Source organism: Streptomyces sp. NPDC046985 (genome assembly GCF_040644415.1).
Classification (GTDB): Bacteria; Actinomycetota; Actinomycetes; order Streptomycetales; family Streptomycetaceae; genus Streptomyces.
The window spans coordinates 56,149-110,921 of sequence record NZ_JBEYWK010000015.1 but is presented as its reverse complement, the minus strand read 5'-3'; the positions used below and the strand labels follow the sequence as shown (position 1 = coordinate 110,921).

The following is a 54,773-nucleotide window of genomic DNA, read 5'->3' as shown; positions in this document are numbered from 1 at the left end:
GCCTGGGGCGAGCCGCCGGCCCGGTACTGGCTCACGCACGCGGAGGTGGCTCGCCGGCTCGGCATCCTGCGCCGGAGGTACGAGGCGGCGGGCTTCCGCCGGATGGGTCTCGCGCACAGCATCACGTTCGAGCCCGTCCCCGCGTAGCGGCTAGCTGAGTGCCTGCCGCATCACCGTGAGCGGGTCCAGTTCCGGGAAGTGCTGCCGGATCTGCTGCTGTGCCTGAGAGATCAGGTCATCCAGGAGAACCGGGGCCGCGCCGTACAGCACGTCATGCAGGTACGGCACCACCGCGGAAGGGTCGGGCGGTAGCTGCAACTCGACCGTCAGCGGCTCGCCCCCGCTCTTGTAGCGCTTCGCGGGCAGCCCGACCTTTTCGGGGTGGACACACACCGGTGTCCCGTCGCTCAAGTACCGGTGTCCGTCCGCCTTGTTGAACGGGCATTCCGGGGTCGGACGCTCGAACACGTCGAACTCGCCGACCGCATGAAACCGCGACGGACAGATACCGCACGCGCGGTGGTGTACGTCGCCGTTCACGAAGGGCTCGAGCATGACCGGAGCCTAGCTCTCACCAGCACCACAGACGCCCGTTTCGGACCGCACCACCCCCTCACGGGGGATGAGCCGCCCGAGCGGGTCGCCAGACCCGTTGCGGGGCCGCTGGGCGTGTTCAGCAACGGATGAGGGACCGAACCACGGTGCGCACCGTGCAAGGTTCCGCCGCCCCGTTCGCGTGCTGGCCGCCCCGTTCGCGTGCTGCCCCGTGGCACACGGGCGGGGCGTCCCTATCCGATCTCACGCAGAAGGCCCAGCCGTGCCCGCACTCGTGCCCTACGTCGCCGCATACAGCAACGAGCTTGGCCCCCGCGAATCTGAGTTGTGCATCGAGGTACCGCGCAACGGCGTGCCCCGCATTGCGTACGTGCACCCTCGCCCGGACGATCGGGACGCACACGGGAACCTGTGGGCCCGCATGACCAGGCCGCCCGAGAGCGAACGCGGGCGCGTCATGTTCGACTGCATGGACCCGCTGCGGCAGCGCGAATGCATGGAAGGGCTGCTGTGCCAGGTCTGCGCTCAACCGGCGGAGAAGAGCACGGGCACGCTGTTCGTGGAGTGGGAGCGACCAGGGGAGCAGGGGCCGAAACCGCTCGACCGGATCACCACAGACACGCCCCCCGTATGCGGTGCCTGCCTGCCTGTATCGCTGCGTCGCTGCTCGTTTCTGCGGGAGGAAGAGAGCGTGCGGTGCTGTTGGTCCGTAAGTCGGTGATCAGCGGCGTATCCGGAACGCTCTACCGCGTCAGCGACGACATGAAGCGCTGGATTCCGTCCGAGCAAGACGCCTATTCCAGCGCTCAGACAGCAAAACGCCCCGTGCGGCCAAGTGCCGTGCGGGGCTCTGTCGTTGGCGCTGACGTGCGCGTATCCTCAGAACTGGTAGTCAGGAGTGTTGGGGTCGGCCAGGACGTGCCAGCTTTCGGCGCCAGTCTGACCCACGTCGACGGGCTCCGCGCCGAGGGCGAGCAGCCGCTTCAACTCGGCGTCCTGGTCGCGGTCGGTGGGGTTGACGTCGATGTGCAGTCGGAGCTTTCCGGCCCGTGGGTCGCTGCTGGGGCTCAGGACGAGGACGGGCTGCGGACCGCCGAAGCCCACGCCGGGCGGCCCGATCTCGATGCTTCCGTCGCTCGACCGGCCGAGTTCGACGTAGCCCAAGACCTCGCTCCAGAACGCGGCCAGCCGCTCGGGGTCGGCGGCGTCGATGACCAGCTCACTGATGCGGCATGCCATGGCCGTCAGTGTACGGAGACGATCTAGGCGTCGTGCGTCTGCCGGAGATCTGGCCGGAGAAACTCGCCATCGGCCGGAGGCCGCCGTCAGCGGCGGCCCGTAGGGCGACACGCCAGGCGCTCCCCTCGCCGGGCGATCGGGGCGGAAGCGCGGCGGTCGGTTACGCGCCGCCGCAGCGCTCGCTCCCCCGCCGCCCACTCCCCTGGAGCTCAGGCCGCCGCCCAATCCCCCGGCGCTCAGGACCGGCGTTCCTCCAAAGCGGTGCGCCAGGCTGGGATCTGGGCCGTCAGCTCCGGCTCGGCCCGGCGGCCGCCGCGGGTGAAGAAGTCGGCGAGCGGCAGGATGGCGGCGCCGACGGTGACCGCGTCCGGTCCCAGACGGCCCAGTTCGACGGTCACCTTCTCGGCCGGGTGCCGCAGCGCGTACGCCGTGGCGTGGCGGCGGACCGCCGGGAGGAAACGGGCGCCGAGCTGGAGCCCGGCCCAGCCGCCGATCAGGATCCGCTCGGGCTGGAAGAGGTTGATCAGGTCCGAGAGCCCCGCGCCGAGGTACTCCGCCGTCTCCTCGAGGACGGCCAGCGCGACGGGGTCGGCGGCAGCGCCCTCGGGCGGGTAGGCGGCGGCCAGCATGGCGGTCAGCGCGGTCTCCTCGTCGGCCCCGCCCGGCGGCCGGCCGCCCTCCTCGCGCCAGCGGGCCAGCAGCGACTCCGCCCCGGCGTACGCCTCCAGGCAGCCGAGGGCCCCGCAGCGGCAGCGGCGCCCCCGCACCCGCACGGTCAGGTGCCCCCACTCGACCGCCCGGCCGCGCTCCACCTCGGGCGTGACCAGACACGCGCCGACGCCCGAGCCGAAGAGGACCACCACCGCGTTGCCCGCGCCCCGCCCCGCGCCGAACCACATCTCGGCCTGGCCCAGCGTCTTGGCGCCGTTGTCGATGAAGTACGGCACGCTCTGCGGCAGCGCCGAGCCGCCGCGGAGCAGGGACTCCAACGGCACCGCGTCCCAGCCGATCGTCTGGCCGTGCACGACGGCGCCCCGGTCGGGGGTGTGCTCGACGATGCCGGGGACGCCGATGCCGACGCCGAGCAGCCGCTCGGGAGCGAGCGCGGCGGCGGCCAGCACCTCGGCGACGCCGTCCCGGATGTGACCGGTGATCACCTCGACGTCATAGCGCTGGGCCGCCAAGGGGCGCTCGGTGCGCGCCAGTTCGGTGAGGGTGAGGTCGAACAGCTCCACGCGCACCCGGGTCTCGCCGACGTCCACGCCGATCATGTAGCCGCTGTCCGGGGCCACGCGCAGCAGGGTGCGCGGGCGGCCGCCGTCGGAGTCGACGCTGCCCGCCTCCTCGACCAGGCCGTCCGCGAGCAGCTCCGCGACGACGTTGCTGATCGAACCGGAGCTGAGCCCGGTCGCCGGGCCCAGTTCGAAGCGGCTGAGGGGGCCGTCGAAGTACAGCCGCTGAAGGACGGCCGTGCGGTTGGCCCGCCTGAGATCACGTACCGTGCGCCCGTTCCGCCCCGCCATGTGGCTCCCTTGTCCGAACCCCAGCCCGACCTGCAACATACCGTCGCCCGTCGGTCGGACGCGACACCCTGCCTCCACTTAGTACACGAATTAATTTAAGACGTGCGGTTGACGGCGACCCAGGCTCCGCGCGCCGGGCAGCGCATGTCCGCCCACGGGAAATCGAGTGGATCCCGTCACCCAAGCTGCCTATCTTAGGCTTGAGACTAATAGCTTTAGGCAGTCACTCGGCCCCCGTGCCGCCCTCATCCCCCAGGAGCCGACCATGAGACCGCTGACCGAGCAGGACGTCCGCGCCTCCTTCGTCAACTGCTCGAAGGGCGAGGCCAAGCGCCTGGCCGTGCCGCGCGACCTCGGTGAGCGGCCCTGGGACGACCTGGACTTCCTGGGGTGGCGGGATCCGGGCGCGCCCGACCGCAGTTACCTGGTCGCCGAGCGGGCCGGCCGCCTCGTGGGCGTCGCCCTGCGCTTCCCGTCCTCACGGCGCGGTCTCCAGCACCGCAGCATGTGCTCGCTGTGCCTGACCGTCCACCGCGGCGGCGGGGTCTCCCTGATGACCGCGCGCAAGGCGGGCGCGGCGGGCCGCGAGGGCAACTCGGTCGGCGTGTACATGTGCACAGACCTGGCCTGCTCCCTGTACCTGCGCGGCAGGAAGGTCCCCGACTCCGGTTCCCGCATGGAGGAGAGCCTGAGCGTGGAGGAGCAGATCGTCCGGGCGACCGGCAATCTGGCCTCCTTCCTCGACGCCCTGGGCGCGTGACCCGGCGCGACCCGGCGTGACCCGCTGCGCCCCGCTGCGACCTGCACCGCCGCTCTCCGGAGCGACCATGTTCGATGCGTCCGCGAACGGGGAACAGCGCAAAGAATGCGAGATGTACGTGCGTGGCCGCCGCTCCTCCTGCGCGTCGCGCGGTGGCACCAGGACCCCGCGGTCGTCCAGGCGCTGCGGTCGACGGTCGCGGCGACGATCGCCTATGTGATCGCGAAATGGCTGAGCCCCGAGCCCGCGCCGCTGACCGCCCCCCTGACGGCTCTGCTCGTCGTCCAGGTCACCCTCTTCGCGACGCTGCGCACCAGCATCCGCAGGGTGAACGCCGTGGTGGCCGGCGTGATCGTGGCCATCGCCTTCTCGCTCCTGGTCGGGCTGACCTGGTGGAGCCTGGGACTCGTCATCCTCGCCGGGCTGGCGGTCGGCCATCTGGTGCGGGTGCACGAGTTCGTGGCCGAGGTGGCGATCAGCGCGATGCTGGTGCTGGGGGTCACCAGCGTCGGCAGCACGGCCTGGGCGCGGATCGTGGAGACGCTGATCGGCGCCGTGGTCGGCATGGGCTGCAACACGCTGCTCGCTCCCCCGGTGTGGACCGAGCAGGCGGGTGAGTCGATCGAGGGACTCGCGCGCCGGATGCGGCAGTTGATGCTGCACATGGGCGACGAGGTGACCGGCGGCACGCTCATGGTGGAGGCCGCCGCCCGGCTGCACGAGGCGCGGCGCCTGGACCACGACGTCGCCGACGTGGACGCGGCCCTGCGGCGGGCGGAGGACAGCCTGCGGCTGAACCCGCGGGTCCGCGAGGGGCTGCTGCACCGGGTGGTGCTGCGCACCGGGCTCGACACGCTGGAGATCTCCACGGTGGTGCTGCGGGTGCTCGCGCGCACCTTCACCGACCTCGCCAAGGCGCGGGAGCCGGAGCCGCTGTTCTCCCCGCAGAGCGGCCCGCTGGTGGAGCAACTGCTCAGCGAGATCTCCGACGCCGTGGTGAGCTACGCGGTGCTGGTGACCACGGATGTGCGACTGAGCGCGGAGTCGGCCGAGTCCCGGCTCGCCGCCGAGCTGCGGCAGGCGGCGGCCACCCGCGACAAGCTCGCGCAGCTTCTGCTGGAGGAGGTGCAGCAGGACGCGGGGCACTGGCAGTTGCAGGGCGCGATGCTGACCGAGGTGAACCGCATCCTGGACGAGATGGACATCGAGCACCGCTCGCAGCGGCTCCTGGAGGCGCTGGACCAGCACGCCCGCGCGCAGCGGGCCCGAAGGTCCCGGCTGACCAGGTTCGGCGACCGGCTGGGCGCCCCGGTGAGACTGCGGCGCAACCGGGAGGAGGCGGCGCGGCGCTCCGTGTGACGGACCGCCGTAAGAGGGACCGCCGTGCGCGAGGGACCGCGGCGCGAGGACCGCCGTGCGCGAGGGACCGCGGCGCGAAGGGCCACCGTACGAAGGAGCGCCGTGCGCGAGGGAATGGCGGGCGAGGGACCGCCGTACAAGGCAGCCGCGCGCGAAGGACCGCCGTGCGAAGGACCGTAGCGTAAGGGAGGAGGGAGGAGCGGCGTGCGGCAGAGCGGCGCTTGCCCTCGGGCGGCGGGCCAGGCCAAGGTGGCGGGACGACCGGGACAGTCGACGATCTGGGATGTGGGCGGGCATGGAGCGTGGGGCGCGAGCAGCGCGACGGGAGTCTTCCCCGCTCAGCCGGGGCGGGGCGGGCTGGAGCCGGCGCCGGTTTCTGGGGGCGGTGACCGGCGCGGCGGCGGTGGCGGCGCTCCCCGCGCCCGCGGCGCCGCGGCGCGCGGCGGGGTCCGGCGCCCGGACGACGGCGGCTCCGACGCCGCGGGCCGTAGCGGGCGGACGCGAGACCGCGCCCGCGCGGACCGCCGCGCGCCCGCTCTACCTGGGCACCTACACCTCCGTGGCGGGCGGCGGCACGGGCATCGGCCTGGCGGAGTACGACCCGGTCTCAGGGGCCGTGACCGCACGGGGCGTCCTCGGCGGCGTCGCCGACCCGTCCTATCTGGCCGTGCACCCGGACGGCCGCACCCTGTACGCGGTCGACGAGCGCCAGGACGGGGGCGTGACCGCCGTGCGACTGGCCGACCGCACGGTGCTGGGGACCAGGACGGCGGGCGGCGCGGGCCCGTGCCATCTGTCGGTGCATCCCAGCGGACGCTGGCTGCTCAGCGCCGACTACCAGTCCGGCAGCGTGGCCGTGCACCCGATCGACGACTCCGGCGCGCTCGGCGAGCACACCGACGTGGTGACCCACTCCGCGCCGCCGCCCGGCCCCGGCCAGCGGGGCCCGCACGCGCACCAGTGCGTGACCAGCCCCGACGGCGGGCACGTGCTGGCCGTCGACCTGGGCACCGACACCGTCTACACCTACCGCCTCGACACCCGCGCCGGGCGGCTCACCGAGGTCTCCCAGGCGCACACCCGGCCCGGCGCCGGCCCGCGCCACCTGACCTTCCACCCGGGCGGCCGGTACGCCTACCTCGCCAACGAGGTCGACGACTCCGTGGCGGTCTGCGCCTACGATCCGCCGACCGGGAGGCTGAGCGTCGGCAAGGAACAGTCAACAGGAGCGGGCGGAGGCGTCAACTATCCGGCGCAGTTCCTCGTCACGGCCGACGGCCGGTTCGCCTATCTGGCCAACCGGGGCCGCGACACCGTCGCCCGGTACGCCGTCGAGGCGGACGGCGCCCGTCTGCGGCTGCTGGACGCCGTGCCCGTGGCGGGCGACTTCCCTCGGCAGATCGCGTTCTCGCCGGACGGCGGCCTGCTGTTCGCGGCGAACCAGAAGTCCGGCACGGTCAGCGTCTTCCACGTGGACCGGGCCACGGGCGGCCTGCGGCTCGCGGGAGAGCCGTTCCGCTCACCGGTCGCCGTCTGCGCGCTGCCGCTGTAGGGGCCGCGGGCAGGCGGCGTCACTCGCCTGGACGAGCAGGACGTGCACGCGTTCGGCCAGGTCGCCGACGTCGTCGGCGGGTGCGTGGAAGGGCAGGCGCACGTCGCCGTGGGTGCGGGCGCGCTCCACGCGCAGGGTGAGTCCGTGCCGGTCCACGGCGAGCGGCTGGACGCGCACCGCGCCGTGCAGGCTGTCGGAGGCGACGAGCCGGGTGAGCCGCTGCACCGCGTCGGAGTGGGCGGCCGCGAGATGCGTGAGCAACTGGGCCTCCGCCGCGGCCAGCGGGTCGGGCGCCGCCGCGGCGAAGTCGTCGGCGCCGACCACGAGGGCGCCGGACGGCTCGCGCAGCACCACGCGCGTCGGATGGAACACCAGCGGGTCGCCCGCGTCGGTGAAGCGTCCGGAGAGCCACAGCCGGGCGCGGATGCGCTGGCGGACCGGGACGGGCGCGACGTCGGCGAACTCCAGCACGGCGGGCAGCTCGCCGCGCGGCGCGCAGAGGGCGGCGGCGCCCAGCGCGCTGTCCTCGGGCACGCGCAGCAGTACCCGCCCGTCCCCGGCGACCGTGTGCACGCCGACGAACTCCTCCCGGCCGCCCTGCGCGCTCACCGCGCAGGACCACGCGGCCGCGAGCACCGACCGGGCCCGCTGCGCCGCCGAGGGCGCCGCCGCCCACGTCTGGCTGTCACCCATCCTGATCTCCTTTATTAGGTAAGCCTCACCTAACTTACCGAAGATCAAGCCGCAGGCCAACCAGGCGCCCCGGCGCGCGCCTGCGCCTGCGCCTAGAGCACACGGCCCCCTCCCCCGTGCCCTTGAGTCGGGCGCCGATCCCGATCCGCTCGCCGCCGGTCCTTCCCGCGCCCTTTGCCGCTCCCGCCGCCCGGCACGTACGCGCCGGGCGGGCGCGTCAGCGCGGGAACGCCGCGTCAGCGCAGGAACGCCGCGACGGCCGCGACGAACCGGTCGGGGTCGTCGAGCCACGGGTAGTGCCCCGCGCCGGGCTGGACGACCAGCTCGGCCCGGGGGAACAGCGCGGCGAGCTCGGCCATGGCGGGCGGCGGCGAGTTGAGGTCCGCCTCTCCGGCCAGCACCAGGACGGGTGCGGAGAGCTGGGCGAGCGCGGCGCGGGCGGCCTCCGGGTCGTAGGCGCCGTCGGCGGCGTAGCCGGCGGTGGCCTCGGGGTTCTTCTGCTCGGCGTCCGCGGCGTCCAGGGCCCGTGCGGCGTCGTCCCAGCGGCCGTGCAGGAAGGGGGCGATCAGCTCCCACTGCCCGTCGGCCGCCCGGCCCGCCACGATGTCCCGCAGGGCCGCGTAGGCCGCCGGGAACCACGGCTCGTCCTGGCGCAGCCGTGCCGTCGCCAGCCGGGCGTCCGCGGTGACGGAGATGCCGACGGCGGCGACGCTGGGCGTGATCAGGGCGAGCTTGCCGATCCGCTCCGGGTGCCGGCTCGCGTACAGCACCGCCAGGTTCGCCCCGGCGCAGTGCGCCAGCAGGTCCATGCGCTCCAGCCCCAGGTGCTCGCGCAGCGCCTCGACGTCGTCGACGAGCCGGTCGCACCGGTAGGTCGCGGGGTCCTGCGGCGCCTCGGAGTCTCCGCTGCCCCGCAGGTCCGGCTTCACCAGCCGCCAGTGCGCGGCCAGGCCGCCGAGGTCGGCGAGGTAGGCCGAGGCGCGCGCGGGGCCGCCCGGCAGACAGACCAGCGGCGAGCCGTCTCCGCTCACATGGTGGACGAGACGTGTTCCGTCGTACGCGGAGAAGACCGGCATGACCGGGAGCCTCGCAGGGGCGATGCGGGGCGGCAACCGGATTTCGGCCCGTGCGGGGCTGGGGCGTGTGGCGAAAGTCCCGTCTGCCCGGCGGCGTCTGGCACGCACGCGCGCCGCGTTGTCGGGATCGCCCCGATACGCCAGTGTCGGGGCGACCCTCCGCCTTGCGATCGCACGCACCAGACGCCGCCGGGCCCGCCCTGCGGGCGGACGACGCTACTTTCGCAACACGCCCTAGTTGAGCGTCGGTCGGCGCCGTTTCAGCGGGGCGCGCCCCGTCTCACGCCTCGCCGCGGACCAGGGCGAGCAGCCGGTCCAGGACGCGGGGGCCGCCGACCCGCACGCCGTCGTGCTCGAACTCGTCGGTCACCCAGGTGCGCAGCCCGCGGACGGCACGGGCCGTGTGCAGGGCGTGGGCGGTGTCGACGTACATGTCGTCGTGGTAGACGGCCGCGGCGACCGGGACCTCGTTGACGGCGAGACGGGCGGGGTCGTAGAGGCGTGTCCAGTCGGTGCGGGCGGCGAGCAGGTCGGCGGTCTCGCGCAGCGGGCGCAGCGCCGGGTCGCAGGCGAACGTCCACGGGTGCACCGTCTCGCCGGTGAACAGCACCGGCCCGTCGCCCTTCAGCGCCTCGGCCGCGTCGAACTGCTCGAACTCCCCGCGAACCCGCTCGGCCGACCAGGCGGTGGGACGGCTGTCCTGGGCGTAGATCACCTCGTGCACGAGGGCGTACAGGGGGTGGCCGGCGTACGACAGCAGGCCCTGGACGGCCTCCTGGAAGGCGTCGGACAGCTCCTTCCCGCGCGGCGTGCGGACGAAGGCGTGCTCCAGGAGGAAGTGCAGCCGGTGGCTGCCGTCGCCCGCGCCGAGCATCCGGCCGAGGGACTGGAACGCCTCCGCGGTCAGCCGGTGGCCGTCGGGGAGGACGACCTCGTGGGCGAGGAGGTGGTCGGCTATGCGGCGGGCCCGTTCGACGTCCTGCGGGTAGCGGGCGTAGTGGGCGGCGTTCTTGCGCTCGATGCGCGGATACGCGGCCCGGTAGACGTCGTCGGCGTGGGCGTCGAGCGAGGGCAGTCCGCCGGTGATCAGGGCGGCGGCCAGGCCCTCGGGGTGGGTGGAGAGGTAGTTCATCGCGCAGAAGCCGCCGAAGCTCTGGCCGAGGACGGTCCACGGGGCGCCGCCGGTCAGCTCGGGGCGGACGGCCTCGCAGTCGCGGACGATGGAGTCGGCGCGGAAGCGCGTGAGGTAGTCGGCCTGGGCGGCCGCGTCGCCGCGCAGCGGCAGCGTCTGGCGGTTGGCCGGGGTGGAGTGGCCCGTGCCGCGCTGGTCGAGGAGCAGCACCCGGTACTCCCGCAGGGCGCGGCCGAGCCAGGCGTCCTGTCCGACGAAGCGGTCCGCCCCGAAGCCCGGACCGCCCTGGAGGTAGACCAGCCACGGCAGCTCGCGGTCCGCCTGGTCGACGGCGACTGCTTCCCGCGCGTACAGCTCGATCGTCTCCCCGGACGGGTCGTCGTGGTCGAGCGGCACGGTGAAGGAGCGGTCGGTGAGGACGACGCCGGGCTGACGGTAGCTGACGGTCATCGGATCTCCTGGGACGGCGGGGCGGCGGGGTCGGCAAGGATGACGGGCGTGGCGGGCTCGGCGGGGTCGGCATGGATGGCGGGGGTGGCGGGCTCGGCGGGGATGACGGGCGTGGCGGTGATCCAGTACAGCACAGGCCGGTCAGCCGCCGGACGGCGCGGATCAGGGCGTCCGCCGCCCGGTGCGGGGCGGTGTCCGACCGCCCCGGACCTGCGCGGCGCCCGACCGCCGCACCGCGCCCGCGCACCTTCCCGCCGGTCCCCGCGCCGACTACTGCTGTGGCGGGAACGGCGAGCCGGTGGGCCTGAGCCCTTCCGCGACTGGTGGCGGCGTACCCGGGGCGAGCGCGCGGAGGGGGACGCGACATGAGCGGCAGGGATCGGATCCTGGGCCGGGTGCGGCGCGCGCTGGCGGACGTGCCGGCCGACGACACGCCGTACGAACAGGCCGTCTCCCGCGCCTACGCGCAGCGGCACGACGACCTCGGGCCCGAGCGGACCGCGGATCTGCTCGCCGAGAACCTGGCCGACTACCGCGCCCTCGTGCACCGTTGCGAGGCCGCGGGGCTGCCCGCGCTGATCGCCCGGCTGCTCGCGGAGCGGGGCGCGCGGAGCGTGCTGGTCCCGCCCGGTCTGGAGGAGAGCTGGCTCGCGCGGAGCCGCCGGACGCTGCCGGACACGGTCTGGGTCGCGGACCGCGCCGACAGCACGCCGTACGCACTCGACCGCGTCGACAGCGTCGTCACCGGCTGCGCGGTGGCCGTCGCCGAGACCGGCACGATCGTCCTCGACGGCGCCCCCGACCAGGGCCGCCGCCGGATCACCCTGGTGCCCGACCACCACATCTGCGTCGTGCGGGTCCCGGACCAGGTGGTCTCCTCCGTCCCGCAGGCGCTCGCACGTCTCTCCCCGGCCCGCCCGCTGACCTGGATCTCCGGGCCGTCCGCGACCAGCGACATCGAGCTGGAGCGGGTGGAGGGGGTGCACGGGCCGCGCACCCTGGAGGTCGTGCTGAGGAGCGCCGGGCGAGCGGCGCCTTTAGCGTGAGGGCATGATCCGGTTCGAGCAGGTCACCAAGCGCTACGCGGACGGGACCACGGCCGTGGACGGGCTCAGTCTCGAGGTGGCCGAGGGGGAGCTGGTCACCCTGGTCGGGCCGTCCGGCTGCGGCAAGACCACCACGATGCTGATGGTGAACCGGCTCATCGAGCCCACCTCCGGGCGGGTCTGCGTGGCCGGGGAGGACGTCGCCGGGGTGGACCCGGTACGGCTGCGCCGCCGGATCGGCTACGTCATCCAGCAGGTCGGACTCTTCCCGCACCGCACGGTCCTCGACAACACCGCGACCGTGCCGGCGTTGCTCGGCTGGAAGCGGGCGAGGGCGCGGGCGCGCGCCGCGGAGCTGCTGGACCTGGTGGGTCTGGACCCCGGGGTCTACGGGCCGCGTTATCCCGAGCAGTTGTCGGGCGGTCAGCGCCAGCGGGTCGGGGTGGCGCGGGCGCTCGCGGCCGACCCGCCGGTGCTGCTGATGGACGAGCCGTTCGGGGCCGTCGACCCGGTGGCGCGCGAACAGTTGCAGGACGAGTTCCTGCGCATGCAGGCCGCCGTGCGCAAGACGGTGCTGCTGGTCACGCACGACATCGAGGAGGCGGTGCGGCTCGGCGACCGCATCGCCGTGTACGGGCAGGGCCGCATCGAGCAGTTCGACACGCCGGGAGCGGTGCTCGGCGCCCCGGCGACCCCGTACGTCGCCGGGTTCGTGGGCGCCGACCGGGGTCTGAAACGGCTGTCGGTCACCGTGATCGAGCCCGACGACCTGGAGCAGCCGCCCGTGGTGCGGCTGGACGAGTCCGCCGAGCGGGCGGCGGCGCGGCTGCGGGCGGAGGGCGCCCGCTGGGCAGTGATCCTGGACGCGTCGGGCGACCTGCACGGCTGGGTCGCTCTGGACGCGCTGTCCTCGGGCGGCGCGGTCGGCGATCTGGCCCACCGGATGCGGGCGTGGGTTCCGGTGGGCGCGCCGATGAAGCAGGCGTTCGGGGTGATGCTCCAGCATGACGCCGGCTGGGTGGCCGTGCTGGACGGCGCCCGTTTCCTGGGCGTGCTGACCCCGGCCAAGCTGCACGAGGCGCTGCGGCGCTCGGTGGACGCGGACGCGCTCGGCGTGCCGCGCGGTCAGGTCCGCTTCGACTCGGTGGCGGACGCCTGAGCCGGTGCGCGGCGGAGGCGAGGACGGGCCGGGGACCTACTTCAGCAGGCCCTTGTCGCGCAGGTAGCGGCGGGCCACGTCGGACGGCAGCCGGCGCCAGGCGTCGACCTGCTGGTTCAGGGAGGCCAGGTCGGCGGTGGTGAGGACGGCGCTGAGCCGGTCGAGCACCTTGGCGACCCGGGGGCCGCCCGCCCGCGCCCGGTTGACGACGGGGACGACGTAGTCGGCGTTCTGCAGACGGCGGTCGTCGGTGAGCAGGACCAGGCCGAAGGCGTCGAGGGTGGCGTCCGTCGTGGTGGTCAGCGCCATCTGGTCGCGGCCGCTGCTCACGGCCTGCTTCGCCTGAGCAGTGCCGACGCCCTTGGGGTCGACGCCGGTGACGTCGATGCCGTAGACCTTCCTGAGCCCCGGCGCGCAGTAGGGCCGCCGTACGCACTCGTCACCGGCCGCGAGGCGGACCTTCAGCCCGGAGGCGCCGAGGTCGCTGAGGGTCTTCAGGCGGTGCCGGCGGGCGTAGGACCGGCTCACCGCGAAGGCGTTCTGGTCGACGGCCCGCCCGGGGTCGAGGACGCTCAGGCCGCGGGGCGCGGCGAGGCGGCGCAGCGCGGCCATGGTGGCCCGCAGGTCGGGTGAGCCGGCCGGGGGCGCGTCGGCGCCGTGGGCCCTGGCGTTGAGCCAGTCGGCGAAGGTGGCCGCGTACTCCGGGACGACGTCGATCTGCCCGGATTCCAGGGCCGGTTCGTACAGTTCCCGGTTGGCGACGGTGATCAGGGAGGTCCGGAATCCGGCCTGGTCGAGCAGCAGCGCGTACATCTGGGCGAGCAGGTCGCTTTCGGTGAACCCGGCGGAGCCGATGACCAGGTGGCGGCTGTCGCCGGGGGACGCGGTGACCTGGCCGCGGTTCTCCAGGGAGGGGCCGGTGGCGCAGGCGGTGAGCGAGGACATGCCCAGGAGGAGCAGCAGCGCGCGAGCGACGGGACGCCTGGCCGGCGCACGGTTCACCGGGGGCCGCCCGGCGGGCGGGCGCGGGCCAGCCGCTCGGCGGCCTCGAAGACGCCCTCGACCGCCAGCGCGAAGGCGGCCACCAGCACCGCGCCGGCCACCACCTGGGGGGTGCTGGCCAGGTTGAAGCCCGCGGTGATGATGCGGCCGAGCCCGCCCCCGCCGGCCAGCGCGGCGATGGTGGCGGTGGCCACGAGTTGGACGGCGGCGAGCCGCACCCCGTTCAGCACCAAGGGGAGCGAAAGGGGCATTTCCACGTGAAACATCGTCTGCCACCCCGTCATCCCCATCCCGCGCGCCGCCCGCACCACGCTCCGGTCGACCTCACGCATGCCGACGTAGGCGTTGGTGAGCAGCGGCGGCACGGCGAACAGCACCAGCGCCACCACGGTCGGCCCCTCGCCCCACCGCCCCACCGGGGTCAGGAGCAGCAGGACCAGGACGGCGAAGGTGGGGACGGCCCGGCCGACGTTGGAGACGTTGACGGCGAGGGCGCCGCCCTTGCCGAGGTGGCCGAGGACGAGGGCGACGGGCAGCGCGATGAGGCAGGCGACGGCCAGGCAGACCGCGGTCAGCACGAGGTGCTGGAGCAGGCGGTGGGCGATGCCGTCGTCGCCCGGCCAGTGGGCGGGGTCGGTGAGCCAGTCCCAGGCGTCGGTCAGGGTCGTCATGCGCGCCGTCCGTGCGGCCGGGCCGTCCGTACGGTCATCCGCGGGCCGCCCGCGTCCAGGGGGTGAGCAGCCGCTGGACGCCGAGCAGCAGCAGGTCGGCGGCGACCGCGAGGGCCACGCACAGCACCGAGGCGGTGAGCACCTGGGCCTTGAAGTAGGTGTTCATCCCGGCGTAGATGAGGTTGCCGAGGCCGCCGAAGCCGACGATCGCGCCCACCGTCACCAGGGAGACCGCCGAGACGGCGGCGATCCGCAGCCCGGCCATCGCGGCGGGCAGGGCGAGCGGGAGTTCGACGGTGAGCAGCAGCCGGACCGGGCCGTAGCCCAGACCGCGTGCGGCCTGCCGGGTGTCCTCCGGGACGGCGCGCAGACCCGCGAGGATGTTGCGCACCAGCAGGGTCAGCGAGTACAGCACGAGCCCGGCGACGACGAGAGTCGGCGAGAGCCCGTAGAGGGGCAGGAGCAGGGAGAACATCGCGAGGGAGGGGATGGTGTAGAGGACGGTGGTGACGGCGAGGACGGGGCCGGCCGCCCAGCGCCAGCGGCGGGCGAGGACGGCCGCGGGGAGCGCGACGGCGAGCGCGAGGAGCAGCGACACGCCGGTCAGCTCCAGATGTTGGACCACGGCGTCCACGAGGATCTGCCGACGGGTGCTCAGGTAGGCGCCGCAGATCCACTCGTTGCGGGCCAGGCAGTCGTCCGGGGGCGCCGTCACGGGTCCATTTCACCTCCCGGCGGGCCTGGTCGGCGCGGCGGACTGGCCCGTCGGAGCGACGCCGGGGCGGCCGTCTCCGTGACAGCAGCGGTGAACAAGCGCTTAGATAGTGGGCGACGATGTACTCGCGCCATGCCGGAGGCCCTGTTGTTCCCGTCCGTCGACGACGTCTCCGCCCGCCTCGCCGAGACCGGGTACCTCGCCTCGCCCGCGGTGGCCACGTCCGTCTTCCTCGCCGGCGCCCTAGGCAAGCCCCTGCTGGTGGAGGGGCCCGCCGGAGTGGGCAAGACCGAGCTGGCCAAGGCCGTGGCCCGGATCGCGGAGGCGCGGCTGGTCCGGCTCCAGTGCTACGAGGGCGTCGACGAGGCGCGGGCGCTGTACGAGTGGAACCACGCCAAGCAGTTGCTGCGGATCAGCGCCGGCCGGGGCGAGAGCTGGGACGAGACCCGCACGGACGTCTTCAGCGAGGAGTTCCTGCTGGCCCGCCCGCTGCTGACGGCGATCCGCGGCGACGAGCCGACGGTGCTGCTGATCGACGAGGCCGACAAGGCGGACGTGGAGGTGGAGGGGCTGCTCCTGGAGGTGCTCAGCGACTTCCAGGTGACCGTGCCCGAACTCGGCACGATCACCGCGACCCGCCGCCCCTTCGTCGTCCTCACCTCCAACGCCGCCCGCGACCTGTCGGAGGCGCTGCGGCGGCGCTGCCTGTTCCTGCACATCGGGTTCCCCGAAGAGGAGCTGGAGCGGCGCATCGTCGCGCTGAAGGCGCCCGGCCTCGGCGAGGCGCTGACCGCCTCCGTGGTGCGGGTGGTCGGCGCGCTGCGCGCCATGGACCTGCGCAAGGCGCCGTCGGTCGCCGAGACCGTCGACTGGGCGCGCACCCTCCTCGCGCTCGGCGCAGACGCCCTCGACGAGGACGTGGTCCGCGACAGCCTCGGCGTCCTCCTCAAACACCAGGAGGACGTGCTCAAGGCCGCCGCGAAGCTCGACCTGGACGCCCTGTGAGCACGGCCGACGCCTCCGGGATGGCGCGGCGCCTGAGCGGGTTCGTCGGCGCGCTGCGCGCGCACGGCATGCGGATCGGCACCGGCGAGACCGTGGACGCGGCGCGGGCCGTGACGGCGCTCGGGCTGGCCGACCGCGAGCTGCTACGCGAGGGCCTCGCGGCCACGCTGCTGCACGGCCACGCGCAGCGGGCGGTGTTCGACCCGGTCTTCGACCTGTACTTCCCGCGCGGCGTCGGCGCTCCGGAAGGCGAGGCCGCCGGGCGCGAGGAACTGCGCGACCGGCTCGCCGACGCCCTCGCCGCGGGCGACGAGGCGCTGCTGCGGCGGCTGGCGGCGCAGGCGGTGGACAGCCTCGGCCGCTACGGCGCCGCGCCCGGCTCGGACGGCTGGTCCGCGCACCAGACGCTGGACCGGCTGCGCCCGCAGACGCTGCTGGCCCGGGTGCGCACGAGCGTGCGGGGCGCGAGCGGCACGGGCGACTTCGCCGACCGGCTGCTGGACGACGAGATCCGGCGCCGTATCGAGGTCTTCCGCCGCCAGGTCGGCGCCGAGGCGCGGCGTCGGGTCGCCGAGCGCCGCGGCCCGGAGGAGATCGCCCGGCGGGCGGTGCTCCCGAGCGCCGACCGGGTCGACTTCCTGTACGCGGACCGGGAGCGGCTGGCCGAGCTGCGGCGGACCGTGCGCCCGCTGGCCCGGAAACTCGCCGCCCGGCTGGCCGCGCGGCGCCGCCGGGCCGCGCGCGGCACGATCGATCTGCGGCGCACCCTGCGGGGCTCGATGTCGACGGGCGGCGTGCCGATGAAGCCGGTGCTGCGCCGTCGCCGGCCGGTCCGCCCGGAACTGGTGCTGCTGTGCGACGTGTCGGGGTCGGTGTCGGGGTTCGCGGATTTCACCATGCTGCTGGTGCAGGCGCTGCACGAGCAGTTCAGCAAGGTGCGGGTGTTCGCGTTCGTCAACCTGATCGACGAGGTGACCGGGCTGCTGCGGCACGGGGCGGCCGATCCGGAGGGCCTGGGCGCGCGGATCCGGGCCGAGGCGCGGCTGACCGGCTGGCACGACGGCAGCGACTACGGCGCCGCGCTGGGCGAGTTCGCCGAGCGGCACCGCGACGCGGTCGGGGCGCGCACGACCGTGTTCGTCCTCGGCGACGCCCGCACCAACCGGAGCGACCCGAACCTTCCGGCGCTGCGGGAGATCGCCGGGCGCGCCCGCCGCGTGTACTGGCTGAACCCCGAGCCGCGCGCCCAGTGGGGCACGGGCGACTCGGCGGCGCCCGACTACGCGGACGTGGCCGAGATGCACGAGTGCCGCAACGCGCGGCAACTCGGCGCGATCGTCTCCCGGTTGCTGCCGGTGTGACCGGGCCGCCGGGCGGGGCCGCCCGTCCCCGCGGTCGGCGCCGCGGGCAGGGTCGGCGCCGTGGACACGACGGCGCCGCGGACACGGTCGGCGCCGGTCTCGGCGGGGCGGCGCCGTGGCGGTGCGGAGTGCGCGGGACTCCGGCGCGTCCCGGCATGCGGTGGCGCGGCGCCCACGGGGACCGGCCGTGTCCGGGCCCGCGGCTCGGCGTCGTCCAGCGGTGCGGCAGCGGGCGGGCGCCCGCCGCGCCCTGTGGGGGCCCGCCTGACGCCGGGGCAGGGCCCGGCCCGCGTAGTGGCCCCGCTCACGGGCCCGCCGACTCGGGCGCGGCGGCCGTGGGCCCGGTGTCGAGCTGGAACCGCAGTTCGCGGTGCAGGTCGGCCGGCAGCCGTCCCGACACCGCCCACTCGACGACGAGTTCGGCGACGTGCTGCTCCTTGATGCGGGTGTGCGCGGACATCGCGCGCAGCACGGCTCGGGCGCGGTCGCGGGTCACCCCGCCGACGATGGCAACGATGTCGGACGCCTCCTCGAAGAGGCGGTGCGTACGGTCGGCTGCGGTCATCCAGGGCTCCTCGTGGGGTGGTCGCCGGGGTGCGACCGCAGGGCGCGGTCGGCGCGGTGACGGCGGCGAGCGTGCCGGGGCCGGCGGCGGGCACGGCGGCGCGGGCGCGGCGGACGCGTGCCGAGCCGCGTGCCGAGGCGTCGGCGGCGCCGGGGTCCCGCGGCAGCCGCTCTGAGGTCCGTCCACGGGTGCGATCAGGTTGCGCTCGCCGCTCGGGCGCCGCAACTCGACCCCGCCGCGGCCCCGTCGTGCCGCCCGTCGGTCACCGGGCGCCGCGTGCGCCCGGCCGGTCCGCGCGGCGCCGGGAGCACGGAAGGAACTCCGACCGGTATGTCGCCGGGGCGGCCGGTACGTCGCCGAGGCGGCCGGTACGTCGCCGAGGCGCCTGGAGGAGGAGGTCACCGCGCGTCAGCGCCCGGCGCCGCCCTCCACCAGGCGCCGCAACGAGGGCAGCAGCGCGTCGAGGTCCTGCCCGCTGCGGAAGGCGACGACGACGGTGCCCTGGGCGCCGTCCTGGGCGGAGGGCGCGGGGAACAGCGCGAGCACCTCGCCCATCGCCTCGTCCAGCTCCGCCGCGGGGTCGGCTGACTCGCCCCGCAGCCACCGGCGCAGCACGTGGTTGTGGGCGGCGACCACCGCCGCCGCCATCAGCTCGGCCCGCAGCGACGCCGACTCCGTGGGGTCGCCCATCCACCCGGCGATGAACTCGCGGAACAGCCGCTGGTAGCGCGCCACGCTGGCGATCTCACGGTCGCGCAGGGCGCTGACCTTGCTGGTGAGGGCGTACCTCCGGCGCGCGAGGCCGCCCTCCTCCAGGTAGTGCAGCAGCACCAGCCGGACCGCGTCGGAGACGGCGGCCAGCGCCGTGCTGTGGCTGGAGGTGGCCAGCCGGTCCCGGATGAGGTCGAGCAGCCGGTCGTGGTCGGGGAAGACGACCGCTTCCTTGGACCCATAGTGCCGGAAGAACGTCGTACGCCCCAGCCCCGCCCGCTCGGCGATGTCGTCGACCGTGGTGTGCTCGTAGCCGCGTTCGTCGAACAGAGCGAAGGCGGCGTCCGCGAGCCGGATCCGCGCGGGTGTCTTGCTCATGACCGCCCCATTATCCCCTGTCCCAGCCCCCGAGGGCCACTCCCCCGCTGACGGTACCGAGTATCGCCGGGCGGATATCGAGTACCAGCCTAGAGAATGCATAGAGCGGAAATTACTTCTCCCCACACGTAACCGCATGACCGGCTTGTGCATAAGCCGCGGACGCATCGCCCTCCTGCAGGGCCGTGACCAGTTCCCCGACGCGCGCGGCCAACTCTCCGAGCGCTCTGCGAAAATGGCCCTCGAACGCTTTCACTGTGCCGTGGCGCGGCAGCGTGGTCTGGTCCAGGAACGAGGGCCGTTCGGGCGGATCTTATGAATGTGAATCGTCATCTTGGCGCCGGGTGGGCGCTGACGATCCTGGGCGCCATCGTTCGTCATGTCTGCGCTCCCTGGGATGTTCGAGCGTGGTCCACTCCCGGAGCCGTTCGCGCGGTCGCCGGGGCTTGGGTGGCACATACTGAGTGCGGGCGGGGACCCGTCGTGCGAGGTCGGCAGCCGCAGCGACGAACCGGCCAGACGCGGGTGCCACTTGGACGACGACCTCGTCCGCATCACGCAGAGGACCGGATACGGCGCCGCAGTCGAAGCACGCTTCGCCGTGAAGGCGTGCAACGCTCAGTCGACGGTCTACGACCATCGGTGTCTGCGTGCTGCGTGCTCCCCGCATGTCCCGATTCCCTCTGCCGCGTCCTGCGCTGCAACAGATGGCGGGGCCCGGGGAAGCCCACAAGTACCCCAGCTAGGGGTACCTAGGGGTACTTGACTTCGGTCACGAAGCGGCGCACCACTCGGCGAAGTTGCTCAGCGACTCGACGTCCGCGCGCTTCAGCCGGCGGAGTACTGCCGCGTCCTCGCGCACCCAGGGGTGCTCGCGGGTGTGCTGGGGGGCGATCCGGCGGGCGACCTTAAGGGACTCGAAGGCGTCGTCGGCTTGCCCGGCCCAGAGCTGGGCGCGGGCCAGCTCGATGTAGAAGCCGCTGCGGCGCTCGGCGGGCAAGCTGGTCGGCGGCTTCCACGCGTGCGCGACTTCGAGGGCTGCCGCGAGGTGGTCCGCACCCAGGCTGACGGCGACGGACACCTCGTGAGCGCGCACTGAGTCCGGCCCGAAAGCGGTCCCCAGGTACACGCCCTCCGGTACGGCGTCGGCCAAGGCCCCGGCCTCGGCCTCGGCCTCGGCGAGATGCACCTGCGCGGCGGGGGCGTCGCCCGCGCGCCCGGCGATGACCGCGGCTCTCATGTGCAGGGCGCCCCGAGCAGCCGAGTGCTTGGTGTCGACGGCGGTCAGCGGTCTCCGCTGGGCTGCGGGACGTGCGCGCTGTCGACCTTCAGGAGCAGCAGATCGTAGACGGGCCCGCCGGGTTCGTTGCGGTACGGGCCCGCGTACCGGTAGCCGAGACGGTCGTAGAGCGCGCGCCCCGTGCTGTTGTCAGGGCGGACCAGCAGGGACGCCCACTCAGGGGTGATGGCTTTGAGCAGCGCGGCGTGCAGGCGGGTGCCGATGCCCTGGCTCTGCCAGGCCGGGGTGACGGCGAGTTCGCACAGTCCCATGAGGCGGCCGGCGCGGACGTGGTCGGGGATCTGCGGCAGCAGTTCCGGGCCGTACCAGTATTCGGGCGTGCAGGGGAAGGCGTACCCGAAGCCGATCATCGAGCCGTGCGCGTAGGCGGCGACCACGGTGAAGCCCTCCCGGTGGCGTTCGACGTGTCCGAGGACCTGGCGGCGCAGGGCGGGCACGGACAGACCGTCGGTGGCGGCGCCTGGGGTGTCCACGATCTCCGGGTGAGCGTCCGCCCAGATGTCGGCGATCGTGTCGACCAACGGCGCGACCTGGCCGGGTCCGTAGGTGCGGATCACGACGTCTGCGCGGGTGCTGGGGGTGGTCACGCCCGTTCTCCTCCGGTGGCGATGGTCGTGCGGTACTCCTCGATCCAGTGGGCAACCACAGGGACGCGGTTGTGCCGTTGGAGTGCGCCCGCGACGTCGTGCAGCGACTGCAGCAGCCGGTCGGAGCGCACCTCGGGGAGGAACGCCAGGACCTTGGCCGCGGCTTCGGCGGCGGCCTCCGGCTCGGGCCGGTCCCTCACGGCATGTTGGATGGCGATGTCCGCCGTGTACAGAGCGGAATTCCTGGCGAACGCCCCGCCATGCAGCAAGACGGCCTGCTCGGCGCCCGCGGCGGCACGTTCGTGCTGGCCGAGATCCGCACGGGCCAGGGACTCCAGCCCGGCCAGTTCGCCGGGCGCGTAGAAGCCGAGCCACGACGGATCGGCGTCGGCGGGGCCTTGGGAGTAGAGGTGGTGGGCCTTCACGATGGCCCGGTCGGTCGCGCTGGCGTCACCCGCCAGTGCCCAGCCGCCGGCCTCGCGCATGTGGAACAGGCTCAGCAGGCGCGGGGAACCGAGACTGCGGGCCACGCTCTGCGCGCCCTGGGCGGCGGCGATTGCCTCACGCGGCCGACCCTGGGCCTTGGCCAGCAGACTCAGGCAACCGAACGCGTGCGCTTCCAGCTCCGGGTCGTCCGCGATCCGCGCGGCGGCGAGGGCCTCGCCGTACAACGAGTGGGTATCTCCCGCGCGGCCGGAGTCGTACGACAACCACCCGGCCGCGATCGATAGCGCGCCGACCGCTGAGCGCAGCTTGGTCTCGGTCTTCGTGCTGTACGTGCCGTTCTGCAGCCACTGGTAGGCGGTGTGCAGTGCCCGCGAGGCGGCCTGGCGCACGGTCGCCGAGCCGTGGTCGTGGTCCTTCTCGTACAGCGTGGCCACGGCCTTGGCGACGGCTCGCACTTGGGACGCGCCGATCTTCCCCGGGGCCTTCGCGTCGGTGCCGATCGGGAGCCCCAGGACGACGCCTGCCCCGTCGAGCAGGAAGTGGCGCCGTTCCACCGAATCACTCTCCTCTGACGGCCCGTATGACGCGCTCGCCACCGTCAGCGCGGTGGCTGCCGGGCCGGTGCGGAATCCCAGTTGGGCCATGCTGCGGCCGGTCATCCGGGTCAGGATCCGCCGGTACACGCCACGGGGACAACCCACCTCCCCGTCCTCCCATGCCGCCACTAACCGGGCCCGGCACCCGACGGGCTCGCCCATCTCCTTGCCAGCTCTGCGTACCTCGGCGGCGAACTCCATGCGGCTCATCTGGAACTCGCCCACGCGCACCTGGCGCAGCACGGGGTTGGGGATGGCGCTGCTGCGGTCGGCCATGCCGGGGCTCCGGAGTCCGCGAAGTTGGAAGGGTGCGGCGACCGTACCGCTCCCCTCCCGTTCCATGCCCGGCCTTGTCGAGGGTTCACCCCTCCTGGACCGACTTACATCGTTCTTGCATCGGCCAGGCGTCGCTCTCGCTCGGCCGTTGCTGCTTACGTGGAACGTGACGTGACGACCAATCAGGGAGGCGGCCGTGGCGAAGTCCTCCGCCGGCGGAACGGCCAAGGGAGCCAGGAAGCGCACCACCCCCACGTGGCATGAGCTGGCTGCCGAGACGGACAGCAAGCGAGCCCACTGGATCCGGGGCCGGAATCACACCGAGTTCGTGGCCTGCGGCGAGAGGTGGCAGGCAGTGTCCGTGAAGCCCCTGCATCTGGGCTTGGACGCGCTCGCCGCGATGCGTATCGGCACTCGCCGCGGCTACCTGATCGTCGCGGACCACCTGAGCGGCGTGCTGTACGTGATGGTGCCGACCGGCAACGGCGCGGCGTTCGCCGGCATCCCGGGTGTGCGGGTCCTCGGCCGTGGCCACCATCTGCTCATGCCTCGCACCCTGCAGGACAGCGGCGCGGTGGCCGACTGGGTCGGCGTCCCCAGCGCCCTTGACACCCCAGTGCTCGTCGACCCCGACCCGCTCGCCGCGCGCCTGCAGGAACTGGCGCCCTCGTACGAAGAGGCGATGGCGTCGTGAACGACACTCCGGTGCAGACCTCCGCCATGGTGCTGTGCGACTCGGACGGCTCGCTCGCCCGGGATCTCCCCCTCGACCGGGAACCGGTCATGCTGCTGGCCCTCGCCGTGATCGCACTGCCCACGACCGGGAACACGCTCCCGCCGGGGGACTGCGAGCAGATCGCCCGGCTGATGGCCGGGCACGCGCGCCCCGTCGCTGACGAAGTACGGGCGCTGTGTGCCCAACTGCCGCGCCTGAGCCCGCTGCGCCCGCTCACCGAAACCGTGCTCGGCGAAGCCCGCCGGCGTCTGTCGGTCGAGCCGCGCGCCACCCTTGCCTCCGCGCAGAACCGGGCCCGGGTCGTTCGCATCCTGTACGAGCGTCTCGACCGGCTGCAGGACCTTCCGCCTTCCTGACCCGTCTCTCCCCGAGACGCCCGATGCCCTCCCCTCTGGCGCTCGGGTGTTGCGTTCTCTGACCCCGCGCGCCGCCAACCAGAGCCGTCACCCTCCCCTGGAGGCACCCCATGAGACATGTGCTCGTCACCGGCGGCGCCGGCTTCATCGGCTCGCACTTCGTGAAGAGGATCATCAAGGCCGAGGACGTCGTCCGCGTGACCGTCCTCGACGCCCTCACCTACGCCGGTCGCATCGAGAACCTGGGCACGGCGTTCCTGTCCGACAAGCTGCGCTTCGTCCAGGGCGACGTCCAAGACGCCGCCGCAGTCGACGAGTTGATGTCGTCCGGCCCCACCGCGGTGGTGCACTTCGCGGCCGAGTCCCACGTAGACCGCTCCTACGGCGCGGCCGACGGCTTCCTGTCCACGAACGTGCTCGGGACGCAGGTCCTCGTGAGGGCCGCGCACCGCCACGGCGTCGAGAAGTTCGTCCACGTCTCGACCGACGAGGTCTACGGCCCCCTCCTTCGAGGCGAGGCGACCGAGGAGGCGCCGCTGCGTCCCACCGTCCCCTACGCGGTGTCCAAGGCGGCCGGCGATCTGGTGGCCCTGGGCGCGCACTCGACGCTCGGGCTCCCGCTGTGCGTGACGCGCAGCAGCAACAACTACGGGCCCAACCAGTATCCGGAGAAGATCATCCCCTTCTTCGTCACCCGGCTTCTGCGGGGCATGACCGTCACTCTCCACGATCGCGGCCAGCACGTGCGCAACTGGCTGCACGTCGAGGACAACTGCGCCGGGATCGAGGCGGTGCTGCGCAAAGGCGAGCCCGGGGAGGTCTACAACCTCGGCGGCGGCGCGGACCTGTCCTGCAAGGAGCTGACCGGCTACCTGCTGGCCCTATGCGGCGCCACGTGGGACGCGGTCGGCTACATCCCGGACCGGCCGGCCAACGACGCGCGGTACGCGATCGACTGGACCAAGGCTCGCGATCAGCTCGGCTACCGGCCGCAGCACCGCCTCGACGACGGGCTCGCGGAGACCGCCGAGTGGTACCGCCGCAACGTCGACCGCTGGGCTCCCCTCATGACCGACTCGCGCACCGTCGTTCCCGCCGCCCGCCCCGCCCGCGTCCCGCTGGAGCTGCCCCGTGGACACTGACCAGATCGAGCCGCGCCGGATTCTCGTCACCGGCGTCGGCGCCAACCCCGGATTCGGGCTCGCCCGCAGCCTTCTGCGCCTGGGGCACCGCGTCGTCGCCGCCGACGCCGACGCGCTGGCCCCCGGGTTCCTCCTCCCCGGCGTCACCCCCCAGCTCATCCCGCTGGCCGACGATCCCGGCTACTGCGCCCGCATGGACGAGCTGTGCCGGGACCTCGGAGTCGACGCCATCGTGCCGGCCATCGAAAACGACCTCCCCTCGCTGTTGTGCATGGCAGGGCGTCTGCGGGAGGCTGGTGTGCGCCTGTGGCTGCCCGAGCCCGCGTCGGTGCACGCGTGCATCGACAAGGCCGCCTTCCACCAAGTGCTCACCGAGCACGGCGTGCCCACCCCCCGCTCCTGGTGGGGGGACACCCTCGATCAGGTCCCCGACGGCGCCGCGCTGGTGGTCAAGCCCCGGCGCGGCCACGGCGCCCAGCACGTCCACTTCGTCGGCAGTCGGCGCCACGCCCTGCTGCTGGACGAGCTGGTGCCCGAGGCGCTGGTGCAAGAGCGCGTGCGCGGCGCCGAGTTCACGGCGGACTGCCTCGTAGACCGCTCCGGCCGGACCTCGGCGATCCTGCGCCGCCGAGACCTCGTCAAGGCCGGGCTCGCCGCGGTCTCCACCACCTTCCGCTCCCCGGCCGTCCTCGACGTCGTCCTGGCCGCGCTGCGCGCCGTCCGCACCGAGGGGCTGTCCTGCGTGCAGGGCTTCGTCCAGGACAGCGGCGCGATCACCATCACCGAGCTGAACGTGCGGGTGGCCGGCGGCTTCCCGCTGGCGGAGGCCGCCGGAGCCGACCTCGTCGGCCAGATGGTGCGCGGGCTGTTCGGCCTGCCGGTCGACCACGACGCCCTCGCCTACCGGCCCGGGGTGTTCCTGACCAACTGCGTCGAGACGCTGGCGGTCGGCGACGTCTGCGACCTGAAGCGCATCACCAGCAAGGAGGCCTCCGCATGACCCAGCCCCGTCCCGACTTCCGGCGCAACGCCAGCCCCTTCCTCACCGGAGCGGAGGCGGACGCCGTCGCCCGCGTCCTGGAGACCGGCCACTACGGGCACACCTCGGTGACCGAGCGGTTCGAGCAGCGCCTCGGCGACTACCTCGGCGTGCCCGACGTGGTGTCCGTGGCCTCCTGCACCGCCGCCCTCCACAGTGCTCTGCTCGCCGCCGGCGTCGGCGCCGCCGACGAGGTGATCGTGCCCTCCCTGACGTTCTGCGCCACCGTGCAGGCAATCCTCGCCGTCGGAGCGACTCCGCGCTTCGTCGACGTCGACGCCGCCACTCTGTGCGTCACCCCGCAGCTCATCGCGGAGGCGGTCACCGACGCCACGGTCGCCGTCCTCCCGGTCCTCTTCGGCGGCCGAGCCGTCGACCTCTCCCCCATCAGCGGGGATCTGGCCGAGCGGGGCGTCGCCGTCATCGAGGACGCCGCGCACGCCTTCGGCTCCCGTAGCGGCGCCGACCTCGTCGGCGGCGACGGCACGGCGCTGACGTGCTTCTCCTTCGGGCCGATCAAGAACCTGACGTGCGGCCAGGGCGGCGCCGTGGTCCCCCGCACGCCCGAGGAGGCCGCGACCCTGCGCCGGATCCGCCTCCTGGGAGTCGTGCAGTCCCAGAGCGAGCGCGCCGAGAGGACCGCTTACCAGGTGCAGGGCTTCGGCCTGCGCTACCAGCTCTCGGCGATCAACGCGGCCATCGGCCTGGCGCAGCTCGACGGCTTCGACGCCGCCGCAGCCGCCCGCCGTCGTCTCTGGCGGACCTACCGGGGCGCCCTCGCCGACCTGGACGGCGCGACGCTCATCGACGTCGACCCCGATCACGCCGTGCCGCACCTGTGCCAGGTCCGCGTGCAGCGCCGGGACGAGGTCTTCGCGCATCTGCGGGCGGCGCGCATCGGGGTCGGCGTGCACTACCCGCCCAACCACCTCCAGCCCGCCTTCGCGCCCTGGCGCCGCCCCCTGCCGGTCACCGAGAGGGTGGGCGAGGAGATCCTGAGCCTGCCTTTCCACCAGCACCTCACCGACGCCGACGTCCGCCGCGTCGTGAGCGCCCTCCGAGACGCCCTCCGGCACGCCGGGGGCGGCGCGTGACGCCCGCCAAGGTACTCGCCGTGTGCCTGGGCAACCACTGCCGCAGCCCATTCGCGCAGCTCGCCCTGGCCCGCCGGGGCGGATCGCGCATGGCGGTCCGCTCGGCCGGCCTGATCAGCAAGTGGCAGGACCAACCCGCCAATACAGCGATGATCGGCGCGCCCGGCGGCTGGGCTACGACCTCACCGCCCACCGCAGCCAGCACATCACGCTGGAGATGATGGGCTGGGCGGACACCGTCCTGGCCATGGACGCCGCAGTCCTCACCGCGCTGAGATCCGTCTTCGGCCCGGAGCACGAGAGCAAACTGCGCCTCTACCTCGGCGACCGCGACGTCCCCGACCCGATGGGCCACGACGACGCCGCGTTCCAGGAGTGCGCCGTGCTGATCGAGGCCGGCACCGCCCTGCACGACGGCCGGCGCGTCACCTAGCCCCGCGCCCGGTGCCCGGTCACCGGGCGGGACGCCGCGGACAGCAGCACGTCTACGAGCCTGTCCGCGGCATCGGGACGTCCATGCGACCTCGCCGCGGCCGCCATCGCCTCCCGGCGCTCGCGATCCTCCAAGAGCGGGCCCACAGCCCCGCGCAGGCGGTCGCCCGTGACCTCGCCCAGGAGCGCGACCGCCGCGCCCGACTCCGACAGGTGCGCGGCGTTGTGCGCCTGCTCGTCGCCGGCCGCCGAGGCGAGCGGGATGAAGACCGCGGGCTTGCCCAGAGCCGTCAGTTCGGCCAGCGTGCCCGCGCCGCTGCGCGAGATCACCACGTCCGCCAAGGCCAGCACGTCCGGCAGCTCCGGCCCGACGAACGGCGTGAGGTGGTAGCGGGCGGCGAGATGGGCCGGAAGCCCCGCCGCACCGGCGGACAGCGCCTCGTGGTGGGCCAGGCCGCACTGGTGCACCACGTTGGCGCGCTCCAGCAGCCACGGCAGCTCGCCGCCGACCACGTCGTTGATCTGCTGCGAGCCCTGCGCCCCGCCGGTGACGTACACCGTGGGCAGGCGCCGATCGAACCGGAGGCCCAGCGCGGTGACGGCCTTGTCCGGGCGCCCGGTCAGGACCTCGGGCCGCACCGGATTGCCCGTGACCACCGCCGCCGCACGCACGCCGTCCGGGAGGAGCGACAGGCTCGACTCCGAGGACACCGCGATCCGGGCGGCGGACCCGGCCAGCCTCCTATTGGCCAGACCGAGCCTCACAGTCTGCTCGTGCAGGACCAGCGGGACCTTGCACATGCGGGCGGCCAGCCCGGTCGGCACGGCCACGTATCCGCCCGTCGCGAGCACGACGTGCGGACCGAATCCCGCGACCGCCTTGCGCGCCTGCGCGACGCCCAGCGGAACGCGCGCCATGTCACGGACATTGGCGGGCGACGCCATCTTCAACGGGTTCGAGGACCGCCGGATCTTGCCTGTGGCGACCGTCGTGAAGGGAATGCCCTCCGCGCCGGCGACCTGCGCCTCCAGGCCCTGAGCGGTGCCGATCCACAGCACATCGAGCGTGCGGCCCTCGCCGGCCAATCGAGTTCGCAGCGCCCGGATCGCGGTCAGCGCGGGATAGGTATGACCGCCGGTGCCTCCCCCCGTGACGATCAGGCGGAGAGCGTCGGGAAGTCCAGAAACGGTGTCCACTCCACGCACCCTAGTAGTTGCCGACCCGGCTGAAGGGGACTTCTCTGCACGAACCCGCCCGGTTTTCAGCCGCCTACGGGCACCATCAGATGCTTCAGGCCCAGCCCCACCCGAACACAGAGATCCAGCAGGACCAGCCCTACCGGCTGTAGTCCGGGACGTGGCGCCCGTCGTCCAGCCGCATGTAATGCCCGGCCGGGTAGTCCGCGTCCAAGGTGAGGTGCGGTCGACCCGTCTCCGAATCGACTGTCCAGTCCCCGGAGGCGCCGGTGAGGATCAGCGGCGGCCCGTCGCCGATCCCGCACTCCGCGCTCGGGCCGGTGGGCACCACGACCTCGATCGGCGTCGAGTCGTCCAGCCCGGCGAGGAGGAGTAGGAGACGGCCGACGGTCAGCGGCTCCGACGGCGTGTGCTCATAGCGGTAGACCATGGTCGACAGCCTGGCAGAACGACGGCTGCCGAAGGCTTAGCGCACGATCTGACACGGATGTAAAGACCGCCGAGCGCGGCCGCGCTGCTCGACCGGATCGCCGTGGAGGAGGGCCTCGGGGAACATCGGTACAGCGGTTATCGATGAGAACGATCTTGTTCAGGGTGTGAGGGCGCTGACCCTGTTCTCGTACTCACGGCGGGCTTTGCGCTGGGCCGGGACCGCGGAGGGGCCCTGACCGCCGTCGAGCGGCTGGCAGCGGGCGAGGAGCCTTCAGTGCACGGCGGGGACAGCGCTAATGCGCACGAGGTCCGTGACGAGGACGTGGCCCGCCTCTCCCCGTTCGTCCGGCGCCACATCAACATGCTGGGCCGGTATTCCTTCCAGCTCCCCGACCTGCCCGACGGGCTGCGGCCCCTGCGTGCCCGGGACACGGCCGAGGAGGAGTGAGCGCGAGCCCGCGGCACGAAGGCGGGGCCGGCCGATACCGGCGGGCGCCGGGTGAGAAGACGATCACCTCTCGGGAAGGAACGCACCGTTCACGGTGCCGCACTGCCGAAAGCTGACTGGCCAGCCCCGCCCCTCCATGCTGATGCATGAAGCTTGTTGTTGCAACTCACTCGCAATAAGGGTCATGCTTGCTTCCGACGATCACCGCCTGGGAAGGGGCTGAACCACATGGGCGCCTACGCGCTTCCGGACCTGCCGTACGACTACTCCGCGCTCGCTCCGGCCATCACGCCGGAGATCCTGGAGCTGCACCACGCCAAGCATCACGCCGCCTACGTCAAGGGCGCCAACGACACCCTGGAGCAGATCGCCGAGGTCCGCGACAAGGACCAGATCACCCCGACCGGCCTGGTCGGGCTGGAGAAGACCTTCGCCTTCAACCTCTCCGGCCACGTCCTGCACTCGATCTTCTGGCAGAACCTCTCCCCGGACGGCGCAGACCGCCCCGACGGCGCCCTGGCCACCGCCGTCGACGAGCACCTCGGCGGCTTCGAGGCGTTCAAGAAGCAGCTCACCGTGGCCACCACCAGCGTCCAGGGCTCCGGCTGGGGAGTGCTGGCCTGGGAGCCGCTGGGACGCCGCCTGATCGTTGAGCAGGTTTACGACCACCACGGCAACGTCGGCCAGGGCAGCGTCCCGCTCCTGGTCTTCGACGCCTGGGAACACGCCTACTACCTGCAGTACAAGAACGTCCGCCCCGACTACGTCACCAAGCTCTGGGACCTGGTCAACTGGGAGGACGTCGCCGCCCGCTACAGCGCGGCCACCGGTGTCTGACACCCGGTGAGCGCACCCTCACCGGTGGGCCGGGAAGCTCAGCTTCCCGGCCCACCCCGCTCCCTGCGCCTGATACCGCCGGCCGCGGTCGGCCTGCATCTCGACGCACTCGCCCGGCTCGCCCATGCCGCCTTCACCCCCCGCCCGTGGCGCGCGACACCGGCCGACATGGCCCTGGAGTCCTACCTCAGACACCAGCCGCAAAGTAGGTCGCGGGTAGCCGGACGAGCCCGTTTCCCCGTCCTGGACGTCGTCGTTGGTCTGATCGAGTGATCGAGGCCAAAGAGGCGGCCGTGCGGCAAGAGTGGTCGCCAGAGGAGCTGTTGGCGAACTGGACGCTGGTAGACGGCGACTGGGACCTGGTGGCGAACAAGAGCGGGACGACGCGGCTCGGCTTCAGCCCTCTTGTGGAAGTTCTTCGAGCTGGAATGCCGGTTCCCCGATGTGCTGGAAGAGGTCCCGTCGGCCGCGGTGGAGTACGCCGCCGATCTGGTGAAGGTTCCGGCCACCGACTTCGCGAAGTACATGCTGGTCGGCCGGACTGCCGAGTACCACCGCAAGCAGATCCGTGAGGCCCTGGGATTCCGGCCTTCGACGGTCGCGGACGAGAAGGCACTGGCCGAGTGGCTGGCCGTGGAGGTCTGTCCGGTCGAGCTGGTGGAGGACCGGCAGCGCGAGGTCCTGCTGGTCGAGTGCCGGGCCCGGAAGATCGAGCCGCCGGGCCGGACCCGGGTCGAGAAGGTACTCGTCGCGGCGCGCGGCAAGTGGGAGAGGACGTTCTGCGCCCGCACGATCGGCCGCCTGGGCGAGGCGAGTACGGCCCGGCCGCTGTCCATGGTGGCCGAGGACAACGAGGCGGGTACCGCCCTGCTGGCCGCGCTCAAGCGGGACCCGGGCGCGGTCGGCCTGGACTCCCTGCTCACGGAGATCACCAAGCTCAACGACGTGCGCAGGCTCGGGCTGCCTGACGGGCTGTTCACGGACTGCTCGGAGAAGCTGGTGGCCGCCTGGCGGGCACGGGCGATCAAGATGTACCCCTCGGACTTCCGTGACACGGCGGAGGACGTACGGATCACCCTGCTCGCGGCCCGGCAGATGCCGCTGCCGGTGCTGAACACCCTGGGCTTCAAGTGCACCAACACCGCGTATCGGCCGGTGATGGACGCGATGAAGCTGCTGAAAAAGTACGCCGGCGTCGATGGCAAGACCCGCTTCTACGACGCTGGCGACGAGGTGCCGATGGACGGCGTGGTTCGTAAGGACTGGCGCGAGGCGGTCGTCGACGACAAGGGTGAGGTCGAACGCATCCCGTATGAGCTGTGCGTCCTGGTCGCGCTGCGAGACGCAGTGCGGCGCCGGGAGATCTACGTCGAGGGCGCCGCGCGCTGGCGCAACCCGGAGGACGACCTGCCCGGCGACTTCGAGGCCACCCGCGCCGTGCACTACGCCGCGATCCGGCAGCCGCTGAACCCGCGGGCGTTTAAACGGACTCACCGTTCCGACCGTGAGACTTCGACTCATGCCCATCACCTATCGAGGACTGTTTCGTACACCTGAGTTCACTCCGCCGTTCGTGACCGCCTCGACACAGGTGGCCGCGATGACGGTCAGTGGCCTGGCCCTGGGCACGTTCGTCTACGCGGCCACCGGCTCGTCGCTGTTGTCCGCGCTGAGCATGTTCGGCCCGTCCCTGGCCCAGGTGGTCGGGGCGACGACGCTCCTGTCGGCAGCCGATCGGCTGCCACCGCGTGCGGCGATGACGACTCTGGCGGTCGCCTTGGGGTTGGGCACCGCCGTACTGGCCGTCCCCGGTCTGCCCCTGTGGGCCGTCTTCGTGGTGATCCTGCTCCTGGGGCTGATCGGTTCGGTGGGCGGCGAGGTACGGTACGGGCTGCTCAGCGAGATCCTCCCCGCCGAGGGTCATCTGCTCGGCCGGTCGGTGTTGAACATGTCAGCCGGCACGATGCAGATCTGCGGGTTCGCCGTGGGCGCCGGCCTGGTGACGGCCCTCTCCCCGCGCGGAACACTGGTGACTGGCGCTGCCCTCTACCTCGTGACGGCCGTCGTCGCCCGGTTCGGCCTCAGCCGCCGCCCGGCGCGCACGATGGGGCGGCCGTCCATCACCGCCACCTGGCGCACCAATGCGCTGCTCTGGTCATCACGACCTCGGCGGTATGTCTACCTCGCCCTGTGGGTCCCCAACGGCCTGATCGTCGGCTGCGAGTCGCTGTTCGTTCCCTACGCGCCCCGGCATGCAGGTCTGCTGTTCGCCTTCGCCGCCGGAGGGATGCTCATCGGAGACGCGGTGACCGGCCGGTTCGTCCCGCCGACTTGGAGACGGCGACTGGACGCTCCACTGCGCCTTCTGCTCGCCGCGCCGTACCTGGCCTTCGCGGCCCACCCGGCACTCGAACTGGCCTTGGCCGCCGTCACCCTGGCATCGATCGGCTACTCCGCCACCTTGCTTCTGCAGGAGCATCTCATGGCCCTCACCCCCAAGGACATCCACGGGCAGGCGCTTGGCCTGCACTCCGCCGGCATGCTCACCATGCAGGGCGTCGGTGCCACCCTCGCCGGGGCGGTCGCCCAGTACGTCGCGCCGGACACCGCGATGGCCGTCATGGCCGCGGCGTCGGTCGCGGTCACCCTCCTGCTGGCTCCCGGACTGCGCGGGGAGCCAGCAGCCGTCCCGGAACAACCGGCCGCAACGGGCCGAGACGATCGTCCACGAGCACAAGCGGCTCGGCCGCGGCATCGAACTGGCGGCGCTCGCCGAGGAACTGAAGGCAGGCGATATCGGCCTGGAGTTCGTCACCGGCGAACTCCAAGGCTCGCACGACTCGTCCGGCGTCGTGTTCACCGTGCTGGCCGCACTGTCCGGAATGGAGCGCGAGTACATCCGCGACCGCACCCTCGAAGGACACGAGTCCGCCCGCAAACGCGGCAAGACCATCGGTGGAGCGGGCGTCGTCGACAACCACATGCTCTCGATGGCCCTCCATCTGCGCGACATCGCCGCCCAGCTAGTCATCTCCAAGGGGACGAAGAAAGGGGAGCACCCGTCGCCCGCGACCGTCATGCGGATGCTGCGCGAGCACGACGAGCAGGCCGCCACAGCGGCGAGCACGTGATCATCCGGCTAGTTTGCGGCTGGTGTCTGAGCTAGGTCGTGTTTCGAAAGTAGCGTCGTCCGCCCGCAGGGCGGGCCCCGGCGGTGTCTGGTGCGTGCGATCGCAAGGCGGAGGGTCGCCCCGATACCGGGCGTGTCGGGGCGACTCCGACAACGCGGCGAGCGTGCATGCCAGACGCCGCCGGGCAGAAGGGACTTTCGCAACACGCCCTAGGAGTCCAGGGCCTGGTACGGCGCCCGGGGGACGCCGCGAAGGGGGTTGCTGTCGAGGGTCGGGGCCCGCGCGTCGCGGGCCCCGACCGGCGATCGGTTCTTGGCGGCGGTTCAGGCTCAGGCGTGCCGGATCCAGTCCTGGTCCAGACGGTCGGCCAGGCCGGCGGCGGTGAAGGCGGCCTCCAACTCGTCGCGGCCCTCGGTGAAGTGGGTCCAACTGTCGTGGTGGGCCGGGACGACACGCTGGGCGTCAAGGATCCGGGCGGCCTCGGCGGCCTGGGCGCTGTCCAGGACGATCAGTCCACCGTCGTAGAGCATGGGGAAGCGGGGTGCGCCGGCGAAGAGGACGGCGGTGTCCACCGGGGCGAAGCGCTCGGCGATTTCCTTGACGGCGTCGAGAGAGGCGTTGTCGCCGCTGACGTAGACCGTCGGCAGGCCCTCTCCGGTCAGGACGAAGCCGACGACCTGACCGGAGAGGGACTCGACCTCCTTGCGCGGGCCGGGGCCGTGGATGGCAGGGACACCGGTGACGGTGATGGTGCCGCCGCCCGGCCGCTCCAGCTCGACCGTCTCCCAGTCGGCCAGGCCTTTGGCCTTGTCCCCGAGGCGCTCGCCGCCGCCGGGAGTGGTCAGAGTGAGAGGGACGTCGGCGAGCAGGGCGCGGCCGGAGGTGTCGAGGTTGTCGGCGTGCTCGTCGTGGGAGAGCAGGACCACGTCGATGGGGCCGAGCTCGGTGGGGGTGATGGTGGAAGGGGCGGTCTTGGTCAGGATCGGGCCGGACGAGGGGTAGTCGCCGGGGCCGTCGAAGGTCGGGTCGGTCAGGAAGCGCAGGCCGCCGTACTCGAAGAGGGTGGTCGGGCCGCCGAACGTGCGGACCGGGAACTGATCGGCGTTGAGCTGGGACATCACGTCTCCTTCGTGTCTCACGAAAAAAATCTGCTTTTTCCGTGATGCCAAGTTAGGCAGACATCACGGAAAAATGCAAGCGCTACCATGAGAGGCATGGACGACGCCCTGGCCACCGACACAGCAAAGACCGCTCTTCCCCCAGCTCCGGGTGCCGACCGGTACCGTTCCCTGGACTTCGCCGACACCGCCGCGACCCTGCCCGCCGGCCAGAGCTACGACCTGCTCGCCGCCCCCGCATCCGCCATGCACTGGCTCCACGCCCACGGCCTGGCCACCCCGGACGTGCAGGTGTACGAGGTGTGCGCACAGCGGATGCGCACGCTGCGCGCACACGTACGCGCCCTGTTCGCCTCCCGCGTCGACGCCACCGCCCCGCCCAAGGAATCCCTGCGCGCGGTGAACGAGGCACTCACGGCCGTACCCACCGCACCTCTGCTCGCCTGGGACGGGGCTCAAGGGCTGCACCGCATCCAGGCACACCCCACCGACCGGGCCGTCAACCACGCGCTGGCGACCCTCGCCGCCGACGCCGCCGCCCTGCTCACCGGTCCCGACGCCGGCATCCTCGCCGCCTGCGGCTCCGCCCCCTGTGACCGGTTCCTCCTGCGCACGCACGGCCGGCGTCACTGGTGCTCCACCCGCTGCGGCGACCGCGTCCGCGCCGCCCGTGCCTATGCCCGGCGCAGCGGAGCCTCGGGCTGACGCACCGCCCACAGGCCCTTTGCGGGCGGCTCGGCGCCGCGCGGGCGGCGAGTCTGTCGAGCAGATCCAGCCCGACCCGATCATCCCCACCGGCCAGCGCAAGGGACAGAACCCCTCCGTCGCCAGCATCTACCGGGCGCTCGCCGAGCACGCCAACGGCCTCGGGGGGCATCAGTACAGCGGTTGGCGCTGAGAACGATCATGGTCAGGGGTGAGTGCGCTGACACGGTTCTCGTACTCTCGGCGGGCTTTGCGCTGGGCCGGGACTGCGGGGAAGGTCGCCGCCGGCGGCGGCCTCGCGCTGATGCCCCGTTGGACCGCCCGGCCACACCCCGATGTCGTGCTCAGGCCGCTCAGCGGAGTGCACGCTCGCCGCGCCATCGACGTCCTCCACCGGCCCGAGCGCTCCGCCCGAATGGCCGTCCGAACAGTCCTTGACGAGTTGCAATGCGCCGCCGCCCAAATCCAGGCCAAGACTGCTGAGCCACCCGGCTAAGGTGGCGCACCAGCGATTGCCAAACGCCGCGAAGTGCCTGGTCAGCGGGGAACCCACCGCCTGGAGAACACCAGGATCGCCGATCACATCATCGTGATGGAGCACGGCCGGATCACTAAGACCGTTTCCTACACGGTCAGTTGGCAGTTGTCCTGGGCATGGGGAGTGGACGGTGGGGATGGATTGTTCCGGACGGCTTGTGGGAGATCGCGAGGCCGCTGTTGCCGCCGGCCCGGGTGCGCCCGCAAGGTGGCGGGGTCGCGAACATCGATGATGAGGCGGTTTTCGCCGCGATCGTCTATGTGCTGGTCAGCGGTTGCGCCTGGCGGGCGTTGCCGCCGTGCTTCGGGGCGTCGAAGTCGAGGGTCCATCGCCGGTTCGTCATCTGGTCGAGAGCCGGGGTCTGGGGGCGGCTGCATCAGAAGGTTCTCCAGCTCCTGGACGAGCGGGACTTGATCGATCTGTCCCGGGCGGTCCTGGACTCCGGGCACGTCCGCGCTAAAAAAAGGGGGCGAACTCACAGGTCCGAGCCCCGTGGACCGGGGCAGGCCCGGTTCCGGGATGCATGTCCTGTCCGACGCGGACGGACTGCCCCTACGCGTCGGAGTCTCCGCCGCCGACACTCACGACGGCCAGGCCCTGAAGCCGATGCGGTCCCATTTCCACAGGGGACCCATCAGAACGAGCCGGTGTACCAGTAGCGGTTGTCCCAGGAGTACGGGGTGCCCTTGGGGACCGCGTGGAACATCGGGGGGAACTTCGGTCCGGCGGGAGCGCTCGTGCTGATGTCGCCGTCGAGCAGGACGAAGGTGTGGTGGCCGGGGCCGTCGACGTACAGCGCTGCCCGTTGAACGTGAACAGGGTCCCGTCGATCGCCCATTTATCGTCCGGCAGGGCCGGCTTCGTCTCGCTGCCGTACCCGCTGTCGGGGGCGGCCGAGCCGATCACGTACATGCGGTGGGCCGTGCCGCGGCCGGCCGAAAAGGAGATCCAGTAGCGGCCGCCGTCCCGCACGATCTCCGGCGCCCAGACCTCGCCGAGACCGCGCGTGTCCGACCAGACCTGCCGGGCGGGCGCGGAGGCCAGCCCGGCCGTCGACGACGCCTGCCGCACGACGACGGCGCCGCCGGTCGACTGCACGCCGATGTAAGTACCGCCCACCCGCAGGACGCTCGGGTCGGCGCCCCGCAGGCTGGTCTGGTCCGCGCCCGCGCGGGCGGACCCGGTGGTCCACCGGGACAGGACGGCGGCGAGGACGGCGCAGACGACGAAGGCGGCGGCGCCGGAGAGACGGCGTGGGAGTCTCGTGCTCCTTCCACGGTGACAGGGCGCCCGGCGCGCGGGCGCGGTCCGGGGTTTCAGTGGGTGAAGGTGAACCAGTTGACGTTGACGAACTCGGTCGTGCTCTCCTCGAAGCTCAGGTACACGTCGTGCACCCCGGTGACGCCGCGCGTGACGTTGGCCGGCACCGTGCGCCAGGTCTGCCAGCCGCCGGTGGAGCCGAGGTCGATCTCGGCGATCTGCGGACCGGTGGGGCTGTCCACCCGGACCCGCACCGCGCCGCTGACCCCGCCGCCCACACCGGAGGCGACCCGGGCCTGGAACTGCGCCGGGGAGGAGGAGCCGAAGTCCACCGAGGCGTACTTCAGCCAGTCCCCGGCCGAGAGGTAGCCCACGTCGCGGCCGCCGCCGGTGTCGGAGCAGCTCTCGGTCTGGCTGCCGTTCTGGGCGGTGTAGTCCTCCGCCTGGATGGTGGAGTACGCGCTCTTGCCGCCGCCGCCCGGCGGGTTCGTCGAGCCGGAGCCGGGGCCGAGGGTGACGGTCCAGGAGGTGGGGGCGGGGTCCTGGAGGTGGCCGTCCACCGGCGCGGAGCCGGTCGGGCCGACGTCGTCGTAGGGGAAGGCGTAGCCGATGGTCGCGTACTTGTGCACCAGCCGCGCGTAGTGGTTGGTGATCGACTCGGTGTAGTACTGGGAGGGCGTGACCCCGTTGGGCTGGGAGGATCCTCCGGACACCAGCAGGCTGGAGCGGTTGAGGGCGGCGGCGAGGCGGGCCGCGACGGCGGAACGGGCGTCGGCGCCGGAGTTGTACAGGGGACCGCTCGCGCAGCCGAAGATGTCCGCCGCGGCCGGCTTGGTGAACGGCACGCCGTTGGTGTTGAGACCGGCGAAGACCAGGACGTCGCCGCTGACGGTGCCCGAGTAGGCGCCGATGGAGCCCTGGCCGTCCACGGTGAGGGTGTGGGAGCGGTAGTAGTCCCAGACGCGGTCCAGGTACGGCTGCCAGTACCCGCCGAAGCTGGTCGGCGCGTGCGAGGGCGCCAGCACGCGCAGCACCGTGCCCGAGGAGTCGGCCGCCACCAGTTGGTCCCAGGGCGCGCCGTCCGCCGCGTGCTGGGCGCGCAGACCGGAGGCGATGGAGCCCAGGGCGCCCGAGGGCAGCGCCGGCACCGACTGGGACCCGGCGGCGCCGGTGGTGGCCATCGAGACCGGCAGGGCGACCATGTCGACGTAGCTGATGTTGGCGTACAGGTTGGCGGCGTTGTACGTGAACTCGCAGAACGTCCAGCTCGTGTTCCAGTTGGGGTCGGAACTGGTGAAGCCGGGCTGCACCAGGCCGGGGCGGCCGCCGTTGGCGGACGAGGGGTTGACGAAGAACTGGATCTTCCGGCCGCTGGAGAACCAGACCCGGCCGCCGATCACGTAGTCGCCGAACGTCAGACGGACGGGCGCGGAGCCCGAGCCGCCGAGCGGGATGGAGTAGTCCGGGGCGGGCGTCATCGTGGAGGACGGGTCGGGCAACCGGTGGAAGACGCCGTCGCCGGTGACGAACCCGGGCCAACCGGAGCTGTCCGCACCGGAGATGTAGGCGTAGACCGGGGTCGAGGCGCCGGAGTTGTTGGCGAGGACGACGGGCAGTGCGGCGGCGGCCTGGGCGCGCACCGCGGAGCGGGCGGCGGCGACGGCGGCCGAGGACGTCAGGGGGAGCGCGGCAGCGGAGGCCGCCGCGGCGGCGAGGAGGGCACGACGGGAGAGCACGACGGACTCCTGGGGTGGGACGTGGGGGTCGTGAACAGGTGGGGACGTGCGGTACCACTGTTGGACTGAACCAATCGACAGGTCAAGTAGTCGGCAGCGACCTGAACCAGTCCGTCCGCTGCGCCACTTCAGCCGTCATGACCTCAGAACACCCCAAAGCAGCAAGGGAGTTGAGAGATCCGCCGTCGTGCCGCGCCTTCACGTCCCGCAAGCGGACGCTTCCCGAGCTGTCCCCCGGGAGCTTCGGGAGCTACGGGAGCTGGAAGGCGAGGGAGAGGCGGTCGGCCAGTCACCCGGCTCAGCGCGCGGTCGTCGTGCCGTCCCGGGAAGGCCGGAAAGAGACATGACGAGTCGTCAGGTCATTGGAGCGCCGGGAGTGGACCCGATGCGGCGTCGTCCGGGGCGACGGCTCGCAGCGCTTCGACGCAGGCGACGGTCTTCGGGTCGCCCGCCGTGCCGCGGCGGACGGCGATCTCGATGGTGCGGGCGAGGGCGGTGTCCGTCACCGGCCGTGTGATCAGTGCGGGCGGCAGGCCGGCCGCGGCCATCCGCGGGATGAGCACGGGGAGGCCGCTGCCGGCGGCGAGGGCGGTCATGGCCGCGAAGTCGGTGCAGGTGTGCCGGACCCGGGGGGTGAACCCAGCCGACCGGCACGCCTGGAGCACGGCGTCGCCGCACGCCGTGTGGGCGGGGGCGGTGATCCACTGCGTGTCGGCCAGCCGCCCCAGGTCGAGAGGCGTTGAGGCGGAGTGCGCCTCGGGGTGGTCGCGGCGCAGGACGGCGACCATGGGGTCGGTCCGCAGGACGCGGGTCTCGACGCCCGCGGGCTCGGGTGTGGCCAGGTTGCGGTAGCGGTAGACGAGGGCCAGGTCGACCCGGCGCTGGAGCAGCAGGCGTACGGCGGGCTCGGGCTCGGCCTCGGTGATGTGCAGGCGCAGACGCGCATGCTCCAGCACGTCGCCGAGGGGCGCGGCCAGCGGAATCAGGGCGCTGGGGAAGCAGGCGAGGTGCAGGGGGCCGCCGGAGTGTTCCGCGCCGGTGTGCAGGCGGCTCTGCGCCTGTTCGAGCGCCGCGAGCACCCGCTCGGTGTCCTCGGTCAGGCGGCGCCCGGCGGCGGTGAGGTGCACGGAACGGCCCGTGCGTTCCAGCAGGCGAGTGCGGGTCTCCTCCTCCAGGAGGCGCAGTTGCTGGGAGACGGCGGAGGGCGTGACGCCGTGCAGGTCGGCGACCGCGGTCACGGTGCCGTGCGCAGCCAGGTCGCGCAGGAGGACGAGCCGTCGGACGTCGAGCATCAGCTCATCTTAAGGTCCCAGCCCCCCGGGCTGAGCAGGACCGGGCCACCGGACGGGGGCAGCGTCCGTTAGGGCTACTTAAAGCAGGGGTGTAGGTGATGTAGCTGGACAGCGGCGGGGGTCGGAGGCGACGCTGGCTGATCCGTCTCGACTTCCGTCGACCCCCGTCAGCAGCAGTGTCAGGAGTTCCATCGTGCGTGCCGCCGTGATCCACGGTCCCAACGACATCCGGATCGAGGACGTCCCCGACCCCCGGGTCCAGCATCCCGGAGACGCGGTGGTGCGTGTGGTCAACGCCTGCATCTGCGGCAGCGACCTGTGGGCCTACCGGGGCGTGGCCGCCCGCGTCCCCGGGCAGCGGATCGGGCACGAGTTCCTCGGCGTCGTCGAGGAGACCGGCGCCGCGGTGTCCGGCTTCGCGCCCGGCGACTTCGTGCTCGCCCCCTTCGTCTGGTCCGACGGCACGTGCGACTACTGCCGTGAGGGCTTGCAGACCTCCTGCCCGCACGGCGGATTCTGGGGAGAGGTCGGCTCCGACGGCGGTCAGGGCGAGGCCGTGCGCGTGCCGTACGCCGACGGCACGCTGGTCCGGCTGCCCGCGGAGGCCGTCGCCGAGGAGCGGCTGCTGCCGAGCCTGCTGGCGCTGTCCGACGTGATGAGCACCGGACACCACGCCGCCGTGAGCGCCCGGGTCCGGCCCGGGTCGGTCGTCGCCGTGGTCGGAGACGGCGCGGTCGGACTGTGCGGCGTGCTCGCGGCGCACCGGCTCGGCGCCGACCGGATCATCGCACTGGGCCGCCACCAGGCCCGGACGGACATCGCGCGCGCGTTCGGCGCCGCCGACGTCGTCGCCGAGCGCGGCGACGCAGCGATCGAGGCCGTCCGGGAACTGACCGGCGGCCAGGGCGCGCACTGCGTCCTGGAGGCCGTGGGCACGGAGGAGTCGATGCGCACCGCGATCTCCCTCGCCCGCGACGGCGGCGCCGTCGGCTACGTCGGAGTGCCGCACGGCGGCAGCGCGGGCGTGGACATCGGCCAGATGTTCAGCCGCAACATCACCTTGGCCGGCGGCGTGGCCCCGGCCCGCGCCTACATTCCCGAACTGCTCCCCGACGTGCTGGACGGCGCCATCGACCCGGGCGCCGTCTTCGACCGCACGGTGGGCCTGGACGGCGTGCCGGACGGCTACCGCGCGATGGACGAGCGATCGGCGCTGAAGGTCCGCGTCGCCCTTTGAGCGGGGGGTGTGGGAATGTGACGCGACCGGCCCGCCGCGGTGACGGTCGACGCTCACTCTCCTACCACGCTGGCGGGTAGGCGCTCACTCTCCTACCGCGCTGGCGGGTAGGCGCTCACTCCCCTACCGGGTCGTGCGCCCCGGCCACGCCGGTCAGCGCACGGCTCGCCTGGGGCTGGCAGGCGCGGAAGCGGCGGAGGTAGGAGCGCGCCATCGGGCCTGGCGGGACGCCGCGGGCGAAGGCGCGCATGTTGCGCTCGCCGGCGTTGTAGCCCAGCGCGAGGAGTTCGTCCCGGCGGTAGCGGCGCGAGAACCGTTCCGGCAGGCGCCGGTCGAGGTCCTTGAGGTGCAGGGCGGCCGCGTGGATCGCGAACTCGGGGTCGTCGCGCAGATCCTCCCAGCGGCCCGCGAGGTCGTGGGCCTCGCGCACGCGCTCGAACGTGGCCTGATGCATGTTGGCGACGCCGAACGACGCGCCGGGCTTCCACCAGTGCCACAGCCGTTCGAGCAACGGGTGGTGCGGCTTGTACGCCTCGTTGTGCAGCACCGCCATCACCAGCAGCGGCGAGACGTCCGCCGCCGCGGAGCCGCGGGCGACGCACGCGGCGTAGTCGGCCGGATCGTACTCGCCCGGACGCAGCGGCGGGGTGGGCACGCGGTCACGGCCCTCCGGCTCCGCGCGGTCCTCACGCGCCCGGGTCGTTCCGTCGGTCATGTCCCCACTCCGCCTTCCTGTCGTCCGTCCCCCGGCGCGGCGGCCTGCCGGGGCATCCACCGCCGCCAGGTGCTGGTTCCCCGGCACGGGCGCCTCAATCGGCCGTCCCTGGTCAGCAGCCTCCCGCCGGTCACCGGCCTCCCGCACCCGTGAGCCTCCCGCCCCCGTGACCGCGCACGCCCCTCGGCCGGTCACCGCGCACACCCCGGGGCGGCGGCGCCGCCCCGGGGTGTGCGGTCGCAGGAGGCGTCAGTCCGTCCCCTCGTCGCCCTCGCTGCGCACGATCTCCTTCATCTTGGCCACCGCGAAGCCCCAGCCCTGTTCGACGGTCGGCTTGGCCGGGACGGCGATCTCGTCCGGGTTGGTGAGCACGTCGAGCAGGACGGGACCGGGCGTGTCGAACGCGCGGCGCACGGCGTCCTCCAGCTCGGCCGGGTCCGTCACCCGGATGCCGGTGATGCCCATGGCCTGGGCCACGGCGGCGAAGTCGGGGTTGTCCAGGACGGTGCCGAACTCCGGAAGTCCCGCCTGCTCCTGCTCCAGCTTGACCATGCCGAGCCGCCGGTTGTCGAAGACCACGAGCTTGACCGGGAGCCGGTGCGTCTTGAGGGTGATGAGATCGCCCAGGAGCATGCTCAGGCCCCCGTCGCCGCAGAAGGCCACGACCTGGCGGTCGCGGTCCATGCTCTGCGCGCCCAGTGCCTGCGGCATCGCGTTGGCCATCGAACCGAGGTTGTAGGAGCCGATGAGCTGCCGGCCGCCGCGCATCTCGACGAACCGGGACAGCCACACCGTGGCCATGCCCGTGTCGGAGGTGAAGACGGCGTCGTCGGCGGCGAGCCGGTCCACGGTCGCGGCCAGCGCCTCGGGCCGGATGTCGTGGGAGTGGTTGTCCAGCGCCGAGCGGATGCGGCCCACCAGGCCCTTGTCGTGCGCCGGGTCGGCGAGCCGGGCCTGCCCCGCGCGCCACCGCTCGAAGCGGGCGCGCGCTTGGTCCAGGTGCGCGCGGTCGCGTCCGTCGTCGCCCGGCCCGGCCCCGAGGTGGGTGAGCAGGTCGCGGACGGTGGCCCCGGTGTCCCCGACGAGCCCGACCTCGACGGGGACCCGCCGGCCGATGTGGGCGGCCTCGACGTCGACCTGGATGACGGTGCTGCCCTGCGGATACCAGTCCCGGTAGGGGAAGTCGGTGCCGAGCAGCAGGAGGGTGTCCGCGTCGTGCAGCGCCGAGGCGGCGGCGGGGTTGCCGATGAGCCCGGTCTGGCCCACCTGGTACGGGTTGTCGTCGCCCTCGAAGCCCTCCTTGGCCTTCAGGGTGAGCACCATCGGGGCGGCCAGCCGGTCGGCCAGGGCCAGCACGTCCTTGCGTGCGGCGCGGGCCCCGCGGCCGACGAGCAGGGTGACGCGCTCCGAGCCGTCCAGCAGTTCCGCCGCGCGCCGCACCGCGGACTCCTCGGGCCTGCTCTGCGCGGAGGTCAGCGACAGGCGCAGCGGGCGGTCCTCAGGCACCTCCCGGTCACCGATGTCGCCGGGCACGGTCAGCACGGCCACGCCCTTGCGGCCGATCGCGTTGCGCACCGCCGTCTCCAGGAGCTGCGGAAGCTGCTCCGGAGAGGTGACGGTGGCCCGGAAGACCGCCACGTCGGCGAAGAGGGCGTCGTTGTCGACCTCTTGGAAGTAGTCGGTGCCGAGTTCGGGCAGCGGCACCTGACCGGCGACGGCCAGCACCGGGGTGTGGCTCTTGGCCGCGTCGTACAGGCCGTTGAGCAGGTGCACGGAGCCGGGGCCGACGGTGCCCATGCAGACGCCGAGGGCGTCGCCGAGCTGCGACTGGGCGCTCGCGGCGAAGGCGGCCGCCTCCTCGTGCCGGCAGCCCACCCATTCCACGTCGTCGGTGGTGCGGATGGCGTCGGTCAACGGGTTCAGCGCGTCGCCCACGACGCCGAACACCTGCCGCACGCCGAGCTGACTGAGCGCGTCGACGATGACGCGTGCGACGGTTCGGGACACGGGATCCTCCAGATCATATGGCGAAGGCATCGGGGTCGGCGGACTTCCAGTCCGCCGCCCAGGACGCGGGCGCGTCGGCCAGCAGCTCTCCCGGCTCCAGCCATTCGTACAGTTCCTGGTACGACTGCTCGGTATACAGGTCCGTACGCCGACGCAGCATGTGCGGGCGCAGTTGCGCGGGGTCGGTCACTCCCATGGACGCCATCAGCTCCAGCGCGCTGGCGACGGTGGCCTCCTGAAGTCGGCGTACCCGCTGCGTCTTGTCCCCGACGTCGAGGGCGCGGGCCCGCCGGGAGTCCTGGGTGGTGATGCCGGTGGGGCAGGTGTTGGTGTGGCACCGCTGGGCCTGGATGCAGCCGACGGCGAACATCATGGCGCGGGCGGCGTTGCCGTAGTCGGCGCCCTGGATCATGCGCTTGACGAGGTCGCTCCCGGTGGCGATCTTGCCGCTGGCGCCGATCCGGACGCGGTCGCGCAGCCCGGCGCCCACCAGGGCGTTGTGCACGGTGAGCAGGCCCTCGGTGAGCGGGGCGCCGACGTGGTCGGCGAACTCCAGGGGCGCCGCGCCGGTGCCGCCCTCCGCGCCGTCCACGATGATGAAGTCGGGGGCGGTGCCCTCCTCGACCATCGCCTTGCACACGGCGAGGAACTGGCGGCGCGAGCCGACGCAGAGCTTGAAGCCGGCCGGCTTGCCGCCGGACAGCTCGCGCATCCGGGCGATGAAGCGGACGAGTTCGCGGGGCGTGGTGAACACCCGGTGATACGGGGGCGAGATGACGGTCTGGCCCTGGGGCACGTCGCGCACCCGGGCTATCTCGGCGTTGACCTTGGGTCCGGGCAGCACTCCGCCGATGCCGGGCTTGGCGCCCTGGGAGAGCTTGAGCGACACGCACTTGACCTGGTCGTGGGCGGCCTTGTCGGCGAACTCCTTGGGGTCGAAGTCGCCGTCGTCGGTGCGGCAGCCGAAGTATCCGGTGCCCAGCTCCCAGACGAGGTCGCCGCCCGGACGCAGGTGGTACTCCGACAGTCCGCCCTCACCGGTGTCATGGGCGAACCCGCCGGCGGCGGCGCCTCCGTTGAGGGCGAGGACGGCGTTCGCGGACAGCGAGCCGAAGCTCATCGCCGACACGTTGAGCAGGGCCATGTCGTAGGGGCGGGTGCAGTCCGGGCCGCCGATCCGCACCCGCGGCGGCGTCTCGGGCGCCTGGCGCGGCGCCATGGACGGGACCAGGTACTCGTAGCCGACCTCGTAGACGTCCCGTTCGGTGCCGAAGGGCTGCTCGGCGTCGGTGCCCTTGGCCCGCTCGTAGACGATGCTGCGCACATCGCGGTCGAAGGGCCGCCCGTCGAAGTTCCGCTCGACGAAGTACTGCTGGAGTTCGGGCCGGATCCGCTCCAGGAGGAAGCGGGCGTGCCCGAGCACGGGATAGTTACGCAGCACCGAGTGCCGGCGTTGCAGCAGGTCCCACAGGCCCAGCAGGGCGCAGGCGGCGAGCGGTGCGGCGGCGAACCACCACCATGGGGATTCGCCGATCGAGGCGGCCGTCGCCACGGCGGCCGTTGCCAGCAGGAGGAACACCAGGAAGAAGCGCATCACGCTCCCCCGCTGCCCAGGCGCGGGCTCCTCATGTCCGGCCGTGTCGTCAAGTCTGGGCAAGATCGCAGGGGCGCGGTGCGGGCGGCCGCGCGAAACGGTCCGGCGGCCGGCGACTGGCAGACGGCGGACAGCGGCCCGGCAGTGGACGGCAGTGCGGTCTCAGGCCCACGAGGTCAGCGCGGCTCGGCGGCTGCCGACCGCTTCGGAGCGGGCGCCGGGAAAGCGTCTGGCGCCTCGTGCGCGGCGCGCCTGAACGCGGGTACGAGGAAGCGGACAGGATGTGAACGCGGGGAGGATTCGTGGTGAACGACGAGATGACGGCCGTCAGATCGGTCATCGGGAGAGCCGTTGAGAACGGCGACGGGTCTGCGGCGGAGGGGCGGACTGAGTCCGGGAAGGGGCGTACGGAGTCCGGGAAGGGGCCTGCGGAGTCTGAGAAGGGTCGTGCGGAGCCCGAGGAGGGGCGGACCGAGTCCGAAGAGGGGCGGACCGAGTCCGAGGAGGAGCGTGCCGACCGCCAGTGGAACGAGTTGATGCAGGAGGTGCGCGTCGCGCAGACCGGCGTGCAGATCCTCTTCGGCTTCCTGCTGAGCGTGGCCTTCACACCGGCCTTCGGGAACCTGTCCGCCCCGGACCGGGTGATCTACATCACCACGGTCGTGCTCGGCGCGACGGCGACGGGCGCGCTGATCGCCCCCGTGCCCTTCCACCGGCTCGTGTCGGGCCGCAGCATCAAGGCGCAGGCCGTCCGCTGGGCGGCGCGGCTCACCTTTCTCGGTCTGTTCCTGCTGATCGCGACCCTGACGTCCGCGCTCTTCCTGATCCTGCGCGTCGCCACCCACGACGCCTTCGTGCCCTGGCTGGTGGGAACGGTGGTGGCCTGGTACCTGGCGTGCTGGGTCGGCCTGCCGCTCTGGGTACGCCACCGGTACACGACCTCGCCCGATGAGGCGGCCGAGGGGGCGTGACGCGGGCCTGCGGGAGCGGCTGTCGGCCCCGGCCCGGTGCGGCCCGCGGGCGTCACGGCGTCCCGCCGCGTACGGCCGCTCCCCCTGGCTCAGTCGATCAACGTGCCCTGGTGGAAGTACAGCCGCCAGCCCGTCTCCGTCAGACGCCACACCGAACTCCGCCTCGCCCGGCGGCCCTGGTGGTCGGAGCGGTAGGTCAGATGCACCACGCCGGGAGCGAGCACGGCGCCGGACATCTCGCTGACCTCCACGGCGGACTCCGGGGTCACCGAGCCGTCGCCGGTCACCGCGAGGATCGACTCGGCGTCCCAGCGCCGTCCGGAGGCGCCGATCTCGTGGAACTCCGGATCGAGGAGTTCCAGGACACGGTCCGCGCAGGCACGCACGTCCGGGTCGAGGAGCCGCAACTCCCCTTCGACGGCCGCCTGCACGAGATGTTCGCTGTCGTCCGGCATCCGGAGACTTTACCCACCGGCAGCGTTGACGGGGCGGCGCCGAGCGGCAGGCCCCGGAGCGCCGAGTCGCGCCGTCAGTTCACGTACGGCGCGGCTGTCGTGGCCGCGGATCGACGACCGGATAGCACCGAGGGAGCGAGGGACATGGAGATCGCGACACCGCGGAAGATCACCACGGGCTGCGCGGCGCGGCGCGGGCGTGACCGTCGGCGAGCGGCGGCCGCCGGTGTCAGTGGGGTGCTCTACGGTTCGGGAGAACGGAGATCCGCTACCGCGAAGGGCACGACATGACCACACTGCGGAACCGGCCGTCGACGGCGCTTCTCGTCGTGGACGTGCAGACGGACGTCATGGCAGAGGCGCATGAGCGCGACGCGGTCGTCGCGCACGTGGCCGCCCTGGTCGACCGGGCGCGCCAGGGCGAGACGCCCGTCGTCTGGGTCCAGCACTCGGACGACGGGCTGGCGTCCGGGAGCAACGGGTGGCGGATCGTCCCGGAGCTGGCGCCGCGTGCGTCCGAGCCGCTGGTCCACAAGAACTACGGCGACTCCTTCGAGGACACCGACCTGGAGGGCGTGCTGTCGGAGCTGGGCGTCGGACGGCTGGTCGTGGCCGGTGCGGAGACGGACGCGTGCATCCGCTCGACCCTGCACGGGGCGCTCGTCCGGGGCTACGACACGATTCTCGTCAGCGACGCCCACACGGCGGGTGACCGTACGGCGTGGGGAGCGCCGCCCCCGGACCAGGTCATCGCCCACACCAACCTGTACTGGAGCCACCAGGCGGCGCCCGGACGGACTGCGGGGACCGTGAAGACGGAGGACGTGGACTTCGGCGCGTCCTGAGACCGCGTCGGCCCGCCGCTCGGCCGGACCGGGGCCGGGTCGGCCGGAACAGGGTCGTGTCGGGCCGGAACGGGGCCGTGTCAGACGTGCGCGAGGAGGCGATGCAGCGGCCGGGGTACGCGTTCGAGGCGCAGGTGGGAGACCAGCGCTTTCGCGTAGAGCGCCTTGCGGCCGCTGTGCGTGCCCATGAAGCGCCGCAGTTGGTGCTCCACGGGCCGTTCTCGCTGGGCCGGCTGGCCCTGGAAGGTCCGGAAGGGGCGCATCTCGCCCTGCGCGTCGATCACTTCCTGAACGCCGTCGCTCCCGACGGCGCGGATCAGCTCGTCCTCCAAATCGGCGACGCACACGTGGAAGCCGAGCGCCTCCAGTTCGGCGGGGGTGGGAGCGGCGCCGAGTCCGACCCGTTCCAGATGTCGCCGGAAGTGCCGCTCCTCGCCGACGTCGCAGAGACCGGCCAGCGGAAGGTCGAGTCCCGGAGGACCGCACAGGTCCAGGAAACGCCCGATGTTCGTCGCGCCTGCGAGCGGCACCACCGCGACGCGCTCCGCGCCGAGGTCGCGGCCGGAGCGGGTGGCCAGCGCTTCCAGCGCGACCTGGTCACTGGTCCCCTCGACGAGTACGACCGTCCGCACGCCGTCGGCCAGTTCCCGTGCCGCCGTGGCGGCCTCTACCGCCTCGGCGCCGTCCGCCGCCCAGGCGACCAGCGCCCGACGGAATCGCCCCACCTCGTCCACGAGACCTCGCTTCCCCGCGCCATCCTGGCACGGCGCGATCCCCTCCGCATGAGGGTTTCCCAGGGGGCTACGACCCAAGTGGCGGAGATCCGCGCGGACTTCGGCACGTCGCTCGCGGCGCAGGGGGCGCGGGCGCCCCTCGCGGCGCAGGGGGCGCGGGCGCCCGCGGAGGGGCGGGCGTCGGCGGGACTGGGGCATGCCCCGGCCGCCGGCGCCCGTGCGGGGGCCGTGTCCTCCCGTCACCGCCGCGCGACGAGATCCTTGAGCGCGATGTTCAGCTCCAGGACGTTGACGCGGGGCTCGCCGATGAAGCCGAGGGTGCGTCCGCTCGTGTGCTCCTCGACCAGTTTCTCGACCTGCGCGACGGGCAGGCCGTTCCTCGCGGCGATCCGGTGGACCTGGAGTCGGGCGTAGGCCGGGGAGACGGCCGGGTCCAGCCCGGAGCCGGAGGAGGTGACGGCGTCGGCGGGGACGTCGGACGGCCTGACGGTGTACCCGGGGACGGTGTTCTCCTTGACCACGGCGGCCTGCGCGGCGAGCACCTGGGCGCACAGCGTGCCGTCCTCGGGCTGGGCCGGACATCTGCCGTGCACCGCGCCGCTGTCGGCGGCCAGGTTGGTGGCGCCGGAGAGGAGCAGCTTGTACCGCGTGTTGACGCTGTTGCGGCCCAGGCCGTCGGCGGGGCGGCCCTGGAACCACGTGAGGTCCGGGTCCGGGCTCTGCTGCCCCTTCTTCGGCGGCAGGTCGTAGGGCTGCCCGATCAGGGAGGAGCCGACGACCTTGCCGCCTGCCGTGATCTCGGAGCCGTTCGCCTGGCGGTGGAACAGCCCTTGGGCGATGCCGGTGACGAGCAGCGGATAGACGACGCCGGTGACCAGGGTCAGCACGAGCAGCGCCCGCAGGCCCGCGCCCAGCAACCGCACCGTGTTCGCGAGAGAGGTGTTCATGAGGGTCAGCCGATCCCGGGGATGAGAGAGACGAGCAGGTCGATGGCCTTGATGCCGGCGAACGGGGCGATCAGGCCGCCGAGGCCGTAGATCGCGAGGTTGCGCCGCAGCATCCTGTCCGCGCTGACCGGCCGGTACCGCACGCCTCTCAGGGAAAGCGGCACCAGCGCGACGATGACCAGCGCGTTGAAGACGACCGCGGAGAGGATCGCGGAGTCGGGCGAGGACAGGTGCATGATGTTCAGCTTGTCCAGGCCCGGGTAGACCGCCGCGAACAGCGCCGGGATGATCGCGAAGTACTTCGCCACGTCGTTGGCGAGGGAGAACGTCGTGAGCGCGCCCCGGGTGATGAGGAGCTGCTTGCCGATCTCGACGACCTCGATCAGCTTGGTCGGGTCGGAGTCGAGGTCGACCATGTTGCCGGCCTCCTTGGCGGCCGACGTGCCGGTGTTCATCGCCACGCCGACGTCCGCCTGCGCGAGGGCGGGCGCGTCGTTGGTGCCGTCGCCGGTCATCGCGACCAGCTTGCCGCCCGCCTGCTCCCGTTTGATGAGGGCCATCTTGTCCTCGGGCGTGGCCTCGGCGAGGAAGTCGTCGACGCCCGCCTCCTCGGCGATGGCCTTCGCGGTCAACGGGTTGTCACCGGTGATCATGACCGTCTTGATGCCCATGCGGCGCAGCTCCTCGAACCGCTCCCGCATGCCCTGCTTGACCACGTCCTTCAGGTGGACGACGCCCAGGACGCGGGCGCCTTCGGCGTCCTGCACCGCCACCAGCAGCGGGGTGCCGCCCGCCTCGGCGATGCGGTCGGTCAGTTCCTGCGCGTCCCGGGCGACTTCACCGCCCCGCTCGCGCACCCAGGCGGCGACCGAACCGGCCGCGCCCTTGCGGACCTTCCTGCCGTCCACGTCGACGCCGGACATGCGGGTCTGGGCGGTGAAGGGGATCCACTCGGCGTGCGCCAGTTCGCCCTGGGCCCGTTCGCGCAGCCCGTGCCTCTCCTTCGCCAGCACGACGACGGAACGGCCCTCGGGCGTCTCGTCGGCCAGCGAGGAGAGCTGGGCGGCGTCCGCGAGTTCGGTCTCGCGGACTCCGTCGACCGGCACGAACTCCGCCGCCTGGCGGTTGCCGAGAGTGATGGTCCCGGTCTTGTCCAGCAGCAGGGTGGAGACGTCGCCTGCGGCCTCCACCGCCCGGCCCGACATCGCCAGCACGTTGCGCTGCACCAGGCGGTCCATGCCCGCGATGCCGATCGCGGACAGCAGCGCGCCGATCGTGGTCGGGATCAGGCAGACCAGCAGGGCCACCAGCACCACCATGGTCAGATGGGCGCCCGCGTAGGCGGCGAACGGCGGCAGCGTGGCGCAGGCCAGCAGGAACACGATCGTCAGCGAGGCCAGCAGGATGTTCAGCGCGATCTCGTTCGGCGTCTTCTGCCGCGCGGCGCCCTCGACCAGGCTGATCATCCGGTCGATGAACGTCTCCCCCGGCCTCGTCGTGATCTTGACGACGATCCGGTCGGAGAGCACCTTCGTGCCGCCGGTCACGGCGGACCGGTCGCCGCCGGACTCGCGGATGACGGGGGCGGACTCGCCGGTGATGGCGGACTCGTCCACCGAGGCCACGCCCTCGACGACGTCGCCGTCGCCGGGGATGACGTCGCCCGCCTCGCAGACCACCAGGTCGCCGATCGTCAGCGCCGTTCCCGGCGTCCTCTCCTCGGCGCCGTCCACCAGTCGCCGGGCGACGGTGTCGGTCTTGGCCTTGCGCAGGGTGTCGGCCTGGGCTTTGCCGCGGCCCTCGGCCATGGCCTCCGCCAGGTTGGCGAAGATCACCGTCAGCCACAGCCAGGCGCTGATCGTCCAGCCGAACCAGTCGCCCGGATCCTTGAAGGAGAACACGGTGGTCAGCACCGAGCCGACCCACACCACGAACATCACGGGGGAGGCGACCATCACCCGCGGGTCGAGCTTGCGCAGCGCCTCCGGCACGGACGTGACGAGTTGCCTGGGGTCGAACAGACCACCGCCGACTCGGCCGTCCGCCGGCCTGTGCGCGGTGTCGGCGCCGCCGCGCGGCGCCCTGACGGGTGTGGCTGTGGACATGGAGTCCTCTGACTTCTCTGTGCGGGCGGTCATCACGCCAGCCCTTCCGCGAGCGGTCCCAGCGCCAGGGCCGGGAAGTACGTGAGACCGGTGATGACGAGGATCGCGCTGACCAGCAGGCCGGTGAACAGCGGCTTCTCGGTGCGCAGGGTGCCCGCCGTGACCGGCGTCGGACTCTGTCCGGCGAGCGAGCCGGCCAAAGCCAGCACGAACACCATCGGCAGGAAGCGGCCCAGCAGCATCGCGAGCCCGGTCATGGTGTTGAACCAGTCGGTGTCGGCGTTCAGCCCGGCGAAGGCGGAGCCGTTGTTGTTCGCGGCCGAGGTGAAGGCGTACAGCACCTCCGAGAACCCGTGCGCGCCGGAGTCGAGCATCGAGTGCGGCGGCGTCGGCAGGGCCATGGAGGCGGCCGTGAACACCAGGACCAGTGCGGGGGTGACCAGGATGTAGGCCGCGGCGAGCTTCATCTCCCGCGCGCCGATCTTCTTGCCCAGGTACTCGGGCGTGCGCCCCACCATCAGACCGGCGAGGAACACGGCGATCACCGCCATGATCAGAATGCCGTACAGGCCGGATCCGGCGCCGCCGGGCGCGATCTCCCCCAGCATCATGCCGAGCATCGCGACGCCGCCGCCCAGCCCGGTGAAGGACGAGTGGAAGGAGTTCACCGCACCGGTCGAGGTCAGCGTCGTGGCCACCGCGAAGATCGAGGAGCCGCCGACGCCGAAACGGACCTCCTTGCCCTCCATCGCGCCGCCCGCGGCCTGGAGCGCCGGCCCGTGGTGGGCGAACTCGGTCCCCATCATCAGCGCGGTGAACCCGAGCCAGATCGCGCCCATGGCGGCGAGGATCGCGTACCCCTGCCTGACGCTTCCCACCAGCACGCCGAAGGTGCGGGTCAGGGAGAACGGGATCACCAGGATCAGGAAGACCTCGAACAGGTCGGTGAAGGGGGTGGGGTTCTCGAAGGGGTGGGCGCTGTTGGCGTTGAAGTAGCCGCCGCCGTTGGTGCCCAGTTCCTTGACGGCCTCCTGGGAGGCCACCGCGCCGCCGTTCCACGCTTGCGAGCCGCCCATGAACTGACCGACCTCATGGACGCCGGAGAAGTTCTGGATCACCCCGCAGGCGACCAGGATCACCGCGGCGACGGCGGCGACCGGCACCAGGACGCGCAGCGTGCCGCGCACCAGGTCGGACCAGAAGTTGCCCAGCTCCCCCGAGCGCGAACGGGCGAACCCGCGGACGAGGGCGACCGCGACGGCCATGCCCACGGCCGCGGACACGAAGTTCTGCACCGCCAGACCGGCGGTCTGCACCACGTGCCCCATGGTCTGCTCGCCGTAGTACGACTGCCAGTCGGTGTTGGTCACGAACGAGACGGCCGTGTCGAACGACTGCGCCGGGTCCACCGAGGAGAAGCCCAGCGAGCCGGGCAGGACGCCCTGGAGCCGCTGGAGCAGGTAGAGGAACAGGACGCCGACCGCGGAGAAGGCCAGCACAGCGCGCAGATACGCGAACCACGTCATCTCCGCGTCCGGGTCGGCGCCGATGGCCCGGTACAGCCACTTCTCCGCCCGCAGATGCCTCTTCGAGGAGTACACCCGGGCCATGTAGTCGCCGAAGGGGACGTAGACGAGCGCCAGCGCGCCTGCCAGCGCCAGCAGTTGCAGGAAGCCTGCGCTTACGGGACTCACGTGTCTCAGAACCTCTCCGGGAAGATCAGGGCGAGGACGAGATATCCCAGCAGGGCGACGGCCACGACCAGGCCGACGACGTTCTCGGCGGTCACAGCTTCGTCACCCCCTTGGCGACGAGAGCCACCAGCGCGAAACCCGCGAGCACGGTGACGACGAAGGCCAGATCGGCCATCGCGAACTCCTGGAGTGAGGTGCGGTCGAGTCGGACACTTCGAGGAAACAGCCTCCGCGCCCGGCTCCGGCCGTCGTTGACGGCTCCCTTACGGCGCCCCGTCCGGCCTTGACGAGACCCATACGCACCCTGCTCCCCACGGGTGAGCCGACCGCCGTGACGGGCGACGACGCGCCCCGTGACGTCTGCCGCCCGGAGGTCGGACGGCGGTCTTCCCGCCCCTTGACTTTCCTGACAGGAAAGTGGGACGCTCTGTTTCCCGATAGGAAAGTGAGGTGTCGGCATGGATGACATCGCTCCGGACGAGGCCCGCACCGCCCTGGACGCGGCCGCTCACGCCCGGCGTCAGGTGGCCGAGGAAATCGGCCTGCCCCGCGGCTACTGGTGGGCCATGGCGGCCGGCTGGCTGGTGCTGGGCGGGCTGAACGGGGTCGCGCCGGCGTGGCTGGCCGGGGTCGCGACCGCCGGATTCGGCGTGGGCCACTCGGTGCTCGCGTCGCGTCTGCTCGACGGACGCCGACGCACGGACCGGCTGCGGGTCAGCTCGACCGTCGCCGGCCACCGCGTCCCGTTCGTCGTGGTCGGCATGCTGCTCGGGCTCGTCGCCGTCACCGTCCTCGCGGGTCTCGCGCTCGACGCCGACGGCGCCGGCCATCCCAGCGTCTGGGCGGCGGCGCTGGTCGCGGCCGTCGTCGGGTTCGGCGGACCGGAGATCCTGCGGGTGCTGCGTCGTATGGTGCGGGCATGACGAAGGCGCAGTTCGACGAGCTGATCCACCCCAGCACCCGCCTGTCGCTGGCGGCGACGCTGGCAGCGGTCGACTGGGCGGAGTTCGCCTTCCTCAAGGAGCGGCTGGGCCTGTCCGACTCGGCGCTGTCCAAGCAGCTCACGACGCTCGAAGAAGCCGGGTACGTCGCCACGGAGCGCCGTCTCAGCGGCGGCCGCCGCAAGGTGCGCGCCCGGCTCACCGACACCGGCCGCGACGCCTTCAACGGTCACATCGCGGCCCTGCAAGCCATCGTCGCCGAGGCCACGGCCCCGTCTTCAGGCTCGTCGTCGGCCTGAAGACGCTTCCACGGGCTCCTCGCCCGCCCTCTGAGCGCGAGCGTGCTCAGGAGACCCAGGCGCTGGTCATGCCGAGCACCTTCGACCCGTCCGGGTCGGCGAGCTTGGGGCCGACGAAGGCGCGGGCCCCCTCCGAGGTCTGGACGCGCAGCGCCGGACGCTCGGCGGTGAGCGCCGCGACGACGGCGGCGGCGGCGTCCTGGGCGGACTGGGCGGCGGCGAAGGCGCCCGCGGTGCGCGTCAGGTAGGCGTCCATCGCGGGCGCGTAGGCGCCCAGGCGCTCCGCCATCGCGGCCCGGTCGTCGGGGATTCCCACATTGGCGACGAACTCGCTGGCCACCGCGCCCGGTTCGACGAGCGTGACGCCCACCCCGACCGTGGCGGCGACGGGCGCCAGCGCCTCGAAGTAGCCCTCGACGGCGAACTTCGCCGCGCAGTAAGCCTCGTTGAACGGCTGTCCGACCACGCCGCCCACACTGGAGACGGCGATCACCCGGCCTCCGGCGGCGCGCAGGTGCGGCAGAGCGGCCGCGGTGGTGTTCAGCACGCCGAAGAAGTTGACTTCCATGACCCGCCGG

Annotated in this window: 54 protein-coding genes and 5 pseudogenes (2 of these 59 only partly in view); 28 read left to right on the top strand and 31 right to left on the bottom strand. The window is 72.7% G+C overall.

Annotated elements, in window-relative coordinates; translation table 11 throughout:
• Positions 1–147 carry the 3' end of a hypothetical protein gene (locus ABZ861_RS20485; protein WP_361632012.1) on the top strand. The gene continues 426 nt to the left of window position 1, outside the view, so only the last 147 of its 573 coding nucleotides appear in the window; the start codon falls outside the window, past its left edge; it ends in the stop codon at positions 145–147.
• A gap of 3 nt (positions 148–150) precedes the next feature.
• On the opposite strand, the gene ABZ861_RS20480 is transcribed toward ABZ861_RS20485, so the two are convergent.
• The 3 genes from ABZ861_RS20480 to ABZ861_RS20470 form a co-directional block, all read right to left on the bottom strand.
• Entirely contained in the window at positions 151–555 is a 405-nt protein-coding gene (locus tag ABZ861_RS20480; protein ID WP_361632010.1) for a hypothetical protein, read from the bottom strand.
• An 879-nt stretch (positions 556–1,434) separates the two neighbouring features.
• Positions 1,435–1,794 (bottom strand): VOC family protein, encoded by a 360-nt coding sequence (locus ABZ861_RS20475; RefSeq protein WP_361632008.1) that lies wholly within the window; start codon positions 1,792–1,794, stop codon positions 1,435–1,437.
• Positions 1,795–2,030: 236 nt separating this feature from the next.
• Positions 2,031–3,317: an ROK family transcriptional regulator gene (locus ABZ861_RS20470; protein WP_361632006.1), complete on the bottom strand. Its 1,287-nt coding sequence runs from the start codon at positions 3,315–3,317 to the stop codon at positions 2,031–2,033.
• Between the two features lie 265 nt (positions 3,318–3,582).
• On the opposite strand from ABZ861_RS20470, the gene ABZ861_RS20465 reads away from it, so the two are divergent.
• From ABZ861_RS20465 to ABZ861_RS20455, 3 genes are all read left to right on the top strand, one after another.
• Entirely contained in the window at positions 3,583–4,077 is a 495-nt protein-coding gene (locus ABZ861_RS20465) for an FBP domain-containing protein (RefSeq protein ID WP_361632004.1), read from the top strand.
• A gap of 105 nt (positions 4,078–4,182) precedes the next feature.
• Positions 4,183–5,436: an aromatic acid exporter family protein gene (locus tag ABZ861_RS20460; RefSeq protein ID WP_361632002.1), complete on the top strand. Its 1,254-nt coding sequence runs from the start codon at positions 4,183–4,185 to the stop codon at positions 5,434–5,436.
• Positions 5,437–5,812: 376 nt separating this feature from the next.
• The gene (locus tag ABZ861_RS20455) at positions 5,813–6,988 is read left to right on the top strand and encodes a lactonase family protein (RefSeq protein ID WP_361632193.1); all 1,176 of its coding nucleotides are present in this window, start codon (positions 5,813–5,815) and stop codon (positions 6,986–6,988) included.
• On the opposite strand, the gene ABZ861_RS20450 is transcribed toward ABZ861_RS20455, so the two are convergent.
• From ABZ861_RS20450 to ABZ861_RS20435, 4 genes are all read right to left on the bottom strand, one after another.
• Positions 6,956–7,681, bottom strand: coding sequence for a DUF2470 domain-containing protein (locus ABZ861_RS20450; RefSeq protein WP_361632000.1), 726 nt, complete (start codon positions 7,679–7,681; stop codon positions 6,956–6,958). The two genes, ABZ861_RS20455 and ABZ861_RS20450, sit on opposite strands and share 33 nt — an antisense overlap.
• 236 nt (positions 7,682–7,917) lie before the next feature.
• Positions 7,918–8,757, bottom strand: coding sequence for an alpha/beta hydrolase (locus tag ABZ861_RS20445; protein ID WP_361631998.1), 840 nt, complete (start codon positions 8,755–8,757; stop codon positions 7,918–7,920).
• Positions 8,758–9,037: 280 nt separating this feature from the next.
• The gene (locus tag ABZ861_RS20440; protein ID WP_361631996.1) at positions 9,038–10,339 is read right to left on the bottom strand and encodes an alpha/beta fold hydrolase; all 1,302 of its coding nucleotides are present in this window, start codon (positions 10,337–10,339) and stop codon (positions 9,038–9,040) included.
• Positions 10,336–10,473, bottom strand: coding sequence for a hypothetical protein (locus tag ABZ861_RS20435; RefSeq protein WP_361631994.1), 138 nt, complete (start codon positions 10,471–10,473; stop codon positions 10,336–10,338). The genes ABZ861_RS20440 and ABZ861_RS20435 overlap by 4 nt, the downstream gene beginning before the upstream one ends.
• 231 nt (positions 10,474–10,704) lie before the next feature.
• On the opposite strand from ABZ861_RS20435, the gene ABZ861_RS20430 reads away from it, so the two are divergent.
• Both ABZ861_RS20430 and ABZ861_RS20425 read left to right on the top strand, forming a co-directional pair.
• Positions 10,705–11,385 (top strand): LUD domain-containing protein, encoded by a 681-nt coding sequence (locus ABZ861_RS20430; protein ID WP_361631992.1) that lies wholly within the window; start codon positions 10,705–10,707, stop codon positions 11,383–11,385.
• Positions 11,386–11,389: 4 nt separating this feature from the next.
• Positions 11,390–12,544, top strand: a complete 1,155-nt coding sequence (locus ABZ861_RS20425) for an ATP-binding cassette domain-containing protein (protein ID WP_361631990.1) — start codon at positions 11,390–11,392, stop codon at positions 12,542–12,544.
• 36 nt (positions 12,545–12,580) lie between these two features.
• Here ABZ861_RS20425 and ABZ861_RS20420 read toward each other — a convergent pair whose 3' ends face one another.
• The 3 genes from ABZ861_RS20420 to ABZ861_RS20410 are packed head-to-tail and all read right to left on the bottom strand — an operon-like array spanning position 12,581 to position 14,932.
• Positions 12,581–13,489 carry an ABC transporter substrate-binding protein gene (locus ABZ861_RS20420; protein ID WP_361632191.1) on the bottom strand — a complete coding sequence of 303 codons (909 nt, stop codon included), beginning with the start codon at positions 13,487–13,489 and terminating at the stop codon, positions 12,581–12,583.
• A gap of 53 nt (positions 13,490–13,542) precedes the next feature.
• On the bottom strand, positions 13,543–14,217 hold the full coding sequence (locus ABZ861_RS20415; RefSeq protein ID WP_361631988.1) for an ABC transporter permease subunit: 675 nt from the start codon (positions 14,215–14,217) through the stop codon (positions 13,543–13,545).
• Between the two features lie 34 nt (positions 14,218–14,251).
• A complete protein-coding gene (locus tag ABZ861_RS20410; protein ID WP_361631986.1) occupies positions 14,252–14,932 on the bottom strand; it encodes an ABC transporter permease in 681 nt (226 codons plus the stop codon).
• Positions 14,933–15,079: 147 nt separating this feature from the next.
• Between ABZ861_RS20410 and ABZ861_RS20405 the strand changes: the two genes are divergently transcribed.
• Together ABZ861_RS20405 and ABZ861_RS20400 are read left to right on the top strand one after the other, a co-directional pair.
• Positions 15,080–15,937: a MoxR family ATPase gene (locus ABZ861_RS20405; RefSeq protein WP_361632189.1), complete on the top strand. Its 858-nt coding sequence runs from the start codon at positions 15,080–15,082 to the stop codon at positions 15,935–15,937.
• Between the two features lie 20 nt (positions 15,938–15,957).
• On the top strand, positions 15,958–17,298 hold the full coding sequence (locus tag ABZ861_RS20400; RefSeq protein WP_361632187.1) for a VWA domain-containing protein: 1,341 nt from the start codon (positions 15,958–15,960) through the stop codon (positions 17,296–17,298).
• 304 nt (positions 17,299–17,602) lie between these two features.
• On the opposite strand, the gene ABZ861_RS20395 is transcribed toward ABZ861_RS20400, so the two are convergent.
• From ABZ861_RS20395 to ABZ861_RS20375, 5 genes and pseudogenes are all read right to left on the bottom strand, one after another.
• Positions 17,603–17,863, bottom strand: coding sequence for a hypothetical protein (locus ABZ861_RS20395; RefSeq protein ID WP_361631984.1), 261 nt, complete (start codon positions 17,861–17,863; stop codon positions 17,603–17,605).
• Between the two features lie 408 nt (positions 17,864–18,271).
• Positions 18,272–18,952, bottom strand: a complete 681-nt coding sequence (locus tag ABZ861_RS20390) for a helix-turn-helix domain-containing protein (RefSeq protein ID WP_361631982.1) — start codon at positions 18,950–18,952, stop codon at positions 18,272–18,274.
• A gap of 772 nt (positions 18,953–19,724) precedes the next feature.
• Positions 19,725–20,216, bottom strand: a pseudogene (locus tag ABZ861_RS20385) (transcriptional regulator); the annotation flags it as partial.
• A 20-nt stretch (positions 20,217–20,236) separates the two neighbouring features.
• Complete coding sequence (locus tag ABZ861_RS20380; protein WP_361631980.1) at positions 20,237–20,839, bottom strand: GNAT family N-acetyltransferase; 603 nt, start codon at positions 20,837–20,839, stop codon at positions 20,237–20,239.
• The gene (locus tag ABZ861_RS20375) at positions 20,836–22,158 is read right to left on the bottom strand and encodes a hypothetical protein (protein WP_361631978.1); all 1,323 of its coding nucleotides are present in this window, start codon (positions 22,156–22,158) and stop codon (positions 20,836–20,838) included. The genes ABZ861_RS20380 and ABZ861_RS20375 overlap by 4 nt, the downstream gene beginning before the upstream one ends.
• A gap of 196 nt (positions 22,159–22,354) precedes the next feature.
• Between ABZ861_RS20375 and ABZ861_RS20370 the strand changes: the two genes are divergently transcribed.
• The 6 genes from ABZ861_RS20370 (at position 22,355) to ABZ861_RS20345 (ending at position 26,958) form a co-directional block, all read left to right on the top strand.
• A complete protein-coding gene (locus ABZ861_RS20370; RefSeq protein WP_361631976.1) occupies positions 22,355–22,852 on the top strand; it encodes a hypothetical protein in 498 nt (165 codons plus the stop codon).
• Positions 22,849–23,250, top strand: a complete 402-nt coding sequence (locus ABZ861_RS20365) for a DUF6415 family natural product biosynthesis protein (protein ID WP_361631974.1) — start codon at positions 22,849–22,851, stop codon at positions 23,248–23,250. The genes ABZ861_RS20370 and ABZ861_RS20365 overlap by 4 nt, the downstream gene beginning before the upstream one ends.
• Positions 23,251–23,360: 110 nt before the next feature.
• A complete protein-coding gene (locus tag ABZ861_RS20360; protein ID WP_361631972.1) occupies positions 23,361–24,392 on the top strand; it encodes a dTDP-glucose 4,6-dehydratase in 1,032 nt (343 codons plus the stop codon).
• Positions 24,382–25,392 (top strand): ATP-grasp domain-containing protein, encoded by a 1,011-nt coding sequence (locus tag ABZ861_RS20355; protein WP_361631970.1) that lies wholly within the window; start codon positions 24,382–24,384, stop codon positions 25,390–25,392. The genes ABZ861_RS20360 and ABZ861_RS20355 overlap by 11 nt, the downstream gene beginning before the upstream one ends.
• Positions 25,389–26,525, top strand: coding sequence for a DegT/DnrJ/EryC1/StrS family aminotransferase (locus ABZ861_RS20350; RefSeq protein WP_361631968.1), 1,137 nt, complete (start codon positions 25,389–25,391; stop codon positions 26,523–26,525). The genes ABZ861_RS20355 and ABZ861_RS20350 overlap by 4 nt, the downstream gene beginning before the upstream one ends.
• Positions 26,526–26,646: 121 nt before the next feature.
• Positions 26,647–26,958, top strand: a complete 312-nt coding sequence (locus tag ABZ861_RS20345) for a hypothetical protein (protein ID WP_361631966.1) — start codon at positions 26,647–26,649, stop codon at positions 26,956–26,958.
• Here ABZ861_RS20345 and ABZ861_RS20340 read toward each other — a convergent pair.
• Both ABZ861_RS20340 and ABZ861_RS20335 read right to left on the bottom strand, forming a co-directional pair.
• On the bottom strand, positions 26,955–28,154 hold the full coding sequence (locus tag ABZ861_RS20340; RefSeq protein WP_361631964.1) for a UDP-N-acetylglucosamine--N-acetylmuramyl-(pentapeptide) pyrophosphoryl-undecaprenol N-acetylglucosamine transferase: 1,200 nt from the start codon (positions 28,152–28,154) through the stop codon (positions 26,955–26,957). The genes ABZ861_RS20345 and ABZ861_RS20340 overlap by 4 nt on opposite strands.
• A 139-nt stretch (positions 28,155–28,293) precedes the next feature.
• Positions 28,294–28,584 (bottom strand): DUF6225 family protein, encoded by a 291-nt coding sequence (locus ABZ861_RS20335; protein WP_361631962.1) that lies wholly within the window; start codon positions 28,582–28,584, stop codon positions 28,294–28,296.
• A 276-nt stretch (positions 28,585–28,860) separates the two neighbouring features.
• On the opposite strand from ABZ861_RS20335, the gene ABZ861_RS20330 reads away from it, so the two are divergent.
• From ABZ861_RS20330 to ABZ861_RS20310, 5 genes and pseudogenes are all read left to right on the top strand, one after another.
• Positions 28,861–29,034: a hypothetical protein gene (locus tag ABZ861_RS20330; RefSeq protein WP_361632219.1), complete on the top strand. Its 174-nt coding sequence runs from the start codon at positions 28,861–28,863 to the stop codon at positions 29,032–29,034.
• Between the two features lie 228 nt (positions 29,035–29,262).
• Positions 29,263–29,871, top strand: coding sequence for a superoxide dismutase (locus tag ABZ861_RS20325; RefSeq protein WP_361631960.1), 609 nt, complete (start codon positions 29,263–29,265; stop codon positions 29,869–29,871).
• 405 nt (positions 29,872–30,276) lie between these two features.
• A complete protein-coding gene (locus tag ABZ861_RS20320) occupies positions 30,277–31,428 on the top strand; it encodes a DUF4158 domain-containing protein (RefSeq protein WP_361631958.1) in 1,152 nt (383 codons plus the stop codon).
• A pseudogene (locus ABZ861_RS20315) lies at positions 31,391–32,542 on the top strand (MFS transporter); the annotation flags it as partial. The gene ABZ861_RS20320 and the pseudogene ABZ861_RS20315, both read left to right, overlap by 38 nt.
• Positions 32,433–33,002, top strand: coding sequence for a recombinase family protein (locus ABZ861_RS20310; RefSeq protein ID WP_361631956.1), 570 nt, complete (start codon positions 32,433–32,435; stop codon positions 33,000–33,002). The pseudogene ABZ861_RS20315 and the gene ABZ861_RS20310, both read left to right, overlap by 110 nt.
• A 329-nt stretch (positions 33,003–33,331) precedes the next feature.
• Here ABZ861_RS20310 and ABZ861_RS20305 read toward each other — a convergent pair whose 3' ends face one another.
• Entirely contained in the window at positions 33,332–34,120 is a 789-nt protein-coding gene (locus ABZ861_RS20305) for an MBL fold metallo-hydrolase (protein ID WP_361631954.1), read from the bottom strand.
• 96 nt (positions 34,121–34,216) lie between these two features.
• Between ABZ861_RS20305 and ABZ861_RS20300 the strand changes: the two genes are divergently transcribed.
• From ABZ861_RS20300 to ABZ861_RS20285, 4 genes and pseudogenes are all read left to right on the top strand, one after another.
• Complete coding sequence (locus ABZ861_RS20300) at positions 34,217–34,825, top strand: ABATE domain-containing protein (RefSeq protein WP_361631952.1); 609 nt, start codon at positions 34,217–34,219, stop codon at positions 34,823–34,825.
• Positions 34,826–34,844: 19 nt separating this feature from the next.
• Positions 34,845–35,018 (top strand): hypothetical protein, encoded by a 174-nt coding sequence (locus tag ABZ861_RS20295; RefSeq protein ID WP_361631950.1) that lies wholly within the window; start codon positions 34,845–34,847, stop codon positions 35,016–35,018.
• A gap of 84 nt (positions 35,019–35,102) precedes the next feature.
• Positions 35,103–35,321, top strand: a pseudogene (locus tag ABZ861_RS20290) (LysR substrate-binding domain-containing protein); the annotation flags it as partial.
• A gap of 158 nt (positions 35,322–35,479) precedes the next feature.
• A pseudogene (locus ABZ861_RS20285) lies at positions 35,480–35,972 on the top strand (IS5 family transposase); the annotation flags it as partial.
• 28 nt (positions 35,973–36,000) lie between these two features.
• On the opposite strand, the pseudogene ABZ861_RS20280 reads toward ABZ861_RS20285, so the two are convergent.
• From ABZ861_RS20280 to ABZ861_RS20270, 3 genes and pseudogenes are all read right to left on the bottom strand, one after another.
• Positions 36,001–36,683 (bottom strand): annotated as a pseudogene (locus ABZ861_RS20280) (family 43 glycosylhydrolase); the annotation flags it as partial.
• Entirely contained in the window at positions 36,680–38,359 is a 1,680-nt protein-coding gene (locus ABZ861_RS20275; protein WP_361631948.1) for a beta-1,3-glucanase family protein, read from the bottom strand. The pseudogene ABZ861_RS20280 and the gene ABZ861_RS20275, both read right to left, overlap by 4 nt.
• 359 nt (positions 38,360–38,718) lie before the next feature.
• Positions 38,719–39,651: a LysR family transcriptional regulator gene (locus ABZ861_RS20270; RefSeq protein WP_361631946.1), complete on the bottom strand. Its 933-nt coding sequence runs from the start codon at positions 39,649–39,651 to the stop codon at positions 38,719–38,721.
• A 193-nt stretch (positions 39,652–39,844) separates the two neighbouring features.
• Between ABZ861_RS20270 and ABZ861_RS20265 the strand changes: the two genes are divergently transcribed.
• Positions 39,845–40,888 carry a zinc-dependent alcohol dehydrogenase family protein gene (locus tag ABZ861_RS20265; RefSeq protein WP_361631944.1) on the top strand — a complete coding sequence of 348 codons (1,044 nt, stop codon included), beginning with the start codon at positions 39,845–39,847 and terminating at the stop codon, positions 40,886–40,888.
• A gap of 115 nt (positions 40,889–41,003) precedes the next feature.
• On the opposite strand, the gene ABZ861_RS20260 is transcribed toward ABZ861_RS20265, so the two are convergent.
• The 3 genes from ABZ861_RS20260 to ABZ861_RS20250 all read right to left on the bottom strand — a co-directional run bounded on the left by ABZ861_RS20260 (position 41,004) and on the right by ABZ861_RS20250 (position 45,204).
• The gene (locus ABZ861_RS20260) at positions 41,004–41,603 is read right to left on the bottom strand and encodes a transglycosylase SLT domain-containing protein (protein ID WP_361631942.1); all 600 of its coding nucleotides are present in this window, start codon (positions 41,601–41,603) and stop codon (positions 41,004–41,006) included.
• 249 nt (positions 41,604–41,852) lie between these two features.
• Positions 41,853–43,610, bottom strand: coding sequence for a thiamine pyrophosphate-dependent enzyme (locus tag ABZ861_RS20255; RefSeq protein ID WP_361631940.1), 1,758 nt, complete (start codon positions 43,608–43,610; stop codon positions 41,853–41,855).
• Positions 43,611–43,623: 13 nt separating this feature from the next.
• Positions 43,624–45,204: an FMN-binding glutamate synthase family protein gene (locus ABZ861_RS20250; RefSeq protein WP_361631938.1), complete on the bottom strand. Its 1,581-nt coding sequence runs from the start codon at positions 45,202–45,204 to the stop codon at positions 43,624–43,626.
• A gap of 317 nt (positions 45,205–45,521) precedes the next feature.
• Here ABZ861_RS20250 and ABZ861_RS20245 point away from each other — a divergent pair, with 317 nt between their 5' ends.
• Positions 45,522–46,175, top strand: coding sequence for a DUF6328 family protein (locus ABZ861_RS20245; RefSeq protein WP_361632185.1), 654 nt, complete (start codon positions 45,522–45,524; stop codon positions 46,173–46,175).
• A gap of 89 nt (positions 46,176–46,264) precedes the next feature.
• Here the strand turns inward: ABZ861_RS20245 and ABZ861_RS20240 are convergent, their stop codons facing one another.
• Positions 46,265–46,630: a DUF4440 domain-containing protein gene (locus tag ABZ861_RS20240; RefSeq protein WP_361631936.1), complete on the bottom strand. Its 366-nt coding sequence runs from the start codon at positions 46,628–46,630 to the stop codon at positions 46,265–46,267.
• 287 nt (positions 46,631–46,917) lie between these two features.
• Between ABZ861_RS20240 and ABZ861_RS20235 the strand changes: the two genes are divergently transcribed.
• Positions 46,918–47,475, top strand: coding sequence for an isochorismatase family protein (locus ABZ861_RS20235; protein WP_361631934.1), 558 nt, complete (start codon positions 46,918–46,920; stop codon positions 47,473–47,475).
• An 80-nt stretch (positions 47,476–47,555) separates the two neighbouring features.
• On the opposite strand, the gene ABZ861_RS20230 is transcribed toward ABZ861_RS20235, so the two are convergent.
• The 5 genes from ABZ861_RS20230 to kdpF all read right to left on the bottom strand — a co-directional run bounded on the left by ABZ861_RS20230 (position 47,556) and on the right by kdpF (position 53,050).
• Positions 47,556–48,209 carry a TOPRIM nucleotidyl transferase/hydrolase domain-containing protein gene (locus ABZ861_RS20230; RefSeq protein ID WP_361631932.1) on the bottom strand — a complete coding sequence of 218 codons (654 nt, stop codon included), beginning with the start codon at positions 48,207–48,209 and terminating at the stop codon, positions 47,556–47,558.
• Positions 48,210–48,448: 239 nt separating this feature from the next.
• A complete protein-coding gene (locus tag ABZ861_RS20225; protein WP_361631930.1) occupies positions 48,449–49,156 on the bottom strand; it encodes a potassium-transporting ATPase subunit C in 708 nt (235 codons plus the stop codon).
• Between the two features lie 5 nt (positions 49,157–49,161).
• The gene (gene kdpB, locus ABZ861_RS20220; RefSeq protein WP_361631928.1) at positions 49,162–51,261 is read right to left on the bottom strand and encodes a potassium-transporting ATPase subunit KdpB; all 2,100 of its coding nucleotides are present in this window, start codon (positions 51,259–51,261) and stop codon (positions 49,162–49,164) included.
• 32 nt (positions 51,262–51,293) lie between these two features.
• Positions 51,294–52,955: a potassium-transporting ATPase subunit KdpA gene (gene kdpA, locus ABZ861_RS20215; RefSeq protein WP_361631926.1), complete on the bottom strand. Its 1,662-nt coding sequence runs from the start codon at positions 52,953–52,955 to the stop codon at positions 51,294–51,296.
• A 5-nt stretch (positions 52,956–52,960) separates the two neighbouring features.
• Complete coding sequence (gene kdpF / locus ABZ861_RS20210) at positions 52,961–53,050, bottom strand: K(+)-transporting ATPase subunit F (RefSeq protein WP_009326374.1); 90 nt, start codon at positions 53,048–53,050, stop codon at positions 52,961–52,963.
• A gap of 363 nt (positions 53,051–53,413) precedes the next feature.
• On the opposite strand from kdpF, the gene ABZ861_RS20205 reads away from it, so the two are divergent.
• Both ABZ861_RS20205 and ABZ861_RS20200 read left to right on the top strand, forming a co-directional pair.
• Entirely contained in the window at positions 53,414–53,878 is a 465-nt protein-coding gene (locus tag ABZ861_RS20205) for a hypothetical protein (protein ID WP_361631924.1), read from the top strand.
• Positions 53,875–54,195: a transcriptional regulator gene (locus tag ABZ861_RS20200; protein WP_361631922.1), complete on the top strand. Its 321-nt coding sequence runs from the start codon at positions 53,875–53,877 to the stop codon at positions 54,193–54,195. The genes ABZ861_RS20205 and ABZ861_RS20200 overlap by 4 nt, the downstream gene beginning before the upstream one ends.
• Before the next feature lie 46 nt (positions 54,196–54,241).
• On the opposite strand, the gene ABZ861_RS20195 is transcribed toward ABZ861_RS20200, so the two are convergent.
• Positions 54,242–54,773, bottom strand: partial view of an SDR family NAD(P)-dependent oxidoreductase gene (locus ABZ861_RS20195; protein ID WP_361631920.1) — the 3' portion only. It continues 317 nt past the right edge of the window; 532 of the gene's 849 nt are visible here — the last part of the coding sequence; its start codon lies off the right edge, out of view — the gene reads right to left on this strand; its stop codon occupies positions 54,242–54,244.

Excerpts from the sequence above, each read along its gene's own strand:
- ABZ861_RS20260 (WP_361631942.1), bottom strand. The coding sequence starts at position 41,603 with ATGACCGACGGAACGACCCGGGCGCGTGAGGACCGCGCGGAGCCGGAG.
- kdpB (WP_361631928.1), bottom strand. The coding sequence starts at position 51,261 with ATGTCCACAGCCACACCCGTCAGGGCGCCGCGCGGCGGCGCCGACACC.
- ABZ861_RS20470 (WP_361632006.1), bottom strand. The coding sequence starts at position 3,317 with ATGGCGGGGCGGAACGGGCGCACGGTACGTGATCTCAGGCGGGCCAAC.
- ABZ861_RS20225 (WP_361631930.1), bottom strand. The coding sequence starts at position 49,156 with ATGAACACCTCTCTCGCGAACACGGTGCGGTTGCTGGGCGCGGGCCTG.
- ABZ861_RS20395 (WP_361631984.1), bottom strand. The coding sequence starts at position 17,863 with ATGACCGCAGCCGACCGTACGCACCGCCTCTTCGAGGAGGCGTCCGAC.
- ABZ861_RS20300 (WP_361631952.1), top strand. The coding sequence starts at position 34,217 with ATGGACGACGCCCTGGCCACCGACACAGCAAAGACCGCTCTTCCCCCA.
- ABZ861_RS20350 (WP_361631968.1), top strand. The coding sequence starts at position 25,389 with ATGACCCAGCCCCGTCCCGACTTCCGGCGCAACGCCAGCCCCTTCCTC.
- ABZ861_RS20240 (WP_361631936.1), bottom strand. The coding sequence starts at position 46,630 with ATGCCGGACGACAGCGAACATCTCGTGCAGGCGGCCGTCGAAGGGGAG.
- ABZ861_RS20445 (WP_361631998.1), bottom strand. The coding sequence starts at position 8,757 with ATGCCGGTCTTCTCCGCGTACGACGGAACACGTCTCGTCCACCATGTG.
- ABZ861_RS20450 (WP_361632000.1), bottom strand. The coding sequence starts at position 7,681 with ATGGGTGACAGCCAGACGTGGGCGGCGGCGCCCTCGGCGGCGCAGCGG.
- ABZ861_RS20480 (WP_361632010.1), bottom strand. The coding sequence starts at position 555 with ATGCTCGAGCCCTTCGTGAACGGCGACGTACACCACCGCGCGTGCGGT.
- ABZ861_RS20390 (WP_361631982.1), bottom strand. The coding sequence starts at position 18,952 with ATGAGCAAGACACCCGCGCGGATCCGGCTCGCGGACGCCGCCTTCGCT.
- ABZ861_RS20200 (WP_361631922.1), top strand. The coding sequence starts at position 53,875 with ATGACGAAGGCGCAGTTCGACGAGCTGATCCACCCCAGCACCCGCCTG.
- ABZ861_RS20440 (WP_361631996.1), bottom strand. The coding sequence starts at position 10,339 with ATGACCGTCAGCTACCGTCAGCCCGGCGTCGTCCTCACCGACCGCTCC.
- ABZ861_RS20415 (WP_361631988.1), bottom strand. The coding sequence starts at position 14,217 with ATGACGACCCTGACCGACGCCTGGGACTGGCTCACCGACCCCGCCCAC.
- ABZ861_RS20205 (WP_361631924.1), top strand. The coding sequence starts at position 53,414 with ATGGATGACATCGCTCCGGACGAGGCCCGCACCGCCCTGGACGCGGCC.
- ABZ861_RS20460 (WP_361632002.1), top strand. The coding sequence starts at position 4,183 with ATGCGAGATGTACGTGCGTGGCCGCCGCTCCTCCTGCGCGTCGCGCGG.
- ABZ861_RS20465 (WP_361632004.1), top strand. The coding sequence starts at position 3,583 with ATGAGACCGCTGACCGAGCAGGACGTCCGCGCCTCCTTCGTCAACTGC.
- ABZ861_RS20250 (WP_361631938.1), bottom strand. The coding sequence starts at position 45,204 with ATGCGCTTCTTCCTGGTGTTCCTCCTGCTGGCAACGGCCGCCGTGGCG.
- ABZ861_RS20475 (WP_361632008.1), bottom strand. The coding sequence starts at position 1,794 with ATGGCATGCCGCATCAGTGAGCTGGTCATCGACGCCGCCGACCCCGAG.
- ABZ861_RS20430 (WP_361631992.1), top strand. The coding sequence starts at position 10,705 with ATGAGCGGCAGGGATCGGATCCTGGGCCGGGTGCGGCGCGCGCTGGCG.
- ABZ861_RS20305 (WP_361631954.1), bottom strand. The coding sequence starts at position 34,120 with ATGTCCCAGCTCAACGCCGATCAGTTCCCGGTCCGCACGTTCGGCGGC.
- ABZ861_RS20425 (WP_361631990.1), top strand. The coding sequence starts at position 11,390 with ATGATCCGGTTCGAGCAGGTCACCAAGCGCTACGCGGACGGGACCACG.
- ABZ861_RS20335 (WP_361631962.1), bottom strand. The coding sequence starts at position 28,584 with ATGGTCTACCGCTATGAGCACACGCCGTCGGAGCCGCTGACCGTCGGC.
- ABZ861_RS20360 (WP_361631972.1), top strand. The coding sequence starts at position 23,361 with ATGAGACATGTGCTCGTCACCGGCGGCGCCGGCTTCATCGGCTCGCAC.
- ABZ861_RS20235 (WP_361631934.1), top strand. The coding sequence starts at position 46,918 with ATGACCACACTGCGGAACCGGCCGTCGACGGCGCTTCTCGTCGTGGAC.
- ABZ861_RS20375 (WP_361631978.1), bottom strand. The coding sequence starts at position 22,158 with ATGGCCGACCGCAGCAGCGCCATCCCCAACCCCGTGCTGCGCCAGGTG.
- ABZ861_RS20270 (WP_361631946.1), bottom strand. The coding sequence starts at position 39,651 with ATGCTCGACGTCCGACGGCTCGTCCTCCTGCGCGACCTGGCTGCGCAC.
- ABZ861_RS20245 (WP_361632185.1), top strand. The coding sequence starts at position 45,522 with ATGACGGCCGTCAGATCGGTCATCGGGAGAGCCGTTGAGAACGGCGAC.
- ABZ861_RS20325 (WP_361631960.1), top strand. The coding sequence starts at position 29,263 with ATGGGCGCCTACGCGCTTCCGGACCTGCCGTACGACTACTCCGCGCTC.
- ABZ861_RS20400 (WP_361632187.1), top strand. The coding sequence starts at position 15,958 with ATGGCGCGGCGCCTGAGCGGGTTCGTCGGCGCGCTGCGCGCGCACGGC.
- ABZ861_RS20420 (WP_361632191.1), bottom strand. The coding sequence starts at position 13,489 with ATGTCCTCGCTCACCGCCTGCGCCACCGGCCCCTCCCTGGAGAACCGC.